Origin of the sequence: Hallerella succinigenes, assembly GCF_002797675.1 — a bacterium.
Taxonomy (GTDB): Bacteria; Fibrobacterota; Fibrobacteria; order Fibrobacterales; family Fibrobacteraceae; genus Hallerella; species Hallerella succinigenes.
The window spans coordinates 2933143-2990813 of the sequence record NZ_PGEX01000001.1; the positions used below are offsets into that span (position 1 = coordinate 2933143).

The window sequence follows — 57671 nt, forward strand, 5'->3', positions numbered from 1 at the left end:
AGAAAAACCGAACGAAGACAACATCGAAAGTGCGATGAAGCCTCGCGATTACAGCTTGCGACGAGTTCTTCTTTGGGAACCGGACGAAAATCGCCGTAATTGTGCAATTGAAGTAATCTCGGGCCTTTTGACCGGAGCTTTTGTCGACGGCGTAGGAACGGAAGAAGAAGCTCTCCAGAAGCTCGATGAAGAACTGTGGGATACTTTTGTCGTGGACTTCTACAACGAAGGCTGCTCGGAATCGGAATTCATCAAAAAGGTGAACAACTACCCGAATTCGATCCTTGTTGCGTTGAACCTCGCTCCGTTCACCCTTCCGGAAGAACGCAACCGTTACAAGATCGAACCTCTCCGCAAGCTTTTTGAAATTGAAAAGCCGAAGTCGGAAGAAGAGATGGCTGAATCCTCGGACGACGATTCTTTCGACGAGGAAGATTCGTAGGACTGATTTATGGCAGAAGCCAAATCAGCGATTGAACTTTCGCACGTTTCCAAGGCTTATCCTGGAGACGTAGATGCGGTAAACGACGTTTCGCTTTCTATCCGAGAAGGCGAGTTTGTCGCGTTGGTCGGTCCATCGGGCTGTGGAAAATCCTCCATTCTGCGCATGATCGCTGGGCTTGAGACCCCCTCGGAAGGGGATCTTTTGCTGCATGGAGAAGATGCAAGCAGGCTCGACCCAAAAGACCGCGACATCGCCATGGTGTTCCAGACGCATGCGCTGTATCCGCACATGACAGTTCGCCAAAATTTGGAATTTGCTCTGCGCATGAAGCTTGTTTATTCGGTGAAAGAAATCGAGGAACGTATCCGCGAAGCTGTCGATATTTTGGACCTTGCGCCGTTGCTCGATCGTAAGCCGAAGCATCTTTCTGGCGGTCAGCGTCAGCGTGTTGCCTTGGGAAGAGCTCTTGTCCGCAAACCGAAGATCTTCCTTTTTGACGAACCGCTTTCCGGTCTTGACGCCAAGATGAAAAATCAGATGTGCGTGGAACTCGGACGTTTGCATTCTCGTTTGCAGGCGACGATGGTACTTGTGACGCACGATCAGAATGAAGCGATGACCATGGGTGACCGAGTCGTTTGTCTTTCGAATGGAAAGATTCAGCAGGTCGGGACGCCGATGGAGCTTTACGAGCATCCGGCAAACGAATTTGTGGCAAGCTTTATCGGAGTTCCTCCGATGAACATCTTTGCTGCCCAGTGGGGACGAGAAGGTCTTTATTTTGAAAAGGCTGGATTCACATTCCCGGTTTCTGAAGCATTTGCGTCGAAGTACCGCACGGTTCCTCGTATGCTTGTCGGAGTTCGCCCGGAGTTCTTTACCATTTCGGCTGCAGGTCCAAATACGATTGTCGCGGTCATCGAAGTGGTGGAACATCTGGGTTACGAAACGCTCGTCTATGCGCAGAGCAACGATCTGAGCTTGGTCGTCCGCGTTCCGCCACTTGCCAATTTTGCGGTCGGCGAAAAGATCTATCTCTCGCTCGACGAAAAGAATATTCATTTGTTTGATATTTCGACAGGGGCAAGCTTCTTTTGAAAATCTTCCGGGCTATTAGGCTTTTAGCCATGTTGCTCTGTGCAGCTTTTCTGGGAAGCTGTAGTTCGGATGATAGTCAGCAAAAGGAAGTTTTGCAGCTCTGGATTATGCCGAACAGTCCTGATCCGACTGCGGATATGCAGCATGTTCTGCGTAATTTTGAATTGGAAAATCCAGGCATTGAAGTGCAGGTGACGGTTCTTGACTGGAGCGTCGCCTGGACAAAGATAACAACGGCGGCTTCTACGCGAAGCGGCCCCGATGTGATTCAGATGCCGACGACTTGGGCTGCTGCCGTGACTGCGATGGAAGCCTTGATGCCGATGGATTCTCTGATTGCGGTGTCGGGCGGGGATTCCGCCTTTGCATCTGTGTCGATGAAGTTTGCGCGCCCGGTCGGCGTTCAACAGGCGACATCGGTTCCGTGGTTCTTGGATGTGCGCCCGCTGTATTACAGACGCGATGCTTTGGCTGAAGCGGGCGTCAATCCGGCAAAGGTGCGAAATTGGGATGAATTCCGCATTGCTTTGGAAAAAATTCGCAAAGCAAATTTGGTCATCGAAGATCAGCATATCGATCCGATTGGCTATCCAGGAAAACACGACTGGAATGTAATTCATAACTTGGCTCCGTGGATTTGGGGCGCGGGTGGTGACTTCTTGGATTCGACCGGAACGGAAAGCCTTCTTGCGACCAAAGAAAGCATCAATGGAATTCTGTTCTATTTGAGCCTTGTGCGCGATGGTTTTAACAGCCGAAAAAATTTGTCGAAGAATACAAATCAGGTGAGCATGGACTTTGATGAAGGCAGGTTGGCTTTCTGGTTCGATGTGACGAATAAGACGTTGTATTTGGATAGCCCGCGTTTCCTGGGAGGTTCATCGAAAAACGTGACAGCACGTAATTATTCGGCAATGCTTCCGCCGGTTGCTCCTGAGGGCAAGATGCCTTATTATTTTGCAGGCGGTTCGAACCTTTCTGTTTCTCGTTATACAAAACACAAACGCGCGGCGATGGCGCTTGTGCGCTACTTGGTTGCCCGTCCGGACGTTCAGCTCGAAATCGCTCGTGTGATGGGATTTATGCCGGCGCTTCTTTCCACTTACGAATATCCGTTCTTCAAGGATGACGGAAAGAGAGATGTGTTCCAGCAAATGGTTTTGCATTTGCGATCGTATCCGGCGGTTCCGTATTGGGGTGAAATCGAAACGGAAATTTTGCTCCGTCGCTTTGGAAATATCTTCGACCTGATCACATCCAGCCCCGAAAAGGTTTGGCCGGAAAAGGATATCATTGCAGAAATTCGCGCTGCGGATAAGGAAGTGAACCGCTTTATCCATCGTCAGAGGGAGGCCTCTCGATGAGAAAGCGTTATCTCTTTTTGTTGCCGTTGCTCGTCTTTTTGACGTTTGTCTTTGTGATTCCCGTTCTGATGGGAATCGTATTGCCGTTCTTTTCGGGAGAAGGGACTTCGCAAGAAATTCGAAACGGCTCCTTTAGCTTTGCACACTTTATCGAGTCCGTTTCTTCGGGCGCGGGTACAGGCTTGATCGATGCGATTCGCAATACGCTCATTTACACTTTCTGCGTTTCGTGCGGTTGCATTATTTTGGGGCTTTTCGGGGCTTTGCTTGTAACGCAGAAATTCCCGTCTGCGGGAATTGTTCGCTTTTTGCTGATGATTTCTTGGGTGGTGCCGACTTATATCGTAGGTCTCCTTTGGGGATTCATGTGGCAGCAGGATGAAGGCATTATCAATATGATCCTGTTTGATTATTTACGTTGGGATCAGATTTCGGGAATTTTTGGTGCGAACTGGAATTATTTGCCGGACGGAACCTTGGTGAAGCCGAACTGGCTCACGGGCCCGAATACGATTTGGGCGATTATTGTGCCTTCCATTTGGCGAAATTGGCCGTTCTGCATGATGATGTTCCTATCGGGACTTTCGGCGATTCCGCATGATATTTATGAAGCGGCAGAAATCGATGGCATTCCTTCGCGTGAACGCTTTTTGCACATTACCTTGCCGATTTTACGTCCGATATTTGGCGTCATCATTCTCGAATGTTTGGTGATCAATATGTACAGCTTCAACCTTGTGGCGATGATGTTCGGCAACGGTTCTGGCTTCCCGGGTAAATTTAGCGATTTGATGATGACGTTCCTTTACCGCACTTCGTTCCAGACTTGGAATTTTGGCGCGGGCGCGGCTCTCGGTACGCTTTCCATGTTCTTTATGCTTATCTGTGTTTCGATCTGGTATCGGAACTTTGGAAAGGATCTGAAGAATGGTTAAGTTTGTAGCTTGGGCATTCGCGCTTTTGAACGTAGCACCGATTCTTTGGATGGTGTGGAGTTCTTTGCTCGGCTCCAGTGAAATTCAGCAGGGTGAAATTTTCCCTGCTCCATATCCGAATGACGTCGTCTTTTTTGAAAAAACGCAGAATCGCAGCGTGGTAGCCGCCACTTTGCACGGTCAGATTTACCACTACGAAAACAAGGATCTACGGCCGAGTTTCCGTCAAAAGCTCGATCTGCAGGCGGTGTCTGTTAACTATGTTCTTTCGGATTCGAGCCTCTACGCGTTTTCGCCAGACGAAGGCTTGATGAAAATCAATCTCTCGAAGATGAGAGTGGACCACAAATGGAATTGGTCCGACTTTGAAAAATCCTTTAAACAGTATGACTTCTCCACGTTCCGTTACGTGGCAAACCAGACCCCAGAAGGGGAATTCGCCCGTCTAGGCGCTCTTCTGGACACGGTCCCGCTGATTGAAAACTCGGACATGACATTTGCAACGCTCTTCAAGCGTTCTTTCCCTCGGGATTCAAGCGTCATGGAATCGCTGAACATGATATTGAATTCGACCGAAAGCCTTTCCAAGGTCATTGCCATTTGGCAGAAGAAAACGGACTGGGTGAACCCAGCGATTAATAAACTTTTTAAGAAACGCTTCCGCTTCACCAAGGAAAATCGCGAACTTTTCCGCTGGTGTTTAGCGGAACGCATTCCGACTCCGCTCACGATTTACCGTCGTATTCCGTGGTCTTCCATTTGGGTGGACCGTGTTCCGGCGAGCGATCATGGTGTGTCGATTGCGAGTGCAGGTGATGTTCTTTGCGTGGGCATGTGGTGGGAATCTTTCCCGGGCATCGCCATTGTGAACAAGAAGACGGGGAAAATCGGCTGGGTGACGCCACAGACCGGTTTGCCGTCGAGTTCCGTGCAGCGTATTTTGCGCGTTTCCGAAAAGGAAGTTTTGGTGTCGCACGATCAAGGTTTTTCTTTGATTGATGTGCAAAGTGAAAAGGTCAAAGCGAACTATCTCTTTGGCGAATCGGGACTTCCTTTCTACAATGGCCGCGACATGCGCCTTTCTATTGTGAGCCGCAGTTCGATGCTTTTTGCCTGTGGACGTGAAATCGTCTTTTTTGACTTCCGTGCGGGTCATGCAGTCAAGCGCCTTTACGGCGATGCCCATTTATTCCAATCGGATATTTCGGTCATCAAGAGCTTCGGCAATCGAGTATTCTTTGGACTTTCGAATGGCTTTGTCGAAATGAATCTTTGGGACTTGTTGAACGAAGGCAGCGAACAAAAAACATATTCGGTGGATGGAACGGCGACGAGTCTTTTCTTTGACAATGGAATTCTGTTGGTGGGAATGCAAGAAGGTAAGCTTGCCAATATCGACTTGGCTTCGGGCAAGGCGGTTGTCAAGGAACAGCTTCCTTCGGGCGGCTTGTATTTGCACTGGCGAAATTATGAGGACCTTTGGCGGACGATTCCTTTTGGCACCTTCCTTTCGAATTCGTTGCTGATTTGCTGTTCGACGGTTTTGATCTGTTTGATCCTGGGCTCGCTTGCGGGTTATGGTCTCGCCCGAGCCTCTTTCCGCCTGTACCGTTTTATGAATGTGGGCTTGATTTGGAGTCAGGTAATTCCGAACGTATTGTTCTTGATTCCGGCGTTCCTGATCGCGTCGTATTTGCAGTTGCATTCTTCGATCCATATTTTGAATACGCGCTGGGGAATCATTGTGCTGTATTCGGCTCTCTTCCTTCCGATGGCGACCTGGATTTTGCAGAACTTCTTCCGTTCCGTTCCGCGTGAAATTGAAGAAGCCGCTTTGCTCGATGGTTGCACTCCGTTTACGGCTTTTTTCCGAGTAATTGTTCCTTCGTCCCTTCCCGGCATTTTGACCACGGGCATTTACGTGTTCATTCTCGCGTGGGACGAACTGATGTTTGCCTGGGTGTTCTCGATGGATGTTTCGACGGCGACGATTCCTGTCGGCATGCGCCTTTTCTTTGGGCAGTTTGCGACGCGCTATGATTTGGTGATGGCGGCAGCCACCCTTTCCACTTTGCCTGTGATGATTCTTTTTATGATTGTGCAACGTCGCTTGATCAGCGGTTTCCCCGGAGGACGTGCTGTTGCGGCAAGGAATGCGGGCAAAAAGGTCCGATAGGGGACGACAAATTGCTATTTTGCAGTCGAAAATTTGGTTTTGGAGCTATCTAAATGAAGTCTCAACGTAAAAAATCTGATGAATCTCGCGCTACACGAATTTCTCGTGTATACTTTAATCGCCTGTTCCCGAAAAGAATGGATGCTCTTGAAGTGGCTCTTTCGGTTTTTGTCGGCGTCTTTATCGGCGTTTGGCCGACGATCGGTGTGGCGATAATTTTGACTGTGGCTCTTTGTGCACTATTCAAACTTCCGAAGGTTCCGGGCGTCATTTCTTCTTTTGTGGCGAATCCGGTAACCCAGTTCGGATTCTTTTATCCGTCGGGATATTTCCTCGGTAAAAAGATCTGGCATCCGGAAGCGATTACGTTCGACTTTTTGGAAGAATTGAAGGGACTTTCTTTTAGCAATGCAATCGATGTGGTGTCGCGCTTGTGGAATGAAGCGGCGGGACATGTGATCGCTTTCTTGATCGGCATTACGATTGTCGCATTTATTTTCGGTTCGATTTTTGGCATTGCCGCCTACTTCATCGTTTCGTATCGCAAGCGCAAGCACATCGATATCAAGAACAAGTACATCCACGAATTGATCGCCGAAGATCAAGTTATTATTAAAAAAGCCAAGCAAAAAGGAAAACACATGCATATCTTTCCGTTCAAAGCACTCCGTCCTGTTGATCCCGCACAGGCAAAGGATATTTCCGCCCTGCCGTATGACGTGATGAACCGTGAAGAAGCCAAGGAAATGGCCAAGGACCTTCCGTATTCCTATCTACGCATCACCCGTGCAGAACTTGAACTCCCGGATTCCGTGGACGCCTATGACCCGCAAGTCTATGCGCACGCCAAGGAAAACTTGGACAAGTTCATCGCAGAAGGCGTGATCGCCTTCGACAAGAAGGACTGCCTCTACATTTATCGTCAGACGATGGAAGGCCGCGAACAGTACGGTCTCGTTTGCACGGTGCCGGCGAAGGATTACTTCGAAGGCGTCATCAAAAAGCATGAACTCACCCGTAAGGACAAGGAAGACGACCGTCTTCGCCACGTGCTTGCGACGAATTCCAACACGGGTCCGGTGTTCCTCACTTACCGTGACAACGGCCAGTTCGAACTTCTCAAAGATATTATCGCCCGTAAGCCGGTCTATGACTTTGTGACGGAAGCGGATGGCTTTGGCCACACGGTCTGGGTTATCGAAGACGATGCAGAAATCGAAAAGATTTGCCGCGCCTTTGACGCAGTCCCGGTCAGCTACATCGCTGACGGTCACCACCGTAGCGCTGCTGGCGCACGTGCCGCCGGCTACCGCGCTTCGCAGAACCCGGAAAATAAGGGCGACGAAGAATACAACCGTTATCTCGCCATTCTCTTCCCGAGCACCCAGCTCAAAATTTTGGATTACAACCGTGTCCTAAAGGATTTGAACGGTCGTACACCGGAACAGTTCATGGAAGAATTGAAGAAAGTCTTCGAAATTTCGGAACTTCCGGCACAGGCTCATCCGACGAAGCAGAATGTTGTAAACATGTACCTCGGCGGCAAGTGGTTCGCTTGCGAATTCAAGCAGGAATACTTGCAGGACCTCGGCCCTGTCGATAGCCTCGACGTAGCGCTTCTCCAGAAGCTCGTTCTGAAGCCGCTCTTCAACGTGGAAGATCCGAGAACCGCTCAGAACATCGACTTCGTCGGTGGTATTCGCGGTCTTGGCGAACTCGAAAAGCGCGTAAATTCCGGTGAATGCGCAGTCGCTTTCGCCATGTATCCGACTTCCTTGGATCAGTTGATGGCGATTGCCGATGCAGGTGAAATCATGCCGCCGAAGAGCACATGGTTTGAACCGAAACTGCGCGACGGTCTCCTCGTTCATACTCTCGACTAATCGAAGATGAAAAAATTCTGCGCTCACAGATGGCGTTTGAAAACAGCATGCGTCGTGGCATGGATGCTCGTTTTCGCGCTTTCTGCGCATGCAGGACATTTAAAGGCCTCCGGAGTTTCCGCGGGGGGAAGCATCACGCGCGACCTTCAGCTGCGGGAATTTGGCATGGTCTTTCATCCGGGAGCCGATGGCTATCTCGGAGCGAATTTACTTTATTTCCCTTTGCCGAGCCAGTCTCTGCTGAGCACGGACTATGGAAAACATGAAGGCTATGTCCTTCGTCAAAATTTTGCCGGCTATTTTGCCGAAGAACTCGGAAAAAGCGGCTGGGACTTAGGCGTTCTCTGGTGGATAGAACGCCACGGTTGGGACAGTGAAGACTTTGCCGTTTTCCCCAATTATGGAAAATTTTCGTTGATTCGTAGCGTCCAAACGACAGGCCTTTCCATTGCTCGCCCTGATTTGAATTTGGGCATTGCGGGAGGTATCCAGTACACGAATCCGGAATATGTCGGAAAGGTTTATGAACCGGAATCAGATACTTTGTACGAATGGGCGGCTGCGACCTGGGGACCGATTTCGGCCCAGACGAGCTTTCATCATTCGAGTTTTCGTCATGCACGCCTTTCTTTGAACCTCGAATCCAAAAAAGTTTTGGGGGGTAAAGAATCCGGGCCATTGACTTACTTGCCAAATATCGATGTGGCGATTTACGCTCGGAATTGCGATGGGGAAGACTCGCTTCGTCTTTTCTGGGAACAGAACTTGATTGCACAGCGTTTGTACGCAGAAGTGGCTGTGTACTTCCCGGATCCAGCTTTGCGTTTTGTTGCCCTCAAGTATTACCCAGATCCTTCCAAGGTCATTTCAATCGATGTGACCTGCTACCGCAAGTCGAACGGGGATTTTTTGTGGGGCGGCGGAATTTCCATGCCGTTTGTCCGCGTCGCATACAATCACGCGGATGATATCGAAAACGTTTTGGGGCTGCGTGGGACTTTTGTGCTGCAGTTCCATTTTGGAATCGAAAAAATCCGTGACACCTTTGTCGGTTTGAACGGTTCCAAGGCGACGCCAATGATGACGCGTGAAATCGATACCGATGAAAACGTGAAGAAGCAGAGAAGGGAACAGCGCGAACAGGAATTCAACGAATCTCGACGCAAGTCCAACCTGCAGGAATCGTCTTCGACAAATTCTGCACATGAAATCACGGCTACGGGCATTGTTTGGGAGAATGCAAAATGAAAAAGTGGATTCTCGCATTGAGTTCAGTGATTTTTCTATCGCTTTCCGCCTGCACGCATCTTGTTGTAGATTCGACCGAACGTTTACAGGTTAAAAACCTTTCGGATCAGTTCATTACAGATGTCTCGGTCGTCGGTAAGAATGATACCATCGTCTGGATTCCGGACACGGTCGCTCCGGGTGAACTTTCTTTTGTGCATGAACAGGATTTTGTAGGTTCGTTCCACATTATTTTCAAAACTATGGATTCTACAGGTACGTGGGAATTCGTCGATATGGGAAAAATCGATTTTGATGGAGGCAGTGAACTCCTCAAAATTTCGAAAAAATACGGCGAATGGGACCATGAATTCGAATAGAATCTGTTTTAAAAGTTATTTTTGATTTAACGTGAAAATTACCAAGTTAAAGATTTTCGGATTTAAGTCCTTCGCTCAGCGTACGGAAATCACCTTTCCGGGCAATGGTCTAACTGCCGTTGTCGGACCTAACGGAGCGGGTAAGTCCAACATTGTGGACGCGATTCGTTGGGTGCTCGGTGAACAACGCGCTTCTGTACTCCGTATGGACAAAATGCAGAGCGTGATCTTCTCTGGTACGGAAGAACGTGCCGCGATGAGTATCGCGGAAGTTTCCTTGGTAATCGACAACAGCAACGGCGATCTCGCTTCGGAATATTCGGAAGTGATGGTGACCCGCCGTGCGCACCGCGATGGTCTCACGGAATACCTAATCAACAATCAGGAATGCCGCTTAAAAGACATTCAGAATTTGTTCTTTGACTCGGGCCTCGGTCTTGGCAACTATTCCCAGATGAACGAAACGATGATTCGTAACGTTCTTGCCGATAGCCCGGAATACCGTCGCACGCTTTTTGAAGAAGCGGCTGGAGTGAGCAAATATAAGAAGCAGCGCAAAGAAACAATCAGCCAGCTTGAACGAGTCCGCAATGACATGGAACGCGTGGAAGACAACCTGCGCCGTGAACGCCAGACGGTTCGCCAGTTTGAAAAGCAGGTCGAAAAGGCGAAGGAATGGAAGCGTCTCCGCACCCGTCTCCGCGAACTGGATCTTTCGGTAAGTCTCGACCGCCACGAAGAAAATCGTCGCAATCTTGGCGTTTTAAATGAAGCGAAAGCTCGCGTATCGAACGAGCAGGAATCCGACAAGACCCGCTTGACTGAACTCGATGCGAAGATCGCAGAACGTCAGCTTGCGATTGCGGGTGATGAAGAAAATCTCCGCGGACTTGAAAATGAAGTTAAAAAGCAAGAAATCACCTTGAACGATTTGAATAACGAGCTTACCCGTAATCGCGAACAGCAGGGAATTGCCGCGATGAACGTGCAGAAGTATCGTGATGAAATCACCCAGGCGGAAAATAGCATTTCGCAACTTGAAGCCGAAAAGGCGAAACTCGAAGAAAACCTGCAGTCCTTGGGCTCGGAAGATGCCATCTCGGAACAGGAAGCGGAACTTGCCCGCGAAGAAGAAGCTCTCCAAATTTTGACCGACACCGTGGACGATCTCCGCGAACAATCGAGAACTCTTTCGGATCAGCGTATTGCAAGCCTTAACAGGGCGAACTCTCTCCGCAGCAAGTGGCAGCGCCAGGATGCGGAAGCGGATATGCTCCGCGGCAATATCGACAAGTGGAAAGAAGACCTCGAAGATCTGGAACGCAAAAAGTCGGAACTCGAAGAGTCTTTGAAAACTTTTGAAGACGGCATTAAAAATGCCGAAAAAGATATCGAAAATGGCTCGGAACGCAAGAGCGTCCAGGAAGAAGATATCGAAATCAAGAAGCAGGAGCTTTCGGCAATTGACGAAAAGATTTCGCGGGCGAAAAGCCATAAGGCGGGTCTTGAATCTCGGATCGAAGTGCTCCAGAATATGGATTCCGATGCGGGTTCCGGTGCCGATTACCTGGTGAATAGCCGAGCTTCTGAAGTCAAGGGTCTTCTCGGTTCCTTGATCGATGTCGATGCGGAATATGCGAATGCGATTGAATTTGCTTTGGGTCGTTCCTTGAATGCGGTCGTGACAAATAGCCCGTCTAGTTTGGAGGGCTTGCTCGATGCATTGGATTCGGCAAATGCCGGTAATGCGATGATCGCCTTTGCTCATGGATCTTCTGTTAATCCGGAATTCCCGTCCAAGCCGGGAGTCATCGGTATCGCGTCGAATTACGTGAAGGCGGACGCTTCGGTCAAAGCGATTGTCGATCAGCTGCTTTCGCATACGATTTTAGTGGATAGCTTTGCGACAGCAAAAGCGCTCTCTGCTGAATTTGCGGGAGAGGATTACTGGTTCCTTTCGACGGACGGACGTTACGTTTCGGCATCGGGCCTTGTATTTGGCGGTCGCGGCAAAAGCGAAGCACCGGGCGTTCTCGCTCGCAAGGCGGAAGTCGATAAGGATCTGGCGGAACTCGAAACGTTGATTGCAGAAATCGGCAGCTTGGAAGATGAACGCGAAAAGGCAAACGAACTTTTGGAAGAAGCGCGTTCCATGCTTTCGGAAACGGAAGAAACCATTCGCGAAGCAAATGAAACCATCCGTTCGGGAATTGCTGCACAGAAAATTCACCAGTCGATGCTTTTGGATACGGAACATCGCATAGATGCTTTGAATGCGAATTTGCAGAATGCCGAACAGCGTATTCAAAAAGCAGAATCGGAACGCTCCGACGATGCGGAACTCGCCGAAGCCGAAGCGGAATCGGAACGCCTTGAAGATGAATATGCGAAGGTGATGGAAATCCTTGAAGAAAAGGATCAAATTCGCAAGGATAAGGACGAAGATGTGCGTACATTGCGTAGCCAGCTGGGTTCTGCCCAGTCGACGATGCAAGAAAGCCTTGCCCGTATTCGTTCCATTGGCGATCAAGTCAAGTTCTTTGACAACATCATTTCGAACCGCAAAAACGATATCGATAATATCGAATCCCACAAGGATGAACTCCTTTTCAAGGAGACGGAAATAGCCGATCGTATCCAGGTTCAGGATGCAGAACTGCGCAAAAAAGAAGAAGAACGCGATATCGCTCGGGAACATTATAATGTTGTCGCGGGGGATATGAATGATTGGCGTTCGGAAGTGCGCCAGATCAACTCCAAGCTTTTGGAACGTTCAAACGATTTGAACGATTTGACCCTTCGCATCAGCACGCTGGGTCAAAACATTGACCGTATGCGTGAACGCATTTTTGCGGAATGGGAAGTTGATATTGACCATGCGGAAGACGTCTCCCGTGTGGAATACGAGGAAAAGGAAGCGAAGAAGGAAATTTCCGAAATTCGCGTTCAGATTAAAAATTTGGGACCGGTCAATACCGAAATCATGGAAGATTTCGATGCGGAAAAGGCTCGCCTTGCCGAAATCGAAAAGCAGTTCGATGACTTGGATAAGGCTCGTGCATCTTTGGAACGCACCATTACGAAGCTTGACGGCATCGCGCGTGATCGCTTCCTCAGCACGTTCCGCAATATTCAAAAAAACTTCCAAGATGTGTTCAGCCGCATCATGATCAACGGTGAAGCGAAGCTCACTTTGCAGGATGGCGTCGATCCCCTCGAAGCGGCGATCGAAGTGAACGCTCGACCGACCGGTAAGAAGATGCGCGGTGTAACCGCCCTTTCGGGTGGTGAACGTGCGCTGACGGCGGTCTCGCTCCTGTTCGCCATTTACATGGAAAAACCTTCGCCCTACTGCGTTCTGGACGAAGTCGACGGTCCGTTGGATGACGCAAACATCGGCCGCTTTATGGAACTTCTGCGTCACTTCTCGAACCAGACTCAGTTCATTTTGGTGACGCATAACAAGCGTACCATGGCTGCGGCAGACATGCTTTACGGTGTGACTCAGGAAATCAAGGGTATTTCCCGTATTGCATCGGTCAAGCTCGATGATGCGGTGGCATTGGAATTGCACAGAACCTAAGAGCTGTTTTCAATTCTGTTTCAAAAACCAAAGGCGCGAAGTTTCGCGCCTTTTTTGGGTAACGTATATTTTCTTTCGCAAATTCCTTTAAGAGGGTAAAAAAATAGGATGTTCCAATTTTTAGATTTGAAATAACCACAAATCAACCTAAAAGAAGAGCATCCTATGGATAACAATATAATCAAAATTGACGAGGAAAATCTCAAGAACGACCTGAAAGGAGTCATTAGAAAGACCATCGAGGAAACCCTCAACACGATGCTGGACGAAGAAGCCGCGGAGCTGTGCAACGCAGAAAGGCATGAACGTACCGACGAACGCAGGAACTACCGCAGCGGCCATTACCACCGCAAGCTGCTGACGTCCGCCGGGGAGGTCGACCTGTCCGTACCCAAGCTGCGCCTTGCCCCGTTCGAGACCGCCATAATCGAGCGCTACAGGCGCAGGGAATCGTCGGTCGAGGAGTCGCTTATCGAGATGTACCTGGCGGGTGTATCCGTGCGCCGCGTGGAGGATGTGACCGAGCTCCTGTGGGGATCGCGCGTCAGCGCCTCGACCGTCAGCAGCCTAAACCAGAAGGTATACGGCAAGATCGAGGAATGGCGAAACAGGCCCATAGGCGGGGAATATCCCTATGTCTATGTTGACGGCATATACCTGAAGCGCAGCTGGGGCGGCGAGATGACAAGCGTCTCGGTACTTGTCGCGATAGGGGTATCCGAGGACGGCTACCGGGAGATACTCGGCGCATGCGAGGGCGCGAGCGAAAGCAAGGAATGCTGGCGGAGCTTCCTCGTAGGCCTCAAGGAACGCGGTCTGAAGGGCGTAAGGCCGTTCACTTCGGACAAACACCTGGGCTTCCTGGAATCAGCCTCGGAAGTGTTCCCGGATGCGAAATGGCAACGCTGCACGGTGCATTTTTTCAGGAACCTGATGTCAAAGATCCCGCGCAAGAAGCTTGCTTCGGCCATGCCTCTGCTAAAGGCGACATACGCCCAGGAAGACAAGGAGGCTACCCTGAAAAAGGCTGCCGATGTAGAACAGAAACTGCGTGATATGGGGTTGAAATCTGCCGCCGAGCTTTACCGCAAGGGCGTGGCTGAGACGCTGACTTATCTCGACTTTCCGCACGAACACTGGCGCAGCATAAGGACGAACAACATCCTTGAACGCCTGAACCGGGAAATTCGCAGAAGGACTAGGGTTGTGGGCTGTTTGCAGAAACATCCTCGGCTCGGATATGAAAACATGCAAGCATGTTTTCGCATCACTCGCCTTGCGGCGTTTTCCCGGATGGAGCGTCGGCTTTGATGCTTGTCTGCGCCAGACTAAGATACATTGCGACAAAGGAATGGGGCACCAAGAGGAACCTGAACATGAAGCACCTCTACGAGCTTGAAAAAATACAGGAATACGAAAAGGGATTGAAAAAGGCGAAGATGGACGTAGCCTAAATCTGATGTTGGGACAAACTATTTTTGCGAAAAAACCTTGACACTACCTTTTTTTGTGCGAACCGTTATGGAATGTTCCGGCTAATTCGAGACGTTTATGGATTGGAGAAATCGGTCAAATCGAAATTGTCGAGTTGAATTTTGATGATAGGGGATTCTGCTTCCCTGAATAAAAAAAAAGACCCGGATTTCATCCGGGTCTTTTTAGTAGCGGGGGCAGGACTTGAACGCTGCGACCTTTGGGTTATGAGCCCAACGAGCTACCAACTGCTCCACCCCGCGTCAAGCGGGTACTGTTACCAGTACAGCACCATATATAGTAATTATATTTTCCATTGTCAAGGGGAAATAGGGGATAAAGCTTTGATTTAGACGTATTTCTGCAGAATATGCTTCGATGATACAAAGTAATCGATGCCACTTGCGATTGTGACGAATGTAATCACGCCCATCACGATCTGCGGAAGTGCTTGCCAAACAGCCTTGAAGCCTTCGATTTGTTGAATTGGATCCAGGGCGCAGACAAGGATAGTCACAATGCCGATGCCCTGTAAAGCAGTTTTCCATTTGCCGCTGCGGCGAGCTGGCATAATCAATCCCTCTGCGGCGGCAAGAGTGCGGAGCGTTTCCACGCTGGCTTCACGGAAGTAAATCAGCGCCACCATCCATACCGGAGCGTAACCCGTAGCGATGAAGCACATAAAAATCGTCATGTTCGAAATCTTATCGCTGAATGGATCCAGGTATTTTCCGAGTGTCGAAACTTCTCCCCATTTGCGGGCGAGATGTCCGTCCAAGTAGTCGGTCAGCATAAAGCCCAAAACCATCACCAGAGCGAGAACCTTGAAAACGATATGGTTGTCTTCGTAATTCAAATTGTTGTCATAGAAGAACACCCAGAGGAAGAACGGAGTCAGCACAATGCGGGTCATCGTGAGCTGGCTTGCTATCGAGAGCGGCTTACGGTGCGCCGGGTCGCGATAGAACCAGTATAAAAATTCCACAGAAGCGGCGCTCATCAATAAAATGCTCGCGACCATGAAAATCTGCTGATAACGTTCGAGTCCCAGAATGTACACGAGCATCGTCGCATTGATCGCCATCGCCGAAATTTTTGACCATACATGCCGACCAGGAACCTTTTTTCCTTCACGGATTACAGAAAGGCTAAGCAGGGAATGTGCAATCACGCGCCCGAATAAGCAGGCGCAGCCGACCGCGAGTAAAATTTCAAAATTTCGAAGTAAAACGCTCGTCATCACCGTAACCGAGAGAATGCCTTCGATGACATTCAGCCACAGCTGATAATAAGGTTCTTCGAATTCCTGAACGCGAAGTTGCCAGTTGTTGAGCCAGGTAAGAATCAACACAGCCAACGTGATCATCGCAGCGGTATAGTTATGCTGAGTCCAAATGGTTGCAATCAGCGGAATAAAAAGGGCCGCTCTGAAAATCCGCCATGCACGACCGCGCAGGCGCAGGCTCAACAACTTCTTTTTAAGAGGCATTCGCTTCCTCCAGTAATTCCTTTGCGTGGGCAAGCGAGGTGGGGGACTTGGCGTCTCCGAGCATTCTCGCAATTTCCACGATTCTCTCATTATATGATAACAATTTCACATTTGAAATAGTACGGGCTTCGCCATTTTCATGTTTTTCCACGGCCAGGTGAGACTGGGCGCGGCATGCGACCTGTTGAAGGTGCGTAATGGCGAGAACCTGATGGTACTTTCCGATGTTGCGGAGGGCTTCTCCGACGTTGTTGCCGATTTCACCGCTAATGCCGGAGTCCACTTCGTCAAAGACGAGGACCGGAACGTGATCCTGTTCGGCCATCACCGATTTGAAGGCGAGAAGCACACGGGAAAGTTCACCGCCCGAAACGGCAACGCGGAGGGGCTTTTGACCTTCGCCGAGGTTCGGAGCCATGCAGAATTCCACGCGGTCCTTTCCGGTTGCGGAATAGGCTTCTTCGGTAATGTCCGTGTTGAACGTAGCCTTGGGCATGCCGAGGGAATGCAGAACTTCGGCGACTTTGGCGTCGAGGGTCTGCTTGCCGGCTTTGCGCTTTTCGGAAAGGGCGCTTGCGGCAACGGCGAGCTTTTCTTCCGCTTTTTGGATGTTTTTACGGATTTCGGCGAGATCCGCGTCCAGGTTTTCAAGGCTTTCGAGTTCCTGCTTGCGGCGGGCGTAAAGATCGATCAGCCCCGCTTCATCGGTGCGGTACTTGCGCTTTAAACGCTGAATTTGTGCAAGACGCGTATTGGCGCGGTCGAGTTCCGCCGGATCGAGTTCCGAGGATTCTTCGGCTTCGCGGAGAGCGTCTTCGATGAAGGAAAGCGAGTCGTAGGCGTCGCCGAGCTTGACAGCCCATTCTTCCATTTCGGGAAGCTTGGACGAGAACTGGCGAATCTTGGACTGGAAAACTTCGAACTGCGAAAGGAGTCCGTTTTCACCGTCAAAGAGTTTGCTCAGCTCTTCGATCGCATGCATTTTCGCTTCGGACTTGGAAGCAGCAGAAGTCTTTTCTTCGAGTTCGGCTTCTTCACCTGCGCGGAGTTTTGCCTTTTCCAATTCATTTTTCTGGAAAGTCAAAAATTCCTTTTGTTCGGCGAGGTTGCGGGCGTTTTCTTCGGTCTTCTCAAGTTCTTCTTTGAGCTTGTTCCATGTGGACCAGGTTTCGCTGTAGGCAGCGAGTTCCGGTTCGCATGCGCAGTAATCGTCAAGAAGCTTGAGCTGGATGCGCAAATCGCGCAGCAGAAGCTGATCGCTTTGACCGTGCATCTGGATCAAGGTTTCGCCGAGGTTCTGGAGAGTTCCTTGTTTGATGATGACGCCGTTGACGCGGGTGCGATTTTTACCGCCCGAAAGGATTTCACGCTGAATGATGAGTTCATCGTCTGCGTCGATTTCTTCCGCGGCAAGAATCTTCTTCGCTTCGGCATTGTCCGAAATATCGAAAGTCGCTTCGACTGTCGCTTTGTCGGCTCCGTGGCGAATCATCGCCGGGAGAGTCTTTCCGCCGACGACCACGCGCAAGGCGCCCATAAGGACGGATTTGCCTGCGCCGGTTTCGCCGGTGATGGCGGAGAAGCCCGTGCCAAATTGGACCTGGGTTTCTTCGATGAGAGCAAAATTACGGATCGTCAGCTGTTCTAGCATAAGTCCCGTTTTGAATTAGGCCTTGTCAAACTCAATGATACTACGATAGATCGGGCGACCTTCCAACCGATACTTCTTTTCAAAATTCGTCATGATCCCTTCCGTCGGAAGGGCCGTGTTACGTTCGATGATCTTGCAACCTTGGAAGTTGTCAAAGACTTCAAGTGCGACTGCGTTGTATTCCTTGTGATCCGTGCCCCAGTAGAAGATACGTTTGCCCGGTTTCAGAACACGGGCGACTTCCACGAGAAATTCTTCGCGGAGGAGACGGTTCTTGTGGTGGCGTTCTTTTGGCCACGGATCCGGGAAGTACATGTGGAATGCGTCCACGGTATTGCTCTGAACACGGTCGCGGAGAAAGTAGAAAACATCGCCGCGGAGCATGGCCGTATTGGCGTTAAGCTTGTTACGCATCATGCGGTCTGCCGCGTAACGCGCCCATGTCAAATCCCATTCGCTTCCCATGATGAAATAATCCGGGTGTTTTTTGCCATATTCCACGAGAAATCCGCCCTTGCCGGAACCGATTTCAATTTCGATGTGATCGTTGTGCATCGGGAAGATTTCCTTCCAATCCAGCGGATGCTTGTCCGGCTGGTTGTCTTCGGTCTGGATAGGTTTGCGCGTGCCCGGAATATGACGGTGAACAAAGTGCCACATGCAAGGCAAATCTTTGTCCTGGTTCAAGTCACGGTAAAATTCAGGAATGATGATTTCCTTCTTTGCCTTCGGGCTTTCTTCCATGTTTTCCATTTCGTTAGTCATGTTTACCTTAGATAAATGCGATAATCTTATCGCGGTAAGCTTCCGGGATCTTTTTCAGGATGGTTCCAAGAATGTGATCCGAAGAATATTTCATCGAAAAATGATTCAGCACGATGTGCTTGCACTGCATGGTCGGACCGTAGATTTCAAGGGCCTTGACGAGTTGTGCAATGTGCGTGTGACCTTTTTTATCTGCCATCGATTCTTCACCGTCGTCGACAAACGTACATTCGGTAACCAGAACTTCGGAATTCCAAATTGCGGCGAGATCCGGATCGGTGAGGTTATCGCCGAGGCAGTCTCCCATAAACGTGATCAGCGGATCGAAAACTTCGCGGGTAATTTCGATTCCTTGCTTGCGAAGTTCAATAATTTGCGTGGTGTCATAGCCGAGGAATTCGTCTTTCAGCTTGTTCTTATGATTGTAAAGCGTGACGCCCATCGAAGGCAAAAAATTCTGACGGCCCACTTGAGTATGGCGCGTGCGGAACGCTTCGATCGAAAGATCCTTTCGGTATTTGAGAGGCACTTTTTCACCAGCCTTCATCGCGACGATTTCCGGGAGCTTAAAACGCTGCTCGGGAACACCTTCGAAGATGGCTTCGGAATGAATCCATTTTTCTGCTCCGGGGACGAGGTCTTCGGATATGTAATAAACCGAAGGCTTTTCGACGCCCATCATGCGACGTAAGCTGTGGTGCCGCATCAGGCAGCGACTGTGGTCGCCATGCGCATGGGTCAGGAATACGTGGTTGATGCCGATTGCGGAAACAGGGCATTCTCCCATGTCCACGCAAAAGTCGTATTCCGGAAGTTGAAGATAGGTGGCGAGTCCGGAAACAGAAAAGCCATGAATATTGACTTTTCCGACGTGATGACGGACTTGGCGTAAAGCGTTGTGCAGGGACCGGTTTTCTTGCATTTCGGGCTCAAAGATAGTAAGTTTTGAAAGGAGGCTGTTGTATGAAACATCGTCTTTTGAACTATATCTCGTATGTAGAAAGCGTCCTTGTGGGGGAGTCTACGCTTGAATCGGATGAAGCCGTCCGAAAGGATTTGATTTTACAGATTCAGTTCTTTCAACATGAACGATTGATCCATCTGCTTGTAACCCTTTTGTTTGCGCTCTTGTTTGTAGGCACGACCCTTTTCTTTACGCTTTACCCGACTCTTCCACTGCTTGTGCTGGATCTGCTTTTTTTGGTCCTGCTCGTTCCATATATTCGTCACTATTACATTTTAGAGAACGGCACTCAAAGACTCTACCATTTGCAAGATAAACTATGGAAACGAATCTTGGAAAAACGCAAAATTTCCGTATAAAATACCATCCGAAAGGAAAGATTTTGTTCATTTGTATGAAATTGCGCGTTATACTGAAGCGTGCAGAATGCGTGACTATGAAAAATACTAATCGTTTTTTAAAAGATGAATGCGTATATTAAAAGAAGAAGATAAGGAGTTCGTATGTTAATCGATTTTAGTCAGATTGAACCGGTAAGGGGACCGGGAATGAATCACGGGGCTGGAGAAATGACCGCACAAATGGTAATCCATTCTCTTGGTAGATTTGTCTTGAACCGGATCCATCCTTATGGATCGATAGGGATTCATGAACAAAAAAAAGGGGAAGAGATCAATTACGTTGTCTCGGGGACTGGGGTTGCTATTTGCGATGGGAAAGAAGAATTTCTCCATCCCGGTTGCTGTCACATTTGCCCGCAAGGTTCGATTCATACGATTGAAAATACGGGAATCGATGACCTGGTGCTGTTTACAGCGGTGATAGAAAAGTAAAGAATGGTTTGAATTTTCTTGCTTTTTCCCGAAAAAAGAGTAATTTTTGCGGAAGAAGCCCGTGTCGGGCTAAATTTTTCATTTCACATTTATAAGGAGTCTTGTTCCATGCGCGATTTGATTGAAAAACTGTTGCTGAAGGGTTATTCCGTTCTTTTTTCGATGGAAGGTGGTTTCCCGGTAATCCGTATCATCAAGGGTACGGACGCAGAACACCCGGTTAAAAGCTGTAGCATTGGTTCGGCGGATTTTCGCTCCTCGGTGGAAGACTCTCTGCAGTCCATGATCCTCGATCTGGAACGCCATCCGCAGTAATTCCGCGACGATTCTCTTAAAACTATTTTCTCTTTTTCTATATTTGGGCCCGTCAACGAACGAGGCCCATTTTGTCAATAAATCCAGAAATCGCCAAGCGTCGCACTTTCGCCATTGTCAGCCACCCTGACGCAGGTAAAACCACCATCACCGAAAAATTTCTTTGGTTCGGTAAAGTTATCCGTGAAGCGGGCCATGTCCGCGCTAAAGCTAACCGTAGCTATACGGTCAGTGACTGGATGAAGATCGAACAGGACCGCGGAATTTCCGTTTCGAGTTCTGTTTTGAATTTTCCCTTTGAAGGTTGCTGGTTCAACCTCGTCGATACACCGGGGCACCAAGACTTCTGCGAAGATACCTACCGCGCTTTGACCGCCGTGGACTCGGCGCTCGTTTTGATCGATAGCGTGAACGGTGTGGAAAAACAGACGATCAAACTCATGGATGTTTGCCGTATGCGCCACACCCCGATCATTACCTTTATCAACAAGATGGACTTGGATGGTCGTTCGGTTTTGGATTTGATCGACCAGATTGAATCTGTTTTAAAAATCAAGGCGATTCCATTTACCCTACCGATTGGTGTCGGTAAACTTTTCAAGGGCGTGTATTGCATCGCCGACAATACGTTTAATGTTTATAATGCTCAGTCCGGTCACCAAGAAATTTTGCAGATGTCCGGTCCGGACGATCCGAAGCTTGTAGAACTTTGCGGAGAAAACTGGGTGAACCAGTTCCGTGAAGAATATGACGTGGTGACGGGCGGCATGGATCCGTTCAACCATGAACTTTTCTTGAAGGGTGAAATGTGCCCAGTGTTCTTCGGCAGTGCTGTGACGGGTTTTGGCGTGCGTCAGCTTTTGAATGCTTTTGCCGATCTCGCTCCGGCTCCGATGCCGCGTGAAACGGACAAGCGTACAGTGGATCCGAGTGAATCGGATTTTTCGGGCTTTGTCTTTAAGATTCAGGCAAACATGGACCCGAAACACCGTGACCGTACAGCGTTCATCCGCATTTGCTCGGGACAGTTTCAGCGCGGTGATAAGGTTTACCACGTCCGTTCCGAACGTGATGTGCGTTTAGCGGCTCCGACGGCATTCCTCGCCAAGGATAAGGAAGTGATTGATACGGCATGGGCTGGCGATATTGTCGGCATTAACGATCCGGGCCTTTTCCACATTGGCGATACGCTGACAAAGGGCGAAAAAATGAGCTTTTCAGGCATTCCGGATTTTGCACCGGAATATTTTGCCCGTGTGACGCTTTTGAATCCGCTCAAGTCGAAGCAGCTTGCGAAGGGATTGAAAGAATTGACGGAAGAAGGTGCAACGCAGTTATATCAACCGTTCAAATCTGCCATTCCGGTGATCGGTGTGGTCGGCGAACTGCAGTTCGATGTGCTCAAGTTCCGTTTGATGTCGGAATATGGTGCCGATGTTTCTCTGGATCGCATCCCTTCCTTCGGCGTCCGTTGGATCGTTGGGGATCCGGCTGAAGTCGAAAAGTTTGTGACCGATAACGGCGGCGATTGTATGCGTGATAAAGAAGAGCGTTTTGTCTGTCTCTTCCCGAACGAATATCGCTTGACGCTCGCAGTCAAGAACTATCCGGAATTGAAGTTTGTCGAAACATCTTTAGGGTAATCTATGCGAATACTTCCTTGGCTCTCGCTGTTTACTCTTGTCGCTTGCAGTGGAACGTCTAAAGAGAATCTCTTACCGGTACATGATTCGGCAACTGAGAAAACTTCCGCCGTGGATACATTAGCCGTAGACTTTGCAGCAGTGGATTCGACTGCACTCGATACGGCTGCGGCTCTGGATTCCGTAAAGCCGGTGAAGGAAGATTCACCCGTTTTCGAAGTTTCGTTTTTCGCTATCGGAGATGTTCTCTTTCACACGCCGCTATTTAAAGCGTGCAAGGAAGATTCTTCTAAGTGCAATTACGATTATGTCTTTGCTCCGTGGAAAAAGGATATCCAGGCTGCAGACATTGCGATTGTGAACCAGGAAACAGTCTTTGTTCCGCGTTCGGAAGGCTACGCATCTTACCCGAGCTTTGGTTCTCCGGAAGAAATCGGCCTTGCGGAAATCGAAGCGGGCTTTGACATTGTGACCCATGCGACAAATCACACGATGGACCGTCGCGCTTCCGCAGTCGATTACACGATCGATTTTTGGACGGGTAAATCGGCAAATGTTTTGGGAATTCATAAGACCCAGGCTGGGCAGGATTCTGTTTTCACTCTCGACAAGAAAGGTATTCGTTTTTCGTTTGTGAATTTTACTTACGGCCTGAACGGACAAAAACTTCCGGCGGATAGACCGTATCTGGTGGACCTTCTGGATTCGAACGGGGATTGGGTAGAAATGGTTCGGAAAGCGGAAGCCGAAGCCGAAGTCACCGTTGCCTTTATGCACTTTGGAACGGAATACGTGGAACTGCCGACTGCAGAAGCAAGGGCTTATGCGGAACAGGCGATCGATGCCGGTGCCGATATCCTTGTTTGTACGCATCCGCATGTGATTGAGCCTTATGGCATCTATACGACGAAAGCAGGGAACCGCGCTCTCGTGTACTGGTCGCTTGGCAACTTTGTTTCGAACCAACAGGATATTTCGACAAATCTGGGTGGGGTAGCGAAGTTCGCCGTGCGCAAGGTCGTGAAGGGCGATTCATCCCGTTTGGAAGTTTCTTCTGCGACCTTTGAAGGATCCGTCACTCAGCAAGAAGTGGGGAACTATCACGCGATTCCTCTTGTCGCTTATTCGGATTCTTTGGCAGAACATCACTTGTTAAAGGCGAAAAAGCCTGAGCTTTCCCTGAAAGCGTTTGAAGAACTTTTCCACAAAAATTTAGAGAACGCTCCGAAGTGCAATACAGAAGATCCTGCAAATGTTTTACCTCTCGAAATTGTGAATTTATCTGCAAAAGGATTCCGCAAAACGGCTGCCCCGTAATGATTTAGATAGAACAGGCAAAGCGGGCCTCTATTTAGGTTTGAATATATAAAAGGAGTCAAAAAGAAATGAAATCCGTACCTATTACACTCCTCGCCGGTTACCTCGGAGCCGGCAAGACGACGCTTCTCAATCACGTTTTGAATAACCAGCAGGGTTATCATGTGGCGGTGATTGTGAACGATATCGGCGAAGTGAATATTGATCAGACCCTGATTGAAAAGGGCGGCAAAATTGAACAGAAGGATTCCGTTGTTCCGCTTTCGAACGGTTGCATTTGCTGCACGCTCAAAACGGACCTTTTGGAACAGCTCGCCCAGATTCTCGAACAGGGCAAGTTTGACTACATCTTGATAGAAGCAAGCGGCATTTGCGAACCGCTTCCGATTGCGCAGACGATTACGCTCATGGGCTCGAAGCTTAAGGGACTCGATGGTCAGAATCTTCCGTGCCATTTGGATGGCATCATCTCTGTGGTGGACGTTCTTCGTCTCGCAACAGAATTCGGCGGGGGAGATAAGCTGCTTGAAGAAGATAGGGAAGAAGAAGATCTGGCAAGCCTTCTCGTTCAGCAGATAGAATTCTGTAACACGATTGTTTTGAACAAAGTCGACACGATCTCCGCAGAAGAACTGAAGCATGTGAAGGCTGTTGTCCGCGCACTCCAGCCGGAAGCCAAGATGATCGAAACGAACTTCGGCAAGGTCGATATCCAGGACATTCTTGATACGAAGCTTTTCAACTTCGAAAAGGTTTCTTCTTCTGCATCCTGGATTCAGCAACTCAACAATCCTGAAGAAGAGGAAGAAGAAGGGGAAGCTCTCGAATACGGTATCGGCACGTTCGTTTACAAGGCTCGTCGCCCGTTCTCCCGTGCAAAGCTCGAAGCGTTCCTCGACAATTATCCGAACAGCATTATCCGAGCCAAGGGCATTATGTGGTTCGACGATGACCGCTCTTACTCATATATCTTCGAACAGGCCGGCAAGGACGCTAGCGCCCGCTGTCTTGGCCGTTGGATCGCTTCCTTAAAGCCGAGCGAACAGGAAGTCGCTCTGAAGGAAGAACCGGACGTGAAGAAAATGTGGGATGAAAAGTACGGCGACCGTGAAATTCGTCTCGTCTTCATCGGTCAGAAGATGGACCGCAAGGAAATCTGCGACAAGCTCGACAATTGCCTTGGCGAATAAGCTTCTAAAAGAATCCCGGAAAACTCTCCGGGATTTCTTTTTTATTTATAGTTTACATAATGCGCATTATCGGACATTTACGTCCGGAGCCATCACGAAAATGGCTTCTCTTGTCTCCGGGGCCAGCCGAGCCGTGCGCATCGTTGGTCGGGCCGCGGCGCCTTTTGACGATTTTCGGGCAAAATGGCGCTTTTCAACGAAAACGTCCCGATCCGTTTTCAATTATCTTTACTCTATGATTTTTAAGAAACTCGCACTCTTTTTGACTCTTGCAACGACGACTTTTACCTTTCTTTCGGGCTGTGCTGCGTCCCGAAAGGTTCAAGCGGCAAACATTTTAACCAAATGCAAGCTGGAAGTCATTGGAGCGAGTTATGACTCCGTACGTGTCGACTTGGACAAGTTTATCGGAGAGCAGCCGAAAAATTCGATTTTACCGAATCCCAAAGCAATCTTGCTCGTTCAGAACATTGCCAAAGGTAACATTCCCGACAGCCTTGGGACCCTTTATTTTGCGATTCAGGTGAACGTGAAAAACGGTTCGGATGACTCGCTCTGGCTGCGTTCTGCCAAGGGTATAATCTCGTTTGATTCCCAAGTGGAACTTCCGATCGAGTTTCAGGATTCCGCATTTGCGATTGTACCGGGATCTTCTAAAATGGAACTTCACACGCATTTGAATATCGATATGAATGCGCTCAAGATCCTTGCGACGGATACTATCCGCATTTCTGGCGATTTTGAATTCTCCCTTACGCCAAACGGCGAACTCGTCCATTTTGCTGTGGATGAAAAGAAGCCCGTACAGCCGGAAGAAAGAACCGCCTTTATCGATCAGGCCAAAAATGCGGTCCTTTCTTCGATTATTGACGCTTGGTCTTCGAAACTCCAGTAATTTTTTTAATATCTTTTGAACGTGAAAAATTTATTCCGCACTTCCCTGCTTTTGATTATCTGGCTCGCGGCTTCCGCTTCGGCGTTGGATCGCATTTGGGATACGCGTTACACGTTCGGACCTGAATTTTTAGTTCGCGATCGTACATCGCTTGGTGCGGGCTTTTATACAAATTACCAGGAAGACGGCTACTTGCCGATCAATGCCCAGCTTGCCATCAACGATTTCTGGGAAGTCGGTGCCAAGCTTTTGTTTGATTCTGAAGACGACATGGAAAGCGTCCAATCTTACGTAGATGTGGGCGCTAAGTACCGTATCATGGAATATTCGACAATCGGTGCGGATTTCTTGATCGGTATCGGCAATAAGCGCGGTGCGGGCCTTGTCTTCTCCTATACATCGCTTCATCCGATGTCCCGTATTTTTTCGACGCTTTATGAAGCCCGCTTGGGATTCTTTGACCGTATCGTGAGCGATGGCGGTCTTGCGGAATTTGCCTTGGGAGTCACTCCACAGTTTAAATTTACGCCGGCATTGATTGCGATGATTGGCATTGAATCTTCCGGCAGTTTGGGAAACATCTTGGATGACTTCATGGTGGATATAGTCCCCCGTGTGCAAATCGGCATTCTCCCCTATTTCCATGTGATGACCGAACTTTCGATCGGCATTATGCAAGAAAAGAATAACGACCGAATGCGACTCGGCGCTTACGGGATTATTGAATTCTAAGCGTTTACGCGTTCCAGAGTTGAACGCATCTTCTTAACGAACCCGCTTTCAGGAACTGGTGACGTAGCATAAAGAGAATGCGCTGTATCTTGGATTTGCTTTCTAAATGGGCGAATTCTTGCAAGATTTTTAATTCCCCCGCTTTCAGTTCTTGCTCAAAATATTTGGCAAAGAATTCAGCGTATTGCATAGAACGCTTTATGTCGTCAGACTGATTTTTTAAACGTTCGAAGATATGCTTGCGACTGGTGATGTCTTGGACGCCGACCGTATTCTTGTCATGATGACGGTACAGAGAAAGGGCTTTACGCACAAAGTAAATATTGCCGAATATAGCCGCTGTCGTCGCAAGGAAGGCGTCGTGCATGGGAATCTTCGAAAGGTTTTGCCACAAAAGATCCGGATTCTTGAGAACGTAATTTTTTAACGCCTGATTGAAAAGCGTGACGCAGCCCGAAACATTGTTCTGCATAAAATAAAAGTGCGCAGGAGCTGCATCGTTCGGCAATTTTTCGGCATTCAAAAAGGAATGTGCCAAAAACCGACCGTCCGAAGTGATAATCTTCATGTCCGAAAACAGTAATGTTGGCAAGGCCTGTTTCGCGTTGCTCAGATTGCGATACCTTTCATAAAGACTTTGTACGTGATCCGGCATCCAAAGATCGTCCTGATCTGCCAAAAGATACAAATCGGAATCGACGTTTTGCATCAGATAGAAAAAATTCGAACAGGCTCCCCTTCCACGCGTGTTGGGCGGCAACAAGAATATTTTTGCCGGGAACTGGCGGGCAAAATCTTCAAGAATTTCTGGCGTTGAATCGGTGGATCCGTCATCGGAAATGTAGATGGATATTTGGGGTCCAATCTGCGCTAAAATGGAATCGAGCTGTTCTCGCAAATACGAAGCTCCGTTGAAGGTCGCCATTAAAACACAAATTCGAAGGTTGGATTCCATTTTTTCCATTTGAAGCTTTTCCTCAAAATAATTTAAAAACAAAAAGGCCGAAACAAACGTTCGACCTTTTTGTTTTTAGGAATTCACGATGAATTTATTTGACGATAAATTCACCATTTTGGAAGTCAATCGTGCAAGGCACTTCGGGCTTAACTTCACCAGCGATAATCGCATGCGAAAGCTTGCGCTCCACTTCGCGTTCGAGGAATCGCTGAATCGGACGGGCACCGAATTCCGGATTATACGACTTGTCTGCGATCGCCTGCAATGCCGCATCCGAAGCGTTCACGATGTAACCTTCACGAGCCGCACGCTTAGCGAGATCCTTGAACTTAAGCCCCGTGATCGAAAGAATCTGGTCCTTCGAAAGGCTCTTGAACACAAGAACTTCGTCCAAACGGTTCAAGAATTCCGGTCTAAAGAATCCCTTCAATCGAGGCATCACGTCGTCAATCGAAACATCCTTTTCCGGATTATTCATGAACAGATCCGAGCCGAGGTTCGAAGTCATTAAAATCAGAGTGTTCTTGAAGTTCACCGTTCTGCCCTTGCCATCGGTCAAACGTCCGTCGTCCAGAACCTGGAGCAAGGCGTTGAATACATCCGGGTGCGCCTTTTCGACTTCATCCAGAAGCACCACGGAATACGGCTTGGTACGGACCGCTTCCGTCAGCTGACCGCCTTCTTCATAACCGACATATCCCGGAGGGGCACCGATCAAACGGGCAACGGAATGCTTCTCCATGTATTCGCTCATGTCGATTCGAACAATCGCGTTTTCGCTGTCGAAAAGTTCCTGAGCCAAAGCCTTGGCGAGTTCCGTTTTGCCGACACCGGTCGGGCCGAGGAAGAGGAAGCTTCCCACCGGAGCATTTTCTCTCGAAAGTCCGCTGCGGTTTCTCAGAATGGCTTCCGCAACAGAAGATACGGCAACGTCCTGACCGACGACGCGTTCGTGCAAACGTTCGTCCAAGTGCAAAAGCTTTGCACGTTCCGATTCGCGGAGACGTGTGACCGGAATGCCTGTCCAACGGCTGACCACTTGAGAAATCGTCTCTTCATTGACTTCTTCGGTCAGTTCGCCTTCGCGGGCCGCTTTCTGCGCCTTGGCTTCGAGGTCTGCCACATCTTTTTCGAGCTTCAGAATGGTGTTGTACTTGAGTTCCGCGGCTCGGTTCAAGTCGTAGCGGGCTTCCGCCTGTTCCATTTCTTCATGCGCCTTGTGCAGGCGTTCCTTTGCATCCTTCAGTTCGTTGAACTTGGCACGTTTTTCTTGCCACTTCGCCTGCATCATCGAAACGGCAGCCGAAGTCGTTTTGAGTTCGTCTTGCAGTTCCGCTAAACGCTTTTTGCTCTTGTCGTCCGATTCCTTGGCCAAAGCCTTTTCTTCAATCTTCAGCTGCAATTCCTTGCGTTGCAGATTGTCCAAGTCTTCGGGTACGGTATCGAGCTGGGTCTTGACCATGCTCGCCGCTTCATCGATTAGGTCAATCGCCTTATCGGGAAGGAAACGGTCTGCAATGTAGCGGCTCGAAAGCTTTACTGCCGCCACGAGAGCGTTGTCGTGAATGCGCACGCCGTGATGGCTTTCAAAGCTTTCTTTAACGCCGCGCAAAATGGAAATCGCTTCGTCTTCGGTCGGTTCAAAAACGGTGACCGGCTGGAAACGGCGTTCAAGAGCCGCATCCTTTTCAATGTAACGGCGGTATTCCTGCGTGGTCGTTGCTCCGATGCAGTGCAGTTCTCCACGGGCGAGCTTTGGCTTCAGCATATTGCCGAGGTCCATGCTGCCTTCGGTCTTACCAGCACCGACAATCGTGTGCAGTTCATCGATAAAGAGCAGCGTATTGCCGTCTTCTTCAAGAGCGGTCAGTACATTTTTCAAACGTTCTTCAAAGTCGCCACGGTACTTTGCACCTGCCATCAGCGCGGACAAATCGAGAGAAAAGAGCTTCTTTCCCTTCAACGCGTCGGGAACGTCCCCCTTGAAGATTCGCATGGCAAGCCCTTCGACAATCGCGGTCTTACCGACGCCTGGTTCCCCGACGAGGACTGGATTGTTCTTCGTCTTTCTCGAAAGGATCAAAATGACTCGGCGGATTTCTTCTTCTCGTCCGATCACCGGATCCAATTTCCCTTCTTCAGCCAAAGAGACCAATTCCCTACCGTAAAGTTTTAACGGGGATTCTTCTTCGGCGACAGCAGCGGCGCTCATCGGATCGGAAAGCCAGGTTTCCACGACTTCAGCACTGCCAAGGGCGTCTTCAAAAATTTTGGCTACACGGCGTTCCTGTGCAAAACGCATCAAGGAAACGAGCATATCGCTCGGACTTGCCGCCTGCGAAGTTTTACGGCCGGCCTGGATAGCCGCCCTCAGCACACGGGAAAGATCTTCGTCCGGGCGTCCAGCGTCCGGATTTACATCCATCAGTTTAGGAACGGAATCGAGGAACGGTGCAAGCTTAGCCTGCATTTCCTTGATGTTCGCCTTTTTGGCTCGGTACAGATTTTTCAAACGGGCGTCCGGAGCTTCGAGAAGCCCGTGGGCAAGATGGACCACTCCCAGATAGGAATGGGACTTCTTGTCCATCAGTTCCTGCGCTTTGGCAAGAACCTTTTCCGAATCATTCGTAAAATCAGCCATTTTTACCTCCTTGCCGGAGCTATTCCGGCAGGCTTTATTTTTGTCGTTTTCCTAAAAGCAAAATGTGTGCCATTCTAAAAAAGGCTTAAATTTCTTAAATTTCGCCACTTTTCTGTATTGCGTTTTATTTTGAAACGGTCGTTATCCGCTTTGTTTTGGAAAGGAATGGCAAAAACAAAATTCTTGCCTTTTTTACTCGGAATCATCGTCTAACTTGGAGTATTTTTCTAGATTTCACTAGGTCTAATTAACAAACGGCGCCTAAAAAACGCCACAACAATCAATCAGAGGTAAAAAAATGGCAGTTTCTTACAAGGAACTCGGCTTGGTCAACACCAAGGAAATGTTTGCTAAGGCCGTCAAGGGTGGCTACGCTATCCCGGCTTTCAACTTCAACACCATGGAACAGATGCAGGCCATCGTGCAAGCCGCCGTTGAAACCAAGTCTCCGGTGATCATGCAGGTCTCTAAGGGTGCTCGTAACTACGCTAACGGCACCATCCTCCGCTACATGGCTCAGGGTGCTGTTGAATATGCCAAGGAACTCGGCTGCGCCAATCCGCAGATCGTGCTCCACCTCGACCACGGCGACTCTTTCGAACTCTGCAAGGACTGCATCGACAACGGTTTCTCTTCCGTGATGATCGACGGTTCTGCTCTTCCGTACGAAGAAAACATCGCCCTCTCCAAGAAGGTTGTTGAATACGCTCACGCACACGACGTGACCGTCGAAGCTGAACTCGGCGTGCTCGCCGGTGTGGAAGACGAAGTGGCTTCTGAAGTTTCTCACTACACAAAGCCGGAAGAAGTGATCGACTTCTCTACCCGTACCGGTTGCGACTCCCTCGCTATCTCCATCGGTACTTCTCACGGTGCTTACAAGTTCAAGCCGGAACAGTGCACTCGCAATGCTCAGGGCAAGCTCGTTCCGCCTCCTCTCGCATTCGACGTTCTCCACGAAATCGAAAAGAAGCTCCCGGGCTTCCCGATCGTTCTCCACGGTTCTTCTTCTGTCCCGCAGGACGAAGTCGACACCATCAACGCCCACGGCGGCCGTCTCCCGGACGCAGTTGGTATTCCTGAAGAACAGCTCCGCGAAGCTTCCCGCTCCGCTGTCTGCAAGATCAACATCGACTCTGACAGCCGTCTCGCTATGACTGCCGCAATCCGTAAGTATTTCGACGAACATCCGGAACACTTCGACCCGCGTCAGTACCTGAAGCCGGCTCGTGAAAACATGAAGAAGATGTACATCCACAAGATCGTGAATGTGCTCGGCTCCGACAACAAGCTTTAATCGAGTCTTGTCGTCCTAATGGTTGCAAAACCTGGGACTTAGCGAAAAGCTTAAAAACCGCACGGTGTATGCCGCGCGGTTTTTTGTATATAAATTCAGAATGTTCCCATTTTATACTTTATCAGTAAAGAGCAGGAATTTTCTATGGATGATGTGAAAAAAATTTGCCCCCATTGTGGCGCCGAGCTGAAAGACGATGCCACATTCTGCCCCCATTGCGGGAGCGACAAGGATACCGGCTGGAAGGAAGGCGCGGAGTCCGCGGACCTGGAACTTCCCGATTACGATGAAATCGTCGAGAATGAATTTGGCCAAAAGAAAAAAAATTTTTCTCGGATTGCGTCGGCAATTATCGGCGGAATTTTAGCCGTCGTTTTGTTAATCGTGTTTACCGGGATCGTCTAAACACGAAAATTCATTCTATTTGAGCGTAAAGGCGCATTAGAGCGTCTTTTTTAATTCGGCAACTACAGATTCCGCCCTTTCGAAATCAAAGTCTTCTACAGCGGTTTTGAGCTGTTTAATGAGGTTCATCCGTTCTTCATCGTAGCGGATGTGTTCAATGAGCTGTAAAGCGGCTCGACAGCCTGCAGGAACTGCATCCTGAATCGACGGTTCGATGGTTTTAAGCATTTTCTGCAGCTTTGCCATCGCTTTCGGATCTTCTACAAGCTTTTCTTCACGCTCTCCAAGGGCTTCTGCCGCAAGCGGAATCGCTTTACGCAAGCGTTCGATCAGCTTTTGAAGCAGGTCGGTGAGCTTTGCCCACGGAGTAAGCGGAAGTTCCTCTTTTTTCGAAGTAATCGTGTATTCCAGTTTCGCGGAGTGTTCCTGCAGCTGCATACAGCCAATGGTCCCTGCAATACCTTTTAAGGTATGTGCCATACGGGCCGCAGAGATAAAGTCTTCCGCTTGGATGAATGCCTGGATTTTGGCAATATAGCCGTCAAAATCATCGACAAAGCGACGGATCACTTTTAGATAAATCGCCTTGCTGCCTGCGGAACGGTACAGCCCGAGTTCCGCATCAAAGTTCGGAATTTTGTCAAAGGCGACAAGGAACGGATCTTTGGTAATGCTGACATCTCCCTTGAGCGATTCCAAGGAAGTCTTATCGTTCACCTGCTCAAGCCAATTCGAAAGTTCTCCGTAAAATTCTTTCGGGTCGATCGGTTTTGTGATATGAGCGTTTAAGCCTGCTGCAAGACTTTTTTCCTTATCTCCGCGCAAAGCTCGTGCGCTCATGGCGATAATCGGCAGAGAATTCTTTTTAGAGTCTTGTAATGCACGGATCTGCTTAGTAGCTTCGAAGCCATCCATCACAGGCATCTGTAGGTCCATTAGAATCAAGGAGTAATCGTTCTTTTGAACAGCGGCCACACCTTCTTCGCCGTTGTTTGCAATGTCGGTCATGAGCCCGACGCGGTTCAAAAGTTCAATCGCGAGTTCTTGGTTCAAGGCGTTATCTTCAACGAGCAAAATTTTGGCCGGCTTAAAGTGGAAATTCTTTTGAGCTTTGGCTTTTTGATTCTTGCTTTCTTCGACAACGCGAAGCCCGAGGGCTTCTTCCAAGGTCTTCTGCAGGTCTTCGACAAGGAAAGGCTTTGGCAGGTAACGCTTGAAACCCGTTTCAATCGCTTCTTTCAAATGTGCTTCATCGTTCAGTTTGGAAATGGCGACCAGCGGTGGAACATCCAATTCAGAATTTTGCATCTGTTTCACCAAGGCGACAGCCCCGATTTCGGTCAGCGTCCAGGCGAGAACAATCGCGTCATAAGGATTATCCTTACTGGACTTGAAAAGATCAAAGGCTTTTTCTGCGGAATTTGCAAAGTCCGCTTGCACGTGCATCGTCTTAGCCATCTTTTCAAGAATCGAAAGAGAGGCTTCATTGCTTTCGGCGATTAAAATGCGCTTATTCTGGAGAGGCGAAATTCCCTTCGAGACAGGACGATCCACAACATCGAAGGTCGCGGTAAAAAAGAAGTCGCTTCCCTTCCCCGCTTCGCTCCTCACCTGCAGTTCACCGCCCATTAGTTCGACAAGAGAATGGGAAATGGCAAGGCCTAGGCCCGTTCCGCCGTACTTGCGGGTCGTGGAACAGTCTGCCTGCGAGAACATGTGGAAGAGCTTTCCAGACTGTTCTGGAGTCATGCCGATACCCGAGTCGCTGACACAGGTGTAAATTGTCGCCTTAGAATTTTCGAGCTTCTTCAACTCCATCTTCAGCACGACTTGTCCTTTCTCCGTGAATTTTTCGGCATTGTTGATCAGGTTCGTCAAAATCTGCGAAAGGTGCAGTGGATCGCCGAAAATACGTTTCGGAATTCGTGAGTCGATATCGGCTAAAAGTTCAATCGGCTTACCGGTAATGCGCACCACCGCAATCGAGAGAACGTTCGAAATAGTTTCACGAATGGCAAATGGAATGTGTTCCATGTCTTGCTTTTTTGCTTCGATCTTCGAATAGTCAAGAACGTTATTGATAATGCCCAGGAGCGATTTTGCCGCATAAGAAATACGGCCTAGGTAATGTTCCTGTCGCGGAGAAAGATCGGTAGAAAGGGCGAGGTCCGACATACCGATAATCGCATTCATCGGCGTGCGGATTTCGTGACTCATGTTGGCAAGGAATTCGCTCTTCGCCTTGGTTGCATCCTTGGCTTCCTGTTCCGCTTTGATAATCGGCGTGATGTCCGTGATGAAGATTAGGTAGCCGATGCTGCTCAAATCCTTGGAGAGCAAAACGGTTCCTTGTCCGCGGCACCAGATCTGCGTTCCGTTACGCGTCGGAAGTTCAAAGTTTGCACTCCAGCGCGTTCCGTTTTCAATAGCGGCGAGAGGCATTTCCAAAATCTTCTGCGGAATGCCGATGTCGGTCAGTTCATCATAAGGCTTGCCGATCAATTCCGAGGTTTTTATATCCAAGACATCTTCAATCCGTTTGGACACGTAGGAAATTTTTAAATCACTGTCGAAAATGATAATTGTATTCTGCGACGACGCCATGATGGAATCCAGAATGGAATCCTTGCGGACCGCCGAGGTTTCATCGGAAACCAGGAACAGATAACGGACCGAAGCGTCGTCTTCAATCAAAAGGTTAAACGAAATGTTCAGCCAAACGATATGGCCGTCTTTTTGCTGCACCACGATCTGCGTCTGCCCAATTTCACTTGTCTGCGGCGCGGCCTGCTTTTGAGAATTCAAAACAAAGTCTTTGAATTCCGGATTTGGGATGATGTCCCAAAGATTTTTGCCTTGAAGGCTTTGCCAATCCGCATCTCCCGTAACGGTTGCAATACTCGAACTGGCACGCAGAACCTGGAATTGGTTATCCGTTAAAATCAGCGAAAAATATTTACTGCTGAGAATCGCATCGAAAAGGGTGCTCGAATTGACGCTGTCGGTAAGATCCTTGGAAATCATTCGACGAAAGAGAATCTTGCTCGCAATCGATGTAATGATCAGAAGGAATAGAATACAGCCGCCTGCAAAGACCATGAAGTTCCAACTTTTTTTGTTCAGGAGGGCTTCAGTTTTACTCTGCGGAATGATGTAAACGAGGTGCAACGGAACTTTATTCAGCGGCGCGATCATCGCCGTGTACTGTCGACCATGATCATCTTTGAATTGAAAACTGGATACCGCAGAACTGGCGAGCGAGTCGATATTGTAATGTTCTTTCGCAGGCCTAAAAAGCGCGTAGATACTGTCGAGGGTAATTTCTCCGAGACTTGTCTGGTACGGGAAATAGGTGTAGACGCTGTCGGTTTCACTGTTGACGAGCATCGTGATTCCCCCGCTTTCCTTGGACAGCAGAGAAAAGGACGAACGAAAGTCGTTGACATCGATGTCTTCGGCGATGACGCCCTGAATACGGTTTCGATTTTTCCAGATAGGAAGGGAAATCGTTAAAACGCGGCGTTCTGCTCCGTAGTTGATGGTGGGGCCGGAATAAGCAAGACCCTTATTGCGGCTCGGTTCCAAATACCAAGACTTTGTTCTGAATTCAAAATGTTCGGGATCGCGTTTTAAATTGCGGGCGCTGACAAAATATCCATCTGCACCGCCGTAATAGATGTCAACGTTGTTCAGTTTTTTTTGTTCGGAAAGGAGAGTCGATCTTAAATTGGACGGAAGACTGTGAGCGATACGCTTGTGAAATTTAGTAAAAGGGGCCGTATAAGTGTTGATCTTCTGTTCAAAGGATTGAGAAATCTGCTGCAAGGTTTTGCTCGATTCCTTATAGGCCGTTTCGAATAAAAAGGACCGCATATAGGAAGTAAAAGCGATGAAGCAGAGGATCATCGCTATCAACGTAGGCAGAGTATAAACCCAAATGATGCGAGAACTGAGCTCGCGCTTTCTCTTCCCTTGACCCATTACTCTCCAAACGACTTATAAATTTTAGGGAGTTCATTCTCGAAAGTGTCAAAGGCTTTGACAACGTCGGGATCAAAATGCTTTCCGCTTCCTTCGTGAATAATGCGGAGAGATTCTTCATGAGGAATCGCATCTTTATAGACACGTTTAGAAACGAGAGCATCGTAAACATCGGCAACTGCCATGATGCGGGCGCAGAGAGGAATTTCTTTTCCAGAAATTCCAGTCGGATAACCCGAACCGTCCCATTTTTCATGATGAAATTTGGCAATGTTTGCCGCAATCACGACCATCGGATTGTTATTCAGTTCCTGCGTTGCAGAAAGAAGAACCTGATAGCCGAGAATGGTATGCTTCTTCATTTGTTCGCGCTCCGCATCGGTCAGCGGACCAGGCTTACGAAGAATGCCGTCAGTAATACCAACCTTGCCGATATCGTGGAGCGGAGCCGCGATTGCATATTCGTCGACGATTTCTTCGTTCGGAAGCTCTGCCTTGAATTCGTCCATTTGACTCATCGCATGCGCGAGTTTTCGCACCACGAGCTGAGTTCTGCGCAAATGCGTTCCCGTTTCATTGTCGCGGAATTCTGCAAGGGCGCCCAAACTGGTGAGCATCACCTGCAACGTCTTTTGCAAATCTGTGGTTTTTTGTGACAGTTCACTTGTGCGTTCGGCGACAAGATCCGAAAGATGATCGCGATAAAATTTACGCTCCAGCTGATTGCGGATGCGCAGTTTTAAAAGACCTTGGTTGAAAGGCTTTGCGATGTAATCGTCCGCTCCTAGGGAAAGCCCCTTCATTTCGCTTTCGCTTTCGGCTTGGGCGGTCAAGAAAATAACCGGGACATCTTTGCAACTCGGAATTTCCCGTAAGCGACGGAAGGTTTCATAACCGTCCATTTCGGGCATCATCACGTCGAGCAGAATCAAATCAGGAACACTACGCTTGACAAGCTCCAATGCTCTTTTTCCGCTGAGTGCGACATGAATGCTATAATTTTCCTGTGCGAGTGCCCCTTCCAACACCTCGATGTTTGGCTTGGTATCGTCAACAACTAGAATTTGAGGCATCCGTTCTTCCATATAAGAATAATCTATTCTGTTTTATCCGATTTGAACAAAAAAGCACAAAAAGATTGTTCTAATATGGAATATATGATGTTGGACTATAGGTCTTTAATGACCATGATGCCGCTGCGTTCGATCTTTGGGAACGGCTGCATGCCTTCACCGCCCTTACCCTTGTCGAGAATATCCAACAGTTCTCCCGAAGAAGAGTACAGATGGAGTTCCCATGGACCAGCCGGAGCATTAAAGTAACCGGAATTCTTCTGCACGTTGCGCTGGAAGCTACAGTTGAGACGGTCCGTCACGCTACGCGCCTGTACAAGGGAAACGTCCGAAAGCGTCCAACCGACCGGGCTTGCGCCCATGTCGAAAACCAGGACCGCATTTTCGTCCGTCGGTTCCTTCATCGTGAACTTCCAGCTAAAGTCCTGCCAGCTGGTAGAAAGGTCGAGGAAACGTCCGTTTGCATACGGTACATATTCCGTTGTCGCACGCTTGATGTCTACATTCAATGTACGCGGTTTGTCTGCCTTGGCACGCATGCTGAAAACGTAGGTAATCCCGTTGCGAAGCGGCAAAGACTGCTTGAACTGCAAATTCCAAGTTTCTTTTCCTGCTTCCTGAATCGAGAAGTGCAACGTGCCGTTCTGGATGTCTGTTTTCGCTTTGCCGCCCCAAAAGTCTGCGGTCCAGTTTTCAAGACCATCCGAGAAGTCGCTGTTGCTGACCAGATTGCGGCCGCGGTCCAAAATGCCCGTGCTGAAATCTTCGTTCTGGATAAAGTTCGGAATCACGCTCGTATTCTGAATGCCGAGCGGACTGTCGACGCAAACTTCCTTGCCCCAGCTGACGAGAGTGTTGTAAGAGCTATGGGTCGTCATGTCCATTTCCGGACTGTCGAGGTTGCCCGGGCCCCAGCTCCAAGCAAGCCATCCGATGTCTAAACGTTCCGCTTCCGCCATAATGAATTTGTACGGAATTTCACGGGCACCGTTTACAGCGACCGGTGCAAATTCACCGATCATCAGCGGAATGTTCTTTTCAACGGATTCTTCAAGAACGCCCGTGACGCGATCCTGAACAGTTTCATATCCTGTCGCTTTCGGATCGTGTAGTTCGGACGGCCACCACATGTGGATGTCAAAAATCAAATTGTGTTCCGGGTCAACCGAAAGGAGCCTTTCGCCCTGGCCCAAAATGTTGTTCGGATTCTTTCCCCAGTCATCGGCGTCGATAATCAGCGGAACGCGAATGCCTGCGGCACGCATACGGGTAACTGCCGAAGAATAGGCTTCAAAGAATTCTTCCCCGCTCTCGATTTCACCGCCGACTTCGTTGCCGATATTCACCAAAAGATATTCCTGGTGATTGCGGATCAGTTGCAGGGATTCTTCGCGAGTCCAGTAATTGACGAGTTCCGGCAAACGATTCCAACGACCTGTAGCGTCGTGAAGTTCTACAATAGGAATCATGCCGTTCGTGATGCTTTCATCGACCAAGCGGTACAGATCCGCGATTCGACCATGCATGTTCCAAACGATACGGACGCAGTTCGCACCCGTCTTTGCAATTTCAGGAATGGATTTTCCTTCGCGATCCGTCCAGATGAACATGTGGTTGATGCCGCGCAGAATAACCTTTTCGTTATCCTTCGTATAAAGAAAACGCCCTTGAACAAAAAATCCCGGTTTCGAATTGCTGACCTGTTCCATTGGTAACCTTCAAATAGAAATGATTTCCCTCTCAAAATAAGAAAATAAACAAAAGGCAAGGTAAAATTCCCTTGCCTTTTGTGTAAAACTTAGCTGCAAATCCACTTAGTTCTGCGAACGGGTGTCGAATGCGTACTTTTCTTTGTAGTAGCTGAGCATTTCGTCCGCATTGCGGAAAGCACCGCTGCGAACGGCGCTGCGCACTTCAGGATCGGTGCGTACCATCTTGCGAAGACGGGAATCCACGTCGCGGAAGAAAAGGTCGTTCGAAGCCTGGTCAATATTCTGCTGATTGTAGTTCAAGTGGTAACGGCGTTCAAGCATTTGGAACAATTCCGTCTGGCACTGATTTTCAGGAGGATTCTTTGCGAGAATCGGTTCGTAGCACTGGGAAATGTATGACTTCTTCAGGTCCACGATCATATTGTCGATTTTCGGGATGTTACGGCTAGTGTCGTTGTGCGTTGCAACTTCTGCAGTAGGTATACGGGTAGACGAACAGGCTGCTGCGAAAATAGCCAAACTTGCAATAGCGAGTGAACGAATTGTCATGAATACTCCTCTTGTATCACTTTCCCAGCCGCATGTAAAGTTACCAAATTCCCCGCCAAAAGTAAGGGTAAATTTGTAATATTTCACTTACTCCTTCTGGATAGAGAAGTACCAAGTGATTGGGTTCACAATTGTATATCGGATATTTCCTAAGCGCTTTTTGCCGTTTTTGTTGACAAAGCCTGTCACTAGGTGAACATGCGGTCCTGTCGTATGGCCCGTTGTGCCTACCGTTGCAACAGGATCCCCTTGCATCACATTTTGTCCATCTAGATACAAAAGCTGATCGCAGTGCATAAAAAGCACTACGTGCTTCTTGTCTGCGATTCCGATGACGATACCACCGCGTTCATCTTGGAATGTCCAAGCCTTTCCGCTGAAAGGCGCGAGAATACGTGCGCCAGAACGGCTTGCAACGTCCCATGCCGGATGCAAACGGACGCCGGGAGTCGCTTTCGGGTGATAGAGTTCCGTCACATAGGCGACAGAATCGGCGATCATCTTGGTGAAATATTTCCAAGCCGGAGCAATGGAATCGTAAGACGGATTCGTGATGTTATCTGGAATAGAAAAACGGATCGAAGTCCCTTGTGGCGGAATATGCAGACGATCTTTTTTCCAGGAATCCTTGGAAAATCCGTTCTTGTCCAATGTCTCGCTCACATAAGAACCTAAGGTGGATTCATTTGTGACAACTGCGGTAAAGCGGCCTACCGCATAACGGGCGATGCGTTCAAAGGATTCCGTCCCGTTGAAGGTGTAATCAAAATAAGGCGCATCCGAATACATCGCCATTTCCGACTTCATATTGCGCATCATCGAAGGCAGCGAAACGAGCTTAGACGGCACCACAAAAGGGATGATCACCGCAATGACGCACAAAGGAATAAAGAATTTACGGAAAAGTTTTGGAAATCCGACGAGCTTATTTTCGCGCAGAATACGAATCTCTAGAAGCGCTTGAAAAGTCGATGCTGCTGTTTTCGGGCTTGCTTCTACATCTTCTGCCGAAAGGAACGGCTTAATGATGGATTTCGCAATGTGATCTTTTAAGTAACGGAACTTTTTCTGCTGAGGCTTGGGGGCGATCCACCAGAAAAAGCTCGGGTCAAAAGGACCCAAGGCGTCTAAGTCAGAAAGAACCTCGGAGTCTATCTCTTCTCCGTTTGCAGACAAAAGAATCGTCATACGCATAGAGCACAAGAGCTTCCCCGCTTCTTCGTCGATTCCTTTTTTGAAAAGGACAAAAATCGTTTTGACGCCTGTGGCCTGTTTTTCCCGGAGCTTCAGCAGAAAATTTCGCGCGGAGCCTTCGATCGAAGAATATTCGACAAAAAGAAAAGGCGCATTCCCGCACAGGGAATGCGCAAACTCTTCTAACGATTTTTGGACATTGCAAGACTTCGAAGCGATGATTCCGATGAAAGAACCTCGGGCAATCAGCGAATCGAGAACCTTGCGTTGCATGTACCCGAAAAATTAGACAGCGGCCGTCTTCTTGGTCGGAACCTTGCAAGCACAACGCGGATAGCTGTGCATCTGAGGGGGAGCGGCAACGAACTTGTCGATCAATGTGTAAAGTTCTTCGGAAGAAGCGTTCGGCGTAACGATCATTTCCTGACCGCGGAGTGCGCTACGGCCCTTGAGCGGTTCAAAACGTCGTGCGCGGCTCACAACAGCGAGCGGAACGGTTTCGAGAACTGGAAGCAGTCCGAAATAACGGAACAAGCTGAAGTTCTTCTGCCAGGTGAAGCGTTCAACGAGAAGACCAAAGGTGTTCTCCGGGAAGCCCTTTGCTTGCAGGAATGCTTCACCAGACATGGTTACCAGTTCGTGATTTGTGGGAAAGTTATTGACGAAAGCGGCATAATCGCCCTTGAGGTAAATGTCGTCGCAAAGGAAAACAAATTTCATAGAAGTCCCATTGTTGAACAAATTTTTGCTTAAAATAGATAAAATTCGCTTTTTTGTCATCGCAAAGCGGATTTGGAGGTCTTTCCTCATTTTTTCTTAGCAAGTTTTTTTTGCTGAAATGAAATTCGGCAGCACACCCCCACTCTTTGTAATTTGTTGTAGCTCAATGACTTAAATCTAAAAATATGCGAAATTTTTAAAAATTTCGCTATTTTGTGTCATTTTTTTGTCTAGAAATTGTGAATTTTCTTCAAAGAAATCAGTCCATATTTCGTAATAAAAACTTTATATTTGGTGATGTCCATCACCTTTGGCTTTTGGGGTCTAAATGTGGTGAATCGGATGTGTAGTGGTTATGACGGGTCGGACCGCCCCCTGTGGTCGGATTTCGTCATGGATTGATCTTATTGGAGATCGTAAATGAGTCAAAAGAAATCAGTATCTGTATTGTTTTTAACAGCTGCAATGTTTGCTAGCGGTGCGTTTGCTCAAGACGCCCCACAGGAAGCACCGCAGGCTTCTGAAAATAATCCCCCATCCCTGAATGGTATTCCGGGCGAATCAATTCAAGAAGGCGGCCAATTCGCTCCAATCAAGTTGGATGAATATGTCAGCGATCCTGAAGAAGCTCCTGCCGCGCTGAACTGGAAGATTACTGGCAATAAGAACCTGGTAGTGAAAGAAGATAAGCACGTGGTAACAATCCAGACTCCGAACCAGTATTGGAACGGTTCTGAAGACATCACGTTCACTGTTACAGATTCTAAGGGTGCTTCGAGCTCTGAAACCGTGAATTTCACAGTCGAATCGGTGAACAATCCGCCGGTCGTTTCGAAGATCCCTGACCAAACGATTGACGAAGGCAAAAAGTTTGCCCCGATTAAGCTCGACAACTATGTCGAAGACGTCGATCATCCGAAGGATCAGATCGCATGGGAATATGAACTGACCCCGATCGCAAAGGAACAGGCTGAAGGCGAACTCTCCGTCGAAATTTCGAAGGACCGCATCGCAAACGTCGTCGTTCCAGACACGAACTGGTACGGTGCTTATAAGATTACGTTCATTGCGACTGATGGCGAATACGCTTCCGCCAAGACCGATGCAAACTTCACGGTCAATTCGATCAATGACGCACCGATCGTTCAGAAGGCTCCGGATCAGACGATCCAAGAAAAGGAACAGTTTGAACCGATCAACCTTTCCGACCTCGTCAGCGATGTCGATGATGATGTTTCAAAGATCAAGTGGTCTGTTTCTGGCGGTAAGGAACTCAAGGTCAAGATCGATAAGTACAACGTTGCTGAAGTCATCATTCCGAACGAAAACTGGAATGGCCCGACCGAAACGTTCGAATTCAAGGCAACCGATCCGAAGGGTGCTTCTGCAAGCTTCAAGACTTCTTTCACGGTGAAGTCTGTGAACGACGCTCCGGAATTCGTCGATATGATTCCGGACCAAACGATCATGGAAAAGCAACAGTTCCAGCCGATCGATCTTAGCAAGTATGTCAAGGATATCGACCACAAGTTCGAACAACTGAAGTGGGAATTCTCTGGCAATAAGGATCTCAAGGTCCAGCTTGCAGGTAAGAATGCAAAGATTTTGATTCCGAATGCTCTTTGGAATGGCTCCGAAACGATCAACTTCAAGGTCACGGATCCAGAAGGAGCAAGTGCTGAGGCTCAGGCAAACTTCACTGTCGAATCTGTGAATGACGTTCCGCAGTTCGTGAAGCAGATCCCGGCTCAGACGATTGACGAAAAGAATCAGTTCGCACAAATTAACCTCAACGACTTTGTCAAGGATGATGACCACAAAAAGGAAGAACTTTCCTGGGAAGTCGAAGTGAAGAGCGTCGGCAAAGAACATCCGACTGGTCCGCTCTTTGTGAATATCGACGAAAAGCATGTCGCCAAGGTTGAGATTCCGGACCCATACTGGAACGGCGCCGCTGTCGCAACGTTCAAGGTAATTGACCCGGAAGGCGCAGAAGCAAAGCAGGAAGTGAAGCTCACTGTCCGCTCCATCAATGATCTCCCGGTCTTCAAGAAGATTCCGGACCAAACGATCGACGAAAAGGCAATGTTCGACGGCTTTGCTCTCGACGATTACCTCTCTGATGCAGACCATGATCTTTCTCAGTTGAAGATTACCGTTTCCGGCAACAAGGAATTGAAGGTCAATGTGGACAACAATCGCATGGTCTCCATCCAGACTCCGGACATCAACTGGAACGGTTCTGAAACTGTGACATTCACCGCTACCGATCCGGATAATGGCAAGGCTTCTACTTCTGTCAAGTTCACGGTGAACTCTATCAATGACCCTCCAGTCATGAAAGACATCCCGTCTCAGACGATCAAGGAAAAGGAAGAATTCAAGCCTATCGAGCTCGATAAATTCGTAAGCGACCTCGACCACCCGGCTAACAAGCTCAAGTGGACGATTTCTGGCAATAAGGACATCAAGGTTACCCTCGATGCAAACCGTAAGGCTTCCTTCAAACTCCCGAGCATGAACTGGCACGGTTCTGAAGCAATCACCTTCAAGGTAACGGACCCGGAAGGCGCTTCGAATGAACGCACCGTCAACTTTACCGTGGAATCGGTGAACGACGCTCCGGAATTCGTAAAGAAGATCCAAAATCAGACAATCAAGGAAAAGACTCAGTTCAAGACCATTAACTTGGGTGAAATGGTCAAGGATGCTGACCACAAGCTTTCTGATCTCAATGTGGCTGTCGAAGTGAAGCCGGCTCCGGGCGTGAAGAATACGCAGGGTGATCTCCAGGTGAATCTCGATGCAAAGCTTGTTGCAACGATTGCAATTCCGAACAAGTATTGGAACGGTGCAAACGTCGTGACCTTTACAGTCACGGATCCGGAAGGTGCTAAGGCCTCCGAAACGGCAACCTTCACGGTGGAATCCGTGAACGACGCTCCGGTTCTGCAGGAAATCAAGTCTCAAACGATTAATGAAAAGGCTCAGTTCGCTCCGATCAACCTTGCCGAACTCGTTACCGATGCAGACCATGCCTTCGATAAGCTCAAGTGGACGATCACCGGCAATAAGGATCTCAAGGTCAATATCGACAAGGCTGGCACAGCAACGATCGCAATTCCGAACCAGCTCTGGAACGGTACCGAAAAGATCACCTTCACGGTAACGGACCCGGAAGGCGCTTCGGCGAAGCAGACCGCAGTCTTTACGGTAAAATCCATCAACGATCCTCCGGTGATGAAGGACATTCCGTCTCAGACGATCAAGGAAAAAGGCCAGTTCAAGTCGATTAAACTTGACGACTACGTTAAGGATCTCGACCATCCGAATAACAAGCTCAAATGGAACATCACAGGTAATAAGGATCTCAAGTTCAAGATTGACGCGCAGCGTGAATTCTCTGTGGTGATCCCGAACAAGTACTGGCACGGTTCTGAAACTGTCCTCTTCGAAGTTGTGGACCCAGAAGGTGCTAAGGATTCTCGCAATGTGACCTTCACGGTGGAATCCGTGAACGACGCTCCGGAATTCGTAAAGAAGATCAACGATCAAACGATCGACGAAAAGAAGCAGTTTGCTCCGATCAACCTCACTGAAATCGTGAAGGATCCGGATCACAAAATTCAGGATCTCACTTGGGCTTTCAATGTCAAGGGTGCAAAGAATGGTTTGACGGTTCAGGTAGATCCGAAGACTCTCGTCGCTACAGTGGTTGCACCGGATAAGTATTGGAATGGTTCGAATGAAATCGAATTCGTCGTGACGGATCCGGAAGGCGGCAAAGCTTCCCAGACAGCAACCTTCACGGTGAAGTCCATCAACGATGCTCCGGTTCTTGCAAAGATCAATGACCAGATCATTGTCGAAAAGGAAGAATTCAAGGATATCAACCTTGCAGAACTTGTAAAGGATCCAGACGATTCCTTCAAGTCTCTCAAGTGGACGATTACCGGCAATAAGGATTTGAAGATCTCTATCTCAAAGGATGGCGTAGCTTCGATTAAGACCCCAAACAAGCTTTGGAATGGTTCTGAAAAGGTGACCTTCATGGTGACCGATCCGGCCGGTGCTTCTGCTCGTCAAATGGTTCAGTTCACGGCAAAATCTGTGAACGATCCTCCGGTGATGAAAGATATTCCGAACCAGACAATCAAGGAAAAACAGGAATTCAAGGAAATCGAATTGGATGACTTTGTGTCCGATCTCGACCATCCGAAGAACAAGCTCAAGTGGGATATTAAAGGCAATAAGGTTCTCAAGTTTGCCATGACCCCGAGCCACAAGGTTTCGATCAAGACTCCGAACAACTACTGGTACGGCAAGGAAACCGTGACCTTCACGGTGATGGATCCGGAAGGCGCTAAGGATTCCCGTACGGTGACCTTCGAAGTGATTTCTGTAAATGATCCTCCGGTCTTTGTGCGCGAAATCAAGGATCAAACAATTGATGAAAAGAAGCAATTCGCTCCGATCAAGCTTGACGATATGATCAAGGATCCGGACCACAAGCTGAACACGATCCAGTGGAGCTACAAGGTTTCTAAGGTGAATGCACAGCCAGCTTCGAAGAAGAAGGGCAAGAAGGCTGCAGATGAAGAAGTTTCTTCTGCAGATGGCTTGACGGTAAATATCGACAAGAATCATGTCGCAAAGATTGTGATTCCGAACACGTACTGGAACGGTGCTGCGAAGATTACCTTCACGGCAACGGACCCGGAAGGCGCAAAGGCCAGCTCTTCTGCAACCTTCACAGTTCGCTCGATCAACGATATCCCGGTGATTTCGGCTAACGCACCGAAGGGTGAAACGATCCGCGAAGGTGGCACGTTCCAGACGATCGACCTCTCTACTCTCGCTACGGACACAGACCACTCTGCAAAGCAGCTCAAGTGGAGCTTCCATGGAAATCGTCAGCTCATGGTGACTTTGAACAAGGACAACACCGTTCAGGTGAAGGTCCCGAATTCTCAGTGGCACGGCAAGGAAACGATTACCTTCACGGTAACCGACCCGGAAGGTGGCAAGGCTTCTCATAAAATGGACTTCGTCGTGACGGAAGTGAACGATCCTCCTGTGCTTTCCAAGATTCCGAACCAGAAGATTAAAGAAAAGGAAACCTTCAAGCCAATCGCTCTTGACGAATACGTGAAGGATCCGGACAACAAGCCGTCTGAAATGACGTGGAAGGTCTCTGGCAACAAGAACCTGAAGGCAGAAATCACCTCTGCAAGAAAGCTTGTTATCACAGCTCCGAACAAGTACTTCTGGTGCAATCCGGAAACGTTGACTCTCACGGTCACGGATTCGAAGGGTGCATCCGCATCCACGATGGTAACCTTCGAAATCACCTCGGTGAACGACGCTCCGGTTCTGAAGGATATTCCGAGCCAGACCATCAAGGAAAAAGCTCAGTTCAAGGATATTCCGCTAGACAACTATGTGCATGATCCAGACCATCGCAAGAATCAGTTGATTTGGACTGCAGTCGTGCAGAACGTCGAAGCCCCAGCCCCAGCTCCGAAGAAGAAAGGAAAGAAGGGTAAGAACGCTAAGAAGGAAGAACCGAAAGCCGACGAAAAGAAGGTCGACGACTTGACCGTGACGATTGACGACAAACACGTCGCTCATATCGCAGTGCCAAACAAGTACTGGAACGGTAAGCGTACGGTGACCTTCACTGTGGCAGACCCGGAAGGCGCCAAGGATTCCAAGACAATCCATCTCGAAGTTCTCTCGGTAAACGATCCTCCGACCTTCAGCAAGATTTCTGATCAAACGATCAAGGAAAAGGAACACTTCGCTCCGATAAGCCTTCTCGACTTTGTGAAGGATCCGGATCATCCGAAGTCCGCTCTGACCTTCGAAGTTTCTCAACCGCGTAGTCTTAAGGCTTCTATCAATAAGAAGAATCAGCTCGTGGTGACGACTCCGGACAAGTACTGGAATGGCTCTGAAAAGATCAATATCACGGTTCGCGATCCGGAAGGTGGACGTGACGCCCAGCAGATTACTTTCACGGTTACCCCGGTGAACGATCCTCCTGTGCTCAAGGCTATCCCAAATCAGACGATTAAGGAAAAGGAACGCTTTGCTCCGATCGATCTCTCGAAGTACGTGAGCGACCCGGATAACCGTCCAAATGAAATCAACTGGATTGTCTCCGGCAACAAGGCTCTCAAGTTTGACATCCGCGGTTCTCGCGTGAACATCACGACTCCGGATGAATTCTGGAATGGTTCGGAAACCGTCGTCTTCACGGCGAAGGATCCGGCAGGCGCTGGTGCAAGTGTGAAGAGTACGTTCAAGGTGATTCCGGTGAACGATCCGCCGCACTTCAACAAGCTCCCGGTTCAGCAAATCAAGGAAAAGAACCAGTTCTCTCCAATCGATCTCACGAAGCTCGTCGTGGATCCGGATAATGACGCATCTGAACTCCGCTGGTCTATCGATGACGGCGAGCCGGCTCAGAAGAACAAGCGTGGCCGCATGGGTAAGGCAAAACACCCGACCGTGAAGCACCCGCTCTCTTACAGTCTCTCTGACGCAGGCATCTTGACCGTAACGATTCCGAATAAGTATTGGAACGGCAAGGACCAGGTGAAGGTCAACGCTTACGATCCGGCTGGAGAAAAGGCTTCCCTCGACATCCAGTTCGTGGTGACACCGGTGAATGATCCTCCAGAACTTTCCAAGATTCCGGATATGGTGACGAATGAAGGCAAGAAGTTCGCTTCGATCAAGCTCGACAAGTATGTGAATGATCCGGACCACAAGCCGAATGAACTCCGCTGGTCGATTTCTGGCAACCGTCATCTCGAAGTGATGATCAATGGAAGTCGCGAAGCTATCGTCCGCCCGAGCCGTGCAGACTGGTATGGCAAGGAAACCATCACATTCATCGTGAAGGATCCGGCTGGCGCAATGGCAAAAATCCCGGTGAACTTCGAAGTGAAGCATGTGAATGCGGTTCCGGAAATCCGTCCGATTCACGATGTGACGATACGCGAAGACGCGAACAAGGGTGTTCTCACAACGCTCAAGCTCGATCAGTTCGTGCGCGACCGCGACCATAGCTTCAACGAACTCAAGTGGACGATCACGGGGAACAAGAAGCTCATTGTCGAACACGACAAGGCGCGTAACATTGTGACGATCAAGCAACCGTATGAACACTGGAATGGTGCTCCGGAAACGCTCACCTTTACGGTGACGGACCCGGAAGGTGCTACCGCTAAGACCTCTGCGAAGTTTACCGTTATTCCAGTGAACGATCCTCCGGTCGCTATCTCCAAGTCTTACCAGACAAAGGAAGGCGAAGCCCTGAAGGTGAGCGCTAAGGAAGGCCTCCTGGAAGGCGCGTTCGACCCAGATGGCAAGCTTGACGCTCGTGTCTCTCTCGTTCGTCGTCCGCAGAACGGTAATGTCGAAATCAATGAAAAGGATGGTTCCTTCGTGTACAAGCCGAACAAGGGCTTCTACGGCCTCGATGAATTCGGCTTCAAACTCACGGATAAGGAAGGTGCTTCCTCTAAGGTGGAAACCGCTGAAATCAACGTGAACTTCAAGATGAAGGACGTCCGCAATTCCGATAACGAAGCGCCGAAGTCTTCTTCTTCCTCGAGTGCGAAGAAGGGCAACAAGCGTCGCCGTTAATCGGTCTTGATTCTCTTTGAAAAAGCCTCCCCCATTCGGGGAGGTTTTTTGTATGCAAACCTTTTCTTTCGCGGAAAAGCTTTTTTATTTATATTTCATACAAAATGTGAGGAATTCTCTATGAAAAAATCTTTTGTTCTCGCTGGGATGATATCGATTTCCATGTTCTTGGGCGCATGCTCTTCGGAAAGCAACAGTGGTTCCAAGTCTCTCGCTGAAAAGTGCGAAAAGGGCGTTACCGAAAGTTGCCTTGAAGGGGCTACTTGGAGCATGAACGCCTTTTACACGATCAATGAAGGCAATACCGCATATTCTGTCGTTAAGGAATTGAAGTCGGGCGGTGTCGCTTCCCCGTCGACCTTGACCTTTGAAGAAGACGGTTCCTTTACCCTGATCAATTCCAAATCCCTTTACCTGAACAGTGAAGGAACTTGCTTGGGTGAAGAAGAAGCTGGTACGTGGTCTGTTTCGGGTGGTCAGTTGACGATGAACTTCACCATGGGCTGCATGCTCGGCTCGATGGGCTACTCCTTTACGTCCACACCGACAATCATTGACCTGAATGGTTCTACTGCATTGAATCTGGGAGGTTCTTACATTTACAAGGATGCTCCGATTGCGGGCTACTCTTTGTATGAAGTTTTCACGGGTGTCGAAAGATAGTCTGCGATAAAATCGTAAAATCACAGCTCCCCTAGTGATGTGAACCCCGAAAGTTGGACACAACTTTCGGAGTTTTCATGTACCAGAAACACACAAAAGAAGAATGGGCCAAGGCCTATGAACTTCACAAGGATGGTTACGACTCTCCGTCAATCTCAAGGTTGACAGGTCTGGAACTGTCCGAAATTAAGCGCCATATCCGGCTTTACCGACAGACCGGCTGTTGGCAGACTGAAAGGAAAACGAATGTTCGGTCAACTCCTGCCTTGAGGAGGACTGTCATCGACGCGGTCGTCAAGAAATCTCTATCTTATGCGGAAGTTATCGCCAAGTACAGCATAAGTTTTACCAGCCTGAGTTCTTGGCTGCGGAAATACCGTCATGGCGGATACGAAGAACTGCTAGCTACCAAGCCGAGAGGGAGACCACCCAAGATGAACAAGGCCAAGCCGAAATGGACAACGGGAATGAGCGAGATTGAACGCCTCAGGGAAGAAAATGAGTATCTAAAAGCGGAGAACGCCTACCTAAAAAAATTAAAGGCCCTAGACCAGGAAGAAAGTGCCGAGATGTTCGGTATAGGGCCCAAGTCGTCCGCGAACTGAGCGCCGAGTACGCCCTGAGACATCTCCTGAAGGCTAGCGGGCTGTCCCGCTCCACGTACTACTACAACCTCAAGGATGGCCCCGACCGCTACGCCGTCGTGCGCAAGCGAATCAAGGCCATACACGCCCAGAACAAGGGTCGCTATGGCTACCGCCGCATCGTGGCCCAGCTCCGGAACGAGGGCTATGCCATAAACCACAAGACGGTCTATCGGCTCATGAAGGAAGATGGCCTGAAGAACGTGCGCAGGCGCTGCAAGTACCGCTCGTACAAGGGCGAGGTCGGCAAGACCGCCCCGAACAGGCTCAAGCGGAACTTCAACACAAAGGCCCCCAACAGGAAATGGACTACCGACGTGACTCAGATAAACATCGGCATGGACAAGTGCTACCTGTCGCCAATACTCGACATGTATAACGGCGAGATAGTCAGCTACGCAATCTCGGACCATCCGGACCTGAAGATGGTAATGGACATGCTGGACCGGGCATATGCGAAGAAGCGTACCTGGAAGCGACTGGTTCTGCACTCGGATCAGGGGTGGCACTACCAGCATGCGATTTACCAGAAATCGCTGAAAGATCATAAAATCATCCAGAGCATGAGCCGTAAGGGCAACTGCCTGGACAATGCCATGATGGAGAACTTCTTTGGAATAATGAAGTCAGAGCTTCTCTACCCGAACACGTTCAGAAACATGGACCACTTCAAACAGGAGCTGAGGAAGTATATCGAATACTACAACAACGACCGGATAAAGCTGCGCCTAAACGGAATGAGTCCGGTACAATACCGGACTCATAACGCTGTTTTATCCTAACTTTAAACTGTCCAACTTTTTGGGTTCAGTTCATAGCCGGCGGTTCTTCTTTTACGGGCGTAGCTCTAGGATACTAGCCACGCGTCACGTCGCGTTGGTCAATCTGCCACCTGCGTAAGGTCCTTACCGGCCGCCCGTAAACGGGCTACATCTTGCCGAGCATGGTCAGCTGTTCTCCGTACTTGTCCTCCTCCAACTGATTTTTGATATACGAGGCAATCTTGCTCGCACTCTTGCCGGCCGTGTCTACGTAATACCCTCGGCACCAAAATTCCCTATTCCTGTATTTGAACTGAAGCGACGGATACCGTTCGTAGATCATCAAGCTACTCTTCCCCTTCAGGAATCCCATGAATCCCGAAACCGAATATTTCGGCGGTATCTCGAGAAGCATGTGTACATGATCTGGACAAACTTCCGCCTCGACGATATTCACCTGTTTCCAGTTGCAAAGCGTACGTAGGATTTCACCTATCTCGCGGCGCTTTTCTCCATAGAACACCTTCCTGCGAAATTTGGGGGCAAACACGATATGATACTTGCAATTCCACGTCGTGTGGGCCAAGGTATGATTATTGCTATTTTTCATTTGAATCCTTTGGTTCTTTTGTTCGCAGCTGACAGACCGCATTTCAAAAGCTACCAAAGGATTTCTTGTTTGTCGAGGAAGGAACGCCAGAAGGCTAAACGGGACCGCCGGCCTAGCCGGCGGTTTTGAATACATACAAGAAAGCCCCATCATCGCGATGGAGCCTTTTCTTTATGTTTTATAATCTTTAGTGGACAACTATATTTCTTGTCTGATTGCCAATACGAATCAGATAGTTCCCTGCTCTGGGAACAGCGACATTGAAATTATCGACATTCACATGGCCCTGATTCAATACGCGGCCCTGCATATCAAGAACCATATAGGCGGATCCAATTCTTGCAGCGCTAATCTGAACGTTGCGTCCCACAATTTCTACGGAGAAGTGCGGAACACCAGCAATCTCGATAATTGCATCGCCCTTTTCGGAGCTGGAGCTTTCATGCTTTGCGCTAGAACTGGAATTGTCGCTCTTTTCGCTAGAACTTGATGATTTCGGAGCACTAGAGGAACTGCTGCTGGAGTTCTGTACGCTTGAAGAGCTAAGCTTTTCGTATTGAGCGGTTACATCAGTGTTCTTCACGATTTCATCAAACGATTTATCCCAGCCGGTAAACTTGTAGCCGTCTCGTTCAGGTTCTGCAGGAGCGGTAGCGGCAGCACCGAACTTTACATTCTGAGACTTGAGTGTGGAACCGTCATAATCCAGGAAGGTTACCTTATAAGCGTTCAGTACGCTATTGTAAGAAGCTTTATAGGTGGCATCGCCTATTACCTTGACAATTCCCGGAGTCCAGCCAGCAAATTCATAGCTGTACTGGGCTGTAGAAGCCTTGGTCGGATCCGCCGGTGCAACAGGAGTCTTTCCATAGGCGACTGTACTCTTAGAAATTTCAGTACCGTCTTCATCGACGAAGGTGACTGTATAGCTCTTTGCCACTGCGTTATAGGTCGCGGAGTAAGTTGCCTTGCCCTTGACTGTTGTAATTTCCGGAGTCCAGCCTGCAAATTCGTAGATGTATTGGGCTGTAGAAGCCTTGGTCGGATCCGCCGGTGCAACAGGAGTCTTTCCATAGGCGACTGTACTCTTAGAAATTTCAGAGCCGTCTTCATCTACAAATGCAATTTCGTAGGTCCTTACCTTAGAGGTATAGGTTGCCGTATAAGTTGTATTGCTACTGACAGCAGTCACAGCCGGAGACCAGCCTGCAAATTCGTAACTGTACTGGGCCGTAGATGCCTTGGACGGATCAGCAGGCGCCGAAGGAGTTTTGCCATAGGCGACTGTACTCTTGGAAATTTCAACACCGTCTTCATCGACGAAGGTGATGGTGTAATTTCTCAAGGTTGAAGTAAATGTAGCCTTGTACGTTGCATCGTCTGTAACCTTCACGAGTTCAGGAGTCCAACCAGCGAAAGTGTAGTTGTACTGGGCTGTTGCAGCCTTTGTCGGTTCAGTTGCAGGTGCTGTAGGCATTTTGCCATAGGCCACACTGGAACTAGAAAGAGCCTTGCCGTTTTCGTCTGCGAATGTAACGGTGTAATTTCTAACAACAGCATTATAAGTTGCTGTATAAACAGCATTGCCCTTGACTGTTGTAATTTCCGGAGTCCAGCCTGCAAACTCGTAGGTGTATTGGGCGGTAGAAGCCTTGGTCGGATCTTTCGGAGCTGTGGGCATGGAACCATACTCAACAGAACCAGATTCTATTACAGAACCGTCTTCATCCACGAAGGTAATGGTGTAAGAAACGGTACTATAGCGGGCTTCAATGGAAATGTCTGCTGAAATTGTAATGCTTTCGCCCGGTTGACCTAAGTAGTTTCCCTTATTATCGTACCAGCCGACAAAAGTATAGCCAGGCTTTTCAGCAGCTTCGGGCAAAGTATAGGAAGCACCTTCGTAAACATCTTCAGAAATTTCAACCTTACCATCTACATAGACAATAAGCTGGTGCTTCGGTGCGGCAGTAAACAAAGCATTCACCGTCAGGGCAGACTTCACAGAACTAAAGCTCTTGTCCCAGCCGTTGAACACATAGCCTTCTCGGGTCGGCGAGGCAGGAGCTGTAGCAGCCTTGCCGTATTCCACATACTGGGTTTTCAAAATTTCGGAACCATTCTTAAAAACGACTTCGTAAGTAACAGGCGTTGCATCAAATTCCGCAATGTATGTGGCATCGCCAACCACGCTGGCAATAGTTTTATCGAAGCCCTTGAATGTATAGTTAAATGCTACCGTAGATTCGCGTTCCGGATTTTCGCCCTTATAAGCAGGCATAGTTCCGTAGGCAAGCAGTTCTTCCTGCAGAACTGAATTATCGTAGTTCAGGAACTGGACTGTGTACTTATTGATGGTGGCATCGTAAGTTGCCGTGTAAACGACTTCCTCTGTGACAGGAATCAGTGTTGCATCCCAACCGGCAAAGGTGTAGGTGTACTGGGCTGTAGCCGCAAGCGTAGGCGCATCGCCTGCGTACACAGGCACATTGCCGTATTGAACTGCAGAACTTTGTAGAACAGTGCCATCCACATTCTTGAAGGTAACTGTATAACTCAAGTCCAGGAGTTCCCCATACAAAGCCTTGACTGTGGTATTTTCTGTAAATACCGTCTTTGAATCGACTCGGGTAAGATTTTCATCGAACCAGCCCTTGAAATAGTAGCCTTCTTCTGCGGCGGGAGCTTCGGGAATGGATTCCAACAAGCCATCTGCACCTGTAACGAGAGCCGCGATTTCATTGTCTTCGGGATATTCGAAAGACACCACGTATTTCTGTTCTGCACTAGAAGCATACAAGGCAGAGACAGTCATATCAGCAGAAACTTTCTGCTTGCCAGTAAACACGTCCCCGTTTTCCTTGACCCAAGAAACAAACTTGTAACCCGAAGCAGGTTCAGGATCATCGGGCATAGATACAATTCCCTTGTTGTTGGTGTACTTACGGGTAGAAGCGCCATCATCGTCAAAGGTAACACGCATGGTCGGAAGATTGTTTGCATCGGCAAAAATCGGATAGCCATTTGCACGGCTCCAGATTTTTGAATTTTCCTGGGAACTGGCCATAGTATTCAGCTGCCAAGCGAACTGGTCGCGCTGCATATTGGCAGTAGAAAGGCCCCCCACATTAACCGTATTTGCTGAAGACGAATCGACGCCTACTGCGGCAGAAAGGTCGGCTACCTTGGTATCGAAATATGCATTCTTTGTGCTTGCACCACTGGCGATTAAGCCAAACAAAGCACCCCTACGGGCTACATTACCATTACCACCTGTAGCTGTGCCCACAATATTTTCAGCGGCGCTGTAGACATTCTGTACTATACCCGAAGTATAGCCGACAATACCACCTACATAGTATTTATTTGCGTAATATTTTACAGCAGAGGTCGCAACAGCTTCCACATCAGCAAGGTTGTGGGAATCTGTAATTTGGGAGGCACTATAACCAGCAATACCTCCGGCATAGGCAATTCTAAACAAAGTTGAGTTTGTATTCGTTGATGTTCCTGTATACTTTGTTGAAGAAAAAACCTTGCCCAAATTAACACAAGTGGAAACTAAGCCCTTTGAATTTATAAAAAAACCTACAATGCCACCGGAATAAGAATCATCATAAGAAGAAGAAGTAGTAGTTGCCGTCACGGAGCCGCTATTGCTACAGTTGCTAATAGTGGCGGCTGCATACACATAACCGGCTATGCCGCCGGAATAAGAATAAGAAGAAGAACCTGAAGCCGTTACGGCGCCGCTATTGGTGCAGTTGCTGATAGTAGCTGCGGCATTCACATCACCGGCTATACCACCGGAAGAAGAAGAACCTGACACGGCACCGCTATTGGTGCAGTTGCTGATAGTAGCTGCGGCATTCACATCACCGGCTATGCCGCCGGAAGAAGAACCTGACACAGCGCCGCTATTGGTGCAGTTGCTGATAGTAGCTGCGGCATACACATAACCAGCTATGCCGCCGGAAGAAGAACCTGACACAGCGCCGCTATTGCTGCAGTTGCCGATGGTGGCGGCAGCATTCACATAACCGGCTACGCCTCCAGAATATTGACCAAAAACATCAGCCTTATTTTTAGAATTTTCAATAAACTTGCCTCCAGCCTCATAACCGACAACCCCACCAACATAACTGACGTAGTTCGAGCCGACAGAGTGCTTTACCGAGCCAGACACCGTGGCTCCCTTGACACTTCCGGTATTGTATCCGGCAATTCCACCAACATAACCATACGCATAATATGTAGAAGAACTGTAATATCCATTCAAATAAGTCAACACAGTTCCATCATAAGAAACATTTTCTATGGTTCCTTTATTTTTGCCAACTAGCCCGCCAATGTTACCATAACGTTTTTTTGATTTTGTAGAATCAACATGGGCGTACACATAAGCATTATCCACGCTTAAATTCTTAACCACTCCATTTTCACCCACGACACCAAATAGGCCCCGGCTAATGGAGTCCGCCTTAGCTGCCAGCGTATCATTCACATACAGGCCACTGATCTTATGGCCATTTCCATCAAAAATACCGTCAAAGGCACGGGTCGAAGTATCGCCTATGGCCTTCCAGCGGGTGGTTCCGCTTTTATCGGTAACCTCCGTGTCCCACAGCACAATGTCGTTAGCCAGCTGGGCATTTATGGTGGACTTGCCCGAATTCACCTGCACCGCAAACCAGGCCAGTTCCTCGGGCGTGGTAATCTGGTAAAACACCTTGCCATCAATCTTCTTGGTGTTTTCGGGTTCACTGGTGCCCCCAAGCCAATTGGCAAAGGAGCTGGTAGCCACAAAAAGCAGCATCGCTAGAATTTTCGTTAATTTTGTCATATCGTCCCCTTTATTTTAATGTCACCTTTGTCACACATGTGCGGTTTTCGCAACTCACTTGGACTTCAACCTTTTGATGACTTAACTTCGCGGCAACAAGCATCTGGTATTCCCACTGACGCCAGTCATTAGGTACCTTTAGCCCTTCGGATTCTGCAATGGGTTCGCAAGGTTTATCGCCATTCCAAAACACATTGTACTTCTTTCCGTCCTTTTCCAGACTGAATCCATCCCCGCCCCGGATTGTAAAACACCCATCCGAAGAGATAGTCTCCACATAACCTTCAATCTTAAACATCACATCTCCTTCAAAAATTCTTTTGAATCCAGTCTTTGCTTTGTTCCTTTCCAATCGGGATAGACCACATCAATGGTCACACTCAGCATTCGCAATTCCTTGAGCAACGGTTCCTTAGCTTCTGCGGGAATCCTGATTTTTCGGCGAATCATTCCGTTACGAGGGTTATCCTTCCATTGTGCGAGTTTGGTACGATCGCCATCAATGCCATAAATCATAAACGCACCTTGCTGTGCCCGGATCCGGGGGTTATTCAGCAAAGGATGGACGCAGAAGATGCTTTCCATATCTTGTTTTTTTATCCATCCCTCAAAATGAGGCTTTTCGGCCTTGATTTCATGGAGCAGGTACTTTATAGGTCCACTTTCATTGAACTTTTTGCGGTCATGTTCCTCGTCTGCATCAAGATTGCGAATGTCCAGATTGTCTTCGTGCTGATACACCGCAATATTTGCCAAAATGCTAACCGCGTCGGAATGGTAGTTCTTGATTTTGTCTTCAGGAACTTCGTAGACATATATAACCCCATCCCTACAGCCTTCTTTTTCGTTACTCATACCGTAATCAGGATCGTTGTAGCAAGCAAAAAACACAGCCTGCAGCGCACTTGTGGTAATATCCAAAAGACGAGTGGGGACTTGGTAATGTTGCATCAAGACAAGTTTTTCAAAAGTTGACCTGCAGGCGGCAAATTCGTCGGGCAAGCGCCGTTCTGCCTCGCGGAAAATCTTCGTTTCCTTTTTCAAGCGATCATTTCTTGCAATACAAGGGGTCGCTCCCGTCGGGCCATAGTCCTCCGCTTCACCTCGGTAATAATAACAGACATTTTCACGATGGCCCTCCAGGCCTTCGCGTTCTATCTGTTTCAGGCAGTCCAAAAGTTCTGCAATGGAATGAATCGTGCGCACGATTTGAATGTAAACAAAAAAAAACAATGTCAAGTATTTTTGCCGAAAACGGCAAAAAACTTGACTTTTTTCGGTAATTTTCACAGAAGATTCATGACTTTTGCCACCATTTTGACACTTTGTGACAAGAATTTGTGTGTACATTTGATTGCGGCGAAATTCGCGCAGATTTCAAACCGATTTCTGATTTTTAGATAAGCAAAACCGAAGCACAAAACCGTCGCTTTTCAGCATGTAGCGACAGGAGGATAAATGCAAAAATATTACCTGCAAAAAGTACCATTATGGTACATTTATATCTATATTTCAATCAAGACAGATTCTTTTGCGTTTGAGGAGGCTTTCTGAATGGAACACCTCGGCAAAGCACACTATGATTTGGAGTTGATTAAAAAACTGC

40 protein-coding genes, 1 tRNA gene and 1 pseudogene (2 of these 42 only partly in view) are annotated in these 57671 nt (G+C 48.6%); 25 read left to right on the top strand and 17 right to left on the bottom strand.

Going from position 1 to position 57671, the window contains the following annotated elements; genetic code table 11:
* The 10 genes and pseudogenes from BGX16_RS13610 to BGX16_RS13655 form a co-directional block, all read left to right on the top strand.
* A protein-coding gene (locus BGX16_RS13610; protein WP_100426543.1) for a hypothetical protein crosses the window boundary here: on the top strand, positions 1-442 show its 3' portion. The gene continues 41 nt to the left of window position 1, outside the view; only the last 442 of its 483 coding nucleotides appear in the window; its start codon lies off the left edge, out of view; the stop codon is at positions 440-442.
* A 9-nt stretch (positions 443-451) separates the two neighbouring features.
* Positions 452-1543: an ABC transporter ATP-binding protein gene (locus BGX16_RS13615; RefSeq protein ID WP_100426544.1), complete on the top strand. Its 1092-nt coding sequence runs from the start codon at positions 452-454 to the stop codon at positions 1541-1543.
* A gap of 107 nt (positions 1544-1650) precedes the next feature.
* Entirely contained in the window at positions 1651-2907 is a 1257-nt protein-coding gene (locus BGX16_RS13620) for an extracellular solute-binding protein (protein WP_157798066.1), read from the top strand.
* A complete protein-coding gene (locus BGX16_RS13625) occupies positions 2904-3842 on the top strand; it encodes a carbohydrate ABC transporter permease (protein WP_100426546.1) in 939 nt (312 codons plus the stop codon). The genes BGX16_RS13620 and BGX16_RS13625 overlap by 4 nt, the downstream gene beginning before the upstream one ends.
* Complete coding sequence (locus BGX16_RS13630; protein WP_100426547.1) at positions 3835-6018, top strand: carbohydrate ABC transporter permease; 2184 nt, start codon at positions 3835-3837, stop codon at positions 6016-6018. The genes BGX16_RS13625 and BGX16_RS13630 overlap by 8 nt, the downstream gene beginning before the upstream one ends.
* Positions 6019-6071: 53 nt before the next feature.
* A complete protein-coding gene (locus BGX16_RS13635) occupies positions 6072-7901 on the top strand; it encodes a DUF1015 family protein (protein ID WP_100426548.1) in 1830 nt (609 codons plus the stop codon).
* 36 nt (positions 7902-7937) lie between these two features.
* On the top strand, positions 7938-9149 hold the full coding sequence (locus BGX16_RS13640) for a hypothetical protein (RefSeq protein WP_157798067.1): 1212 nt from the start codon (positions 7938-7940) through the stop codon (positions 9147-9149).
* A complete protein-coding gene (locus BGX16_RS13645; protein ID WP_100426550.1) occupies positions 9146-9508 on the top strand; it encodes a hypothetical protein in 363 nt (120 codons plus the stop codon). The genes BGX16_RS13640 and BGX16_RS13645 overlap by 4 nt, the downstream gene beginning before the upstream one ends.
* A gap of 31 nt (positions 9509-9539) precedes the next feature.
* Positions 9540-13091, top strand: a complete 3552-nt coding sequence (smc, locus tag BGX16_RS13650) for a chromosome segregation protein SMC (protein ID WP_100426551.1) — start codon at positions 9540-9542, stop codon at positions 13089-13091.
* A 165-nt stretch (positions 13092-13256) separates the two neighbouring features.
* Positions 13257-14545: pseudogene (locus BGX16_RS13655) on the top strand (IS256 family transposase).
* Positions 14546-14753: 208 nt separating this feature from the next.
* On the opposite strand, the gene BGX16_RS13660 reads toward BGX16_RS13655, so the two are convergent.
* The 5 genes from BGX16_RS13660 to BGX16_RS13680 form a co-directional block, all read right to left on the bottom strand.
* A tRNA-Met gene (locus BGX16_RS13660) sits at positions 14754-14827 on the bottom strand.
* A gap of 86 nt (positions 14828-14913) precedes the next feature.
* Entirely contained in the window at positions 14914-16053 is a 1140-nt protein-coding gene (gene pgsA, locus BGX16_RS13665) for a CDP-diacylglycerol--glycerol-3-phosphate 3-phosphatidyltransferase (RefSeq protein ID WP_100426552.1), read from the bottom strand.
* Positions 16043-17704, bottom strand: coding sequence for a DNA repair protein RecN (gene recN, locus BGX16_RS13670; protein WP_100426553.1), 1662 nt, complete (start codon positions 17702-17704; stop codon positions 16043-16045). The genes pgsA and recN overlap by 11 nt, the downstream gene beginning before the upstream one ends.
* Positions 17705-17719: 15 nt before the next feature.
* The gene (gene trmB / locus BGX16_RS13675) at positions 17720-18469 is read right to left on the bottom strand and encodes a tRNA (guanine(46)-N(7))-methyltransferase TrmB (protein ID WP_100426554.1); all 750 of its coding nucleotides are present in this window, start codon (positions 18467-18469) and stop codon (positions 17720-17722) included.
* A 7-nt stretch (positions 18470-18476) separates the two neighbouring features.
* Positions 18477-19391 carry an MBL fold metallo-hydrolase gene (locus tag BGX16_RS13680; RefSeq protein WP_100426555.1) on the bottom strand — a complete coding sequence of 305 codons (915 nt, stop codon included), beginning with the start codon at positions 19389-19391 and terminating at the stop codon, positions 18477-18479.
* 41 nt (positions 19392-19432) lie between these two features.
* Between BGX16_RS13680 and BGX16_RS13685 the strand changes: the two genes are divergently transcribed.
* The 8 genes from BGX16_RS13685 to BGX16_RS13720 all read left to right on the top strand — a co-directional run bounded on the left by BGX16_RS13685 (position 19433) and on the right by BGX16_RS13720 (position 26358).
* A complete protein-coding gene (locus tag BGX16_RS13685; RefSeq protein WP_100426556.1) occupies positions 19433-19792 on the top strand; it encodes a hypothetical protein in 360 nt (119 codons plus the stop codon).
* A gap of 144 nt (positions 19793-19936) precedes the next feature.
* Complete coding sequence (locus tag BGX16_RS13690; RefSeq protein ID WP_100426557.1) at positions 19937-20266, top strand: cupin domain-containing protein; 330 nt, start codon at positions 19937-19939, stop codon at positions 20264-20266.
* 108 nt (positions 20267-20374) lie between these two features.
* Positions 20375-20581, top strand: a complete 207-nt coding sequence (locus tag BGX16_RS13695) for a hypothetical protein (protein WP_100426869.1) — start codon at positions 20375-20377, stop codon at positions 20579-20581.
* A 77-nt stretch (positions 20582-20658) separates the two neighbouring features.
* The gene (locus BGX16_RS13700) at positions 20659-22224 is read left to right on the top strand and encodes a peptide chain release factor 3 (RefSeq protein ID WP_100426870.1); all 1566 of its coding nucleotides are present in this window, start codon (positions 20659-20661) and stop codon (positions 22222-22224) included.
* 3 nt (positions 22225-22227) lie between these two features.
* Complete coding sequence (locus tag BGX16_RS13705; RefSeq protein ID WP_100426558.1) at positions 22228-23541, top strand: CapA family protein; 1314 nt, start codon at positions 22228-22230, stop codon at positions 23539-23541.
* A 68-nt stretch (positions 23542-23609) separates the two neighbouring features.
* Entirely contained in the window at positions 23610-24731 is a 1122-nt protein-coding gene (locus BGX16_RS13710; RefSeq protein WP_100426559.1) for a CobW family GTP-binding protein, read from the top strand.
* A 235-nt stretch (positions 24732-24966) separates the two neighbouring features.
* Positions 24967-25626, top strand: coding sequence for a hypothetical protein (locus BGX16_RS13715; RefSeq protein WP_157798068.1), 660 nt, complete (start codon positions 24967-24969; stop codon positions 25624-25626).
* A gap of 21 nt (positions 25627-25647) precedes the next feature.
* Complete coding sequence (locus tag BGX16_RS13720) at positions 25648-26358, top strand: hypothetical protein (RefSeq protein ID WP_146139545.1); 711 nt, start codon at positions 25648-25650, stop codon at positions 26356-26358.
* 4 nt (positions 26359-26362) lie between these two features.
* Here BGX16_RS13720 and BGX16_RS13725 read toward each other — a convergent pair whose 3' ends face one another.
* Positions 26363-27322 carry a glycosyltransferase family 2 protein gene (locus BGX16_RS13725; protein WP_157798069.1) on the bottom strand — a complete coding sequence of 320 codons (960 nt, stop codon included), beginning with the start codon at positions 27320-27322 and terminating at the stop codon, positions 26363-26365.
* 85 nt (positions 27323-27407) lie between these two features.
* Complete coding sequence (locus tag BGX16_RS13730; protein WP_100426563.1) at positions 27408-29957, bottom strand: ATP-dependent Clp protease ATP-binding subunit; 2550 nt, start codon at positions 29955-29957, stop codon at positions 27408-27410.
* 298 nt (positions 29958-30255) lie between these two features.
* On the opposite strand from BGX16_RS13730, the gene BGX16_RS13735 reads away from it, so the two are divergent.
* Both BGX16_RS13735 and BGX16_RS13740 read left to right on the top strand, forming a co-directional pair.
* Complete coding sequence (locus BGX16_RS13735) at positions 30256-31254, top strand: class II fructose-bisphosphate aldolase (RefSeq protein ID WP_100426564.1); 999 nt, start codon at positions 30256-30258, stop codon at positions 31252-31254.
* Between the two features lie 144 nt (positions 31255-31398).
* On the top strand, positions 31399-31659 hold the full coding sequence (locus tag BGX16_RS13740; protein ID WP_100426565.1) for a zinc-ribbon domain-containing protein: 261 nt from the start codon (positions 31399-31401) through the stop codon (positions 31657-31659).
* Positions 31660-31695: 36 nt separating this feature from the next.
* On the opposite strand, the gene BGX16_RS13745 is transcribed toward BGX16_RS13740, so the two are convergent.
* The 6 genes from BGX16_RS13745 to BGX16_RS13770 form a co-directional block, all read right to left on the bottom strand.
* Positions 31696-35640 (bottom strand): response regulator, encoded by a 3945-nt coding sequence (locus BGX16_RS13745; RefSeq protein WP_100426566.1) that lies wholly within the window; start codon positions 35638-35640, stop codon positions 31696-31698.
* A complete protein-coding gene (locus BGX16_RS13750) occupies positions 35640-36713 on the bottom strand; it encodes an HD domain-containing phosphohydrolase (protein WP_241899565.1) in 1074 nt (357 codons plus the stop codon). The genes BGX16_RS13745 and BGX16_RS13750 overlap by 1 nt, the downstream gene beginning before the upstream one ends.
* A gap of 95 nt (positions 36714-36808) precedes the next feature.
* On the bottom strand, positions 36809-38422 hold the full coding sequence (locus BGX16_RS13755) for a cellulase family glycosylhydrolase (protein WP_100426568.1): 1614 nt from the start codon (positions 38420-38422) through the stop codon (positions 36809-36811).
* A gap of 105 nt (positions 38423-38527) precedes the next feature.
* Positions 38528-38974, bottom strand: coding sequence for a hypothetical protein (locus BGX16_RS13760; protein ID WP_100426569.1), 447 nt, complete (start codon positions 38972-38974; stop codon positions 38528-38530).
* 87 nt (positions 38975-39061) lie between these two features.
* Positions 39062-40441 carry a M23 family metallopeptidase gene (locus tag BGX16_RS13765; RefSeq protein ID WP_100426570.1) on the bottom strand — a complete coding sequence of 460 codons (1380 nt, stop codon included), beginning with the start codon at positions 40439-40441 and terminating at the stop codon, positions 39062-39064.
* 12 nt (positions 40442-40453) lie between these two features.
* Positions 40454-40888 carry a hypothetical protein gene (locus tag BGX16_RS13770; RefSeq protein WP_146139543.1) on the bottom strand — a complete coding sequence of 145 codons (435 nt, stop codon included), beginning with the start codon at positions 40886-40888 and terminating at the stop codon, positions 40454-40456.
* Between the two features lie 420 nt (positions 40889-41308).
* On the opposite strand from BGX16_RS13770, the gene BGX16_RS13775 reads away from it, so the two are divergent.
* From BGX16_RS13775 to BGX16_RS13790, 4 genes are all read left to right on the top strand, one after another.
* Positions 41309-48544 carry a tandem-95 repeat protein gene (locus BGX16_RS13775; protein WP_100426572.1) on the top strand — a complete coding sequence of 2412 codons (7236 nt, stop codon included), beginning with the start codon at positions 41309-41311 and terminating at the stop codon, positions 48542-48544.
* Positions 48545-48664: 120 nt separating this feature from the next.
* Entirely contained in the window at positions 48665-49207 is a 543-nt protein-coding gene (locus tag BGX16_RS13780; protein ID WP_100426573.1) for a lipocalin family protein, read from the top strand.
* Between the two features lie 77 nt (positions 49208-49284).
* The gene (locus BGX16_RS13785) at positions 49285-49812 is read left to right on the top strand and encodes a helix-turn-helix domain-containing protein (protein ID WP_100424741.1); all 528 of its coding nucleotides are present in this window, start codon (positions 49285-49287) and stop codon (positions 49810-49812) included.
* A 26-nt stretch (positions 49813-49838) separates the two neighbouring features.
* A complete protein-coding gene (locus BGX16_RS13790; protein WP_241899577.1) occupies positions 49839-50633 on the top strand; it encodes an IS3 family transposase in 795 nt (264 codons plus the stop codon).
* A gap of 145 nt (positions 50634-50778) precedes the next feature.
* Here BGX16_RS13790 and tnpA read toward each other — a convergent pair whose 3' ends face one another.
* The 4 genes from tnpA to BGX16_RS13810 form a co-directional block, all read right to left on the bottom strand.
* The gene (tnpA, locus tag BGX16_RS13795; RefSeq protein WP_100426871.1) at positions 50779-51222 is read right to left on the bottom strand and encodes an IS200/IS605 family transposase; all 444 of its coding nucleotides are present in this window, start codon (positions 51220-51222) and stop codon (positions 50779-50781) included.
* A gap of 187 nt (positions 51223-51409) precedes the next feature.
* Positions 51410-56065, bottom strand: coding sequence for an InlB B-repeat-containing protein (locus BGX16_RS13800; RefSeq protein ID WP_100426574.1), 4656 nt, complete (start codon positions 56063-56065; stop codon positions 51410-51412).
* A gap of 10 nt (positions 56066-56075) precedes the next feature.
* Complete coding sequence (locus BGX16_RS13805) at positions 56076-56363, bottom strand: hypothetical protein (RefSeq protein WP_100426575.1); 288 nt, start codon at positions 56361-56363, stop codon at positions 56076-56078.
* A complete protein-coding gene (locus BGX16_RS13810; protein ID WP_157798070.1) occupies positions 56363-57355 on the bottom strand; it encodes an FRG domain-containing protein in 993 nt (330 codons plus the stop codon). The genes BGX16_RS13805 and BGX16_RS13810 overlap by 1 nt, the downstream gene beginning before the upstream one ends.
* Positions 57356-57619: 264 nt before the next feature.
* Here BGX16_RS13810 and BGX16_RS13815 point away from each other — a divergent pair, with 264 nt between their 5' ends.
* Positions 57620-57671, top strand: the 5' end (the start) of a protein-coding gene (locus tag BGX16_RS13815; protein WP_100426577.1) for a type II toxin-antitoxin system MqsR family toxin. 275 nt of this gene lie beyond the right edge of the window; 52 of the gene's 327 nt are visible here — the first part of the coding sequence; the start codon lies at positions 57620-57622; the stop codon falls past the right edge of the window.

Coding starts and splice junctions, on each gene's coding strand:
- BGX16_RS13630 (WP_100426547.1), top strand. CDS start 3,835: ATGGTTAAGTTTGTAGCTTGGGCATTCGCGCTTTTGAACGTAGCACCG.
- BGX16_RS13625 (WP_100426546.1), top strand. CDS start 2,904: ATGAGAAAGCGTTATCTCTTTTTGTTGCCGTTGCTCGTCTTTTTGACG.
- trmB (WP_100426554.1), bottom strand. CDS start 18,469: ATGACTAACGAAATGGAAAACATGGAAGAAAGCCCGAAGGCAAAGAAG.
- BGX16_RS13785 (WP_100424741.1), top strand. CDS start 49,285: ATGTACCAGAAACACACAAAAGAAGAATGGGCCAAGGCCTATGAACTT.
- BGX16_RS13690 (WP_100426557.1), top strand. CDS start 19,937: ATGTTAATCGATTTTAGTCAGATTGAACCGGTAAGGGGACCGGGAATG.
- BGX16_RS13695 (WP_100426869.1), top strand. CDS start 20,375: ATGCGCGATTTGATTGAAAAACTGTTGCTGAAGGGTTATTCCGTTCTT.
- BGX16_RS13805 (WP_100426575.1), bottom strand. CDS start 56,363: ATGTTTAAGATTGAAGGTTATGTGGAGACTATCTCTTCGGATGGGTGT.
- BGX16_RS13635 (WP_100426548.1), top strand. CDS start 6,072: ATGAAGTCTCAACGTAAAAAATCTGATGAATCTCGCGCTACACGAATT.
- tnpA (WP_100426871.1), bottom strand. CDS start 51,222: ATGAAAAATAGCAATAATCATACCTTGGCCCACACGACGTGGAATTGC.
- BGX16_RS13740 (WP_100426565.1), top strand. CDS start 31,399: ATGGATGATGTGAAAAAAATTTGCCCCCATTGTGGCGCCGAGCTGAAA.
- BGX16_RS13750 (WP_241899565.1), bottom strand. CDS start 36,713: ATGCCTCAAATTCTAGTTGTTGACGATACCAAGCCAAACATCGAGGTG.
- BGX16_RS13620 (WP_157798066.1), top strand. CDS start 1,651: ATGCCGAACAGTCCTGATCCGACTGCGGATATGCAGCATGTTCTGCGT.
- BGX16_RS13645 (WP_100426550.1), top strand. CDS start 9,146: ATGAAAAAGTGGATTCTCGCATTGAGTTCAGTGATTTTTCTATCGCTT.
- BGX16_RS13680 (WP_100426555.1), bottom strand. CDS start 19,391: ATGCAAGAAAACCGGTCCCTGCACAACGCTTTACGCCAAGTCCGTCAT.
- BGX16_RS13760 (WP_100426569.1), bottom strand. CDS start 38,974: ATGACAATTCGTTCACTCGCTATTGCAAGTTTGGCTATTTTCGCAGCA.
- BGX16_RS13735 (WP_100426564.1), top strand. CDS start 30,256: ATGGCAGTTTCTTACAAGGAACTCGGCTTGGTCAACACCAAGGAAATG.
- BGX16_RS13775 (WP_100426572.1), top strand. CDS start 41,309: ATGAGTCAAAAGAAATCAGTATCTGTATTGTTTTTAACAGCTGCAATG.
- BGX16_RS13615 (WP_100426544.1), top strand. CDS start 452: ATGGCAGAAGCCAAATCAGCGATTGAACTTTCGCACGTTTCCAAGGCT.
- BGX16_RS13705 (WP_100426558.1), top strand. CDS start 22,228: ATGCGAATACTTCCTTGGCTCTCGCTGTTTACTCTTGTCGCTTGCAGT.
- BGX16_RS13745 (WP_100426566.1), bottom strand. CDS start 35,640: ATGGGTCAAGGGAAGAGAAAGCGCGAGCTCAGTTCTCGCATCATTTGG.
- BGX16_RS13685 (WP_100426556.1), top strand. CDS start 19,433: ATGAAACATCGTCTTTTGAACTATATCTCGTATGTAGAAAGCGTCCTT.
- BGX16_RS13800 (WP_100426574.1), bottom strand. CDS start 56,065: ATGACAAAATTAACGAAAATTCTAGCGATGCTGCTTTTTGTGGCTACC.
- BGX16_RS13730 (WP_100426563.1), bottom strand. CDS start 29,957: ATGGCTGATTTTACGAATGATTCGGAAAAGGTTCTTGCCAAAGCGCAG.
- BGX16_RS13725 (WP_157798069.1), bottom strand. CDS start 27,322: ATGGAAAAAATGGAATCCAACCTTCGAATTTGTGTTTTAATGGCGACC.
- BGX16_RS13765 (WP_100426570.1), bottom strand. CDS start 40,441: ATGCAACGCAAGGTTCTCGATTCGCTGATTGCCCGAGGTTCTTTCATC.
- BGX16_RS13715 (WP_157798068.1), top strand. CDS start 24,967: ATGATTTTTAAGAAACTCGCACTCTTTTTGACTCTTGCAACGACGACT.
- BGX16_RS13770 (WP_146139543.1), bottom strand. CDS start 40,888: ATGAAATTTGTTTTCCTTTGCGACGACATTTACCTCAAGGGCGATTAT.
- BGX16_RS13780 (WP_100426573.1), top strand. CDS start 48,665: ATGAAAAAATCTTTTGTTCTCGCTGGGATGATATCGATTTCCATGTTC.
- BGX16_RS13755 (WP_100426568.1), bottom strand. CDS start 38,422: ATGGAACAGGTCAGCAATTCGAAACCGGGATTTTTTGTTCAAGGGCGT.
- pgsA (WP_100426552.1), bottom strand. CDS start 16,053: ATGCCTCTTAAAAAGAAGTTGTTGAGCCTGCGCCTGCGCGGTCGTGCA.
- recN (WP_100426553.1), bottom strand. CDS start 17,704: ATGCTAGAACAGCTGACGATCCGTAATTTTGCTCTCATCGAAGAAACC.
- BGX16_RS13710 (WP_100426559.1), top strand. CDS start 23,610: ATGAAATCCGTACCTATTACACTCCTCGCCGGTTACCTCGGAGCCGGC.